The sequence below is a fragment of the Mesorhizobium loti CJ3sym genome, assembly GCF_000472785.1.
In the GTDB taxonomy this organism is placed as follows: domain Bacteria; phylum Pseudomonadota; class Alphaproteobacteria; order Rhizobiales; family Rhizobiaceae; genus Mesorhizobium; species Mesorhizobium loti_E.
In genome coordinates this window covers 1-57,354 of record NZ_AXAL01000021.1, presented here as the reverse complement: position 1 = coordinate 57,354, position 57,354 = coordinate 1, and the positions used below count along the sequence as shown (strand labels likewise).

Sequence of the window (57,354 nt, the reverse complement as noted above, 5' to 3'; positions counted from 1 at the left end):
CTACAGGGGGAGCTGAGGCATGGCCAGGGTTTCTATCCGCAACGAGATCCGCTTCATCCTGAACGGCAGGGATGTCGTGCTGTCATCGGTGGCGCCCGATGAGACCTTGCTCGACTGGCTGCGGCTCGACCGTTCGCTGCGCGGCACCAAGGAAGGCTGCGCCGAGGGCGATTGTGGCGCCTGCACCGTGCTGGTCGGCAAGCTCTCCGCCGGCGGGCTGGTCTACGAAAGCGTCAATGCCTGCATCCGCTTCCTCGGTTCGCTCGACGGCACCCATGTCGTGACGGTCGAGCATTTGCGCGGCGAGCCTGGCCAGTTGCATCCTGTCCAACAAGCGATGGTCGATTTCCACGGCTCGCAATGCGGCTTCTGCACGCCGGGCTTCGTCATGTCGCTCTACGGCCTGTGGATGAAATCGCCGGATCCGTCGAACGGGGCAATCGAAAAGGCCCTGCAAGGCAATCTCTGCCGCTGCACGGGCTACGAGGCGATCATGCGCGCCGCGCACGCCATCTCAAGCTACGGCAAGGCGGCGAAGGATCCGCTGGCGGTGGAGCGCAAGGCGATCACGGCGAGACTGGAGGCCTTGCATGACGGCGCGCGGGTCGAGATCGGTTCAGCCAAGGCGCGGCTCATCGTGCCGGCCAATGTCGACGATTTCGCCGCCATACTGGACAAGGAACCCGGCGCCACCATCGTTGCCGGTTCGACCGATGTCGGCCTGTGGGTGACCAAGCACATGCGCGATATTTCACCGGTGGTCTTCATCGGCAATCTCGACGGGCTGTGCACCATCTCCGAAGACAAGGGCGTGATATCGATCGGCGCCGGCGTCACCTATACCGAAGCCTTCTCGACGCTCGCCAAACGCGTCCCGGCGCTGGGGCCGCTGTTCGACCGTATCGGCGGCGAACAGGTGCGCAACATGGGCACCATCGGCGGCAATATAGCCAACGGCTCGCCGATCGGCGACACGCCGCCACCCTTGATCGCGCTCGGCGCGCGGCTCACGCTGCGCAAAGGCAAGAAGCGGCGCACGATCCCGTTGCAGGATTTCTTCATTGCTTACGGCAAGCAGGACCGGCAACCGGGTGAATTCGTCGAGGCGGTGCACGTGCCGGTGCCGGCGAAGGAAACGAAATTCGGCGTCTACAAGATCACCAAGCGCCGCGACGAGGACATCACGGCGGCACTCGGCGCCTTTTTCCTGACGCTGGCCAAGGACGGCACGGTCGCCGATGTGCGCATCGCCTATGGCGGCATGGCTGCGACGCCGAAGCGGGCGTCTTCTGTCGAACAGGCGCTGTTCGGCAAACCCTGGACCGAAGCGACCGTCGAGACGGCAATGGCCGAATACGCCAGGGATTTCACCCCGCTCACCGACATGCGGGCGTCAGCCGAATACCGGGCTCTGGCGGCCAGAAACCTGTTGCTGCGCTTCTTTGTCGAAACCACCGGCACCAAAGCACCCTTCCTGGTGTCACGCAACGAGGCGGCCTGATGAACGAGCACGCCACATCAAATCTCAAGCCCGAGAAGATCGTCGGCGGCGTCGCCACCGACCAGCGGCATGATTCCGCCCACAAGCATGTCAGCGGCACCGCCGTCTATATCGACGACATGCCGGAGCCGGAAGGCACGCTGCATGTCGGCCTCGGCCTGTCGAAGGTCGCGCATGGCACGCTGAAGAGTGTCGACCTCTCGGCCGTGCGGACAGCCCCCGGCGTCCTCGATGTGCTGACCTATGCCGACGTGCCCGGCGAAAACGACGTCTCGCCCAGCAACATGCATGACGACCCGGTGTTGGCGGAAGGCAAGGTGCAGTTCTTCGGCCAGCCGATCTTCGCGGTCATCGCCGAAACACGGGACGCTGCGCGCCGTGCCGCGCGTCTGGCCAGGATCGAATATGAGGAGCTTCCAGCCATCCTCGGCATCTGGCCGCTGGATCCGCTCCAGGACAGGCTGGTCACCACGCCGCTGACTTTGCGCCGCGGCGACGCGGCCGCCGCGATCGCCGCGGCGCCCCGCCGGGTGAAGGGGCGCATGAAGCTTGGCGGACAGGACCATTTCTACCTCGAGGGCCAGGTATCGTTGGCCGTGCCGGGCGAAGACGACGAGGTCACAGTCTATTGCTCGACCCAGGGGCCGAGCGAGACCCAGCACCTTGTGTCCCATGTGCTCGGCGTACCCAGCCATGCAGTGACGGTCGAGGTCCGGCGCATGGGCGGCGGCTTCGGCGGCAAGGAAACACAGGCCAACCAGTGCGCGGCGATCGCCGCGATCGCGGCCAAGAAGCATAAGCGGGCCGTCAAGGTCAGGCTCGACCGCGACGAGGATATGACCGCCACCGGCAAGCGGCACGACTTCGCCATCGATTATGAAGTCGGCTTCGACAACGAGGGCAATATCCTCGGCGTCGACTTCATGTTCGCCCTCAATGCCGGCTTCTCGGCCGACCTGTCCGGCCCTGTCGGCGACCGTGCGCTGTTCCATTGCGACAACGCCTATTTCTATCCGAACGTCCACGCCAAATCGGCGCCGCTCTACACCAACACCGTTTCCAACACGGCCTTTCGTGGCTTCGGCGGCCCACAAGGCATGATTGGCGCCGAGCGCGTCATCGACGAGGTGGCGTTTGCCGTCGGCAAGGATTCGCTCGAAATCCGCAAGCTGAATTTCTATGACCCGATGGAGGCGATCGGCGCGCGCAACGTCACGCCCTACCACCAGAAGGTCGAGGACAACATCATCCAGCGCATCGTCGCCGAACTCGAGGAAAGCGCCAACTATGCGCGGCGGCGGCGCGAGATCCAGGCCTTCAACGCCAACAGCCGCTTCATCAAGCGCGGCCTGGCGCTGACACCGGTGAAGTTCGGCATCTCCTTCACCAAGACCGAGTCCAACCAGGCCGGCGCGTTGGTGCATGTCTATGCCGACGGTTCGGTGCACATGAACCATGGCGGCACCGAAATGGGGCAGGGCCTGCACCTTAAGGTGGCGCAGGTCGTGGCGGAAGAGTTCCAGATCGATCTCGCCAGGGTAAAGATCACCGCCACCACCACCGCCAAGGTGCCGAACACGGCGCCGACCGCTGCATCCTCGGGCGCCGACCTCAACGGCATGGCGGCGCAGGATGCGGCGCGGCAAATCCGCAAGCGGCTCACCGATTTCGCCGCCGAGAAATATCAGGTGCCGGTCGATCAGGTGGTGTTTCTGCCCAATCGGGTTCGCGTCGGCAACCAGGAAATCAGCTTCAACGACCTGATCAAGCAGGCTTTTATTGCACGCGTGCAGCTCTCGGCCGCCGGCTTTTACAAGACGCCAAAGATCCATTGGGACCGCAGCAAGGGACAGGGCCACGCCTTCTACTACTACGCCTATGGCGCGGCTTGCTCCGAAGTGTCTGTCGATACGCTGACCGGCGAATATGTCGTCGAGCGCGCCGATATCCTGCACGATTGCGGCCGCTCGCTGAACCGGGCGATCGACATTGGCCAGGTCGAGGGCGGCTTCATCCAGGGCATGGGTTGGCTGACGACGGAAGAGCTCTGGTGGGACGACAAGGGCCGGCTGCGCACGCATGCGCCGTCGACCTACAAGATCCCGCTGGCCTCCGACCGGCCGAAGATTTTCAACGTGGCGCTGACCGATTGGTCGCAGGCCTATGAGCCGACCATCCATCGTTCCAAGGCGGTCGGCGAGCCACCGCTGCCGCACGGCATGTCGGTTCTGCACGCACTGTCGGACGCGGTGGCCAGCGTCGCCGACCACAAGATCTGTCCGCGTCTCGATGCGCCGGCGACGCCGGAACGCGTGTTGATGGCAATCGAGCGGTTGAAGAAAGAGGTCAAGGCAGGCGCCTGAAACGAGCGAAACGTGCAATCCAGGCCGAAAAAGCCTATATTTCCCAATAGGGAAGCTAAGATGAACTCGAAAGTGCAAAGCCTGAAAGCCTTTCTTGCCAGCGCCGGCCGGGTCGCGCTGGTCGAAGTGGCCGGCACCAAAGGCTCGACGCCTCGCGAGAAAGGCGCCTTCATGCTCGTCTCGGCATCGGCGATTCTTGGCACGATCGGCGGAGGTCAGCTCGAATACATGGCTCTCGACAAGGCGCGGCAGATGGTAATGCCGTCCGGTCGGCTTGGTTCGGTCGGCCGTCTTCAATCGAGTTCCCGCATCGAGGTCGACGAAATCTGCGCCACCCTCGACGTGCCGCTCGGGCCGGAGATCGGCCAATGCTGCGGCGGGCGTGTCGAAGTCTTGATCCGACTTGTCGATGCCACGCTCGCTGCCGAGCTGGTTGCGACGGCGGAAGCCGAACAGGCACACCTGCCGCATGTCTACGTCTTCGGCGGCGGGCATGTCGGCCAGGCGCTGGCCGCATCGCTCGCGCTCTTGCCCATTCATACCGTCGTCATCGAGACCCGCGCCGAGGCGCTGGAAGGCATGCCGGAAACCGTCGAAACCCGTTTGACGCCGATGCCCGAGGCCGAGGTACGCAAAGCTCCCCCAGGCACCGCCTTCGCCATCCTCACCCACGATCACGCATTGGATTTCCTGATCGTCACCGAAGCGCTGAAGCGTGACGACGCGGCCTATGTCGGCATGATAGGCTCGAAGACCAAGAAAGCGACCTTCAAGAATTGGTTCCTGAAATCGGCTGATGGTAGCGAAGCGGAGTTTGCCCGCCTCGTCTCGCCGATCGGCGGCGATGCCGTCAAGGACAAGCGCCCTCCGGTGATCGCGGCACTCGCAGCCGCCGAGATCATGACGGCGCTGGTCGTTCACAACGCGGCCGTGAGTGCCGACCACCAGGTCCGGCAGGACAAGGTGATGGCTGGTTAGCCATCGCCGCCTCGTCAGTTTTCAATCGCCCGAACCACGCATTTGCGCTATCCACCCGGCATTGCGGCATGAGGCGAAGACACATGGATGTTCTGAAGATCGCGGCCTTTTCGGATGGCAACACCGGCGGCAATCCGGCCGGGGTGCTGATCGGCGATGTCTTGCCCGATGCGGCCGAAATGCAGCGTCTGGCGGCGGAGGTCGGGTTCTCGGAAACCGCGTTTGCCGCACTGGATGGAGACAACTGGCGGGTGCGCTACTTCTCGCCGGAAACCGAAGTTCCCTTCTGCGGTCACGCCACCATCGCTCTGGGAGCGGCTTTGGTTCGACAGTTTGGCGATGGAATTTTCCCGCTGACCCTCAACCAGGCCAACATCACCGTCGAAGGGTTCCGCGATGGCGCGAACGTCGCCGCCGCCTTGCAGTCGCCGCCGACACGCAGCAAGCCGGCGCCGCTCGCGCTGATTGCCGAGGCGCTGGCGCTGTTCGGCTATGATGCGGCCGATCTCGATCCGGCCATTCCGCCGGCGCTGATCCATGGCGGCGCGGACCACCTTGTGCTCGCCCTCAAATCGCGCGAGGCACTGGCCGCCATGCGCTACGAGCTGAAAGCCGGGCAAACCCTGATGCGGCGTAATGGGCTGGTCACGATCCTGCTCGCTTATGCCGAAACGCCACGGCTGTTCCACACGCGCAATCCCTTTGCCTCGGGTGGGGTCTATGAGGATCCGGCTACGGGAGCGTCGACAGCGGCCTTTGCCGGTTATCTCAGAGACATCGCCTGGCCGCATGGCGGCGCGATCGATATCGTGCAAGGCGAGGACATGGGCATGCGCTCGCGTCTGCATGCCAATATTGCGCCCGAGATCGGCAGCTCGATCAGGGTCTCAGGCACGGCCCGGATGATGGACGAAGCATAGAAGCTGCCGGCATCAGTCCGGCCGTTTCAAGCCGAGGTGGTCGCGCAGCGTTCGGCCTTCGTAGTCCCAGCGGAACAGGCCGCGCCGCTGCAGTTCCGGCACGACCAGCGTGGCAAAGGCATCGAGCTCACCGGGGAAATAGGACGGCATGACGTTGAAGCCGTCGGCAGCGCCGCCTTCGAAACGCGCCTGCAACTCGTCGGCGACCTGCGCCGCCGTGCCGACGATGCGCCAATGGCCGCGCGCCCCTGCGAAGTGGCGGGCAAGCTGGCGGATGGAAAGGCCGTCGCGGCGTGATTGCTCGACCACCAGCGCCTGCCGGCTTTTCATGCCTTCGCTCTCCGGCAGTTCGGGCAGCGGCCCGTCGATCGGATAGCGCCCGAGATCGGAGATGCTGAGATAGCTGGACAGCAGCGCCACACCGACATCGTCGGGGATCAGCGCTTGCAACTCCTCATGTTTCTCGCGGGCTTCTGCCGCGGTTTCGGCCACCACGGGTGAGACGCCGGGCATGATCTTGATGTCGTCGGGCTCACGTCCATAGGCGGCCATGCGCCCCTTGAGGTCATCATAAAAGGCCTTCGCTTCCTCGAAAGTCTGCGCCGCCGTGAAGACCACGTCTGCGGTGCGGGCGGCAAGGTCGCGGCCGACATCCGAGGCGCCGGCCTGGACCATGACCGGCGCGCCTTGCGGCGAGCGCGGCAGGTCGAGCGGGTCGCGCACCGAAAAGCTCTGGCCGTCATGGCCGGAAGCCTTGCCGCGCCAAAGCCCGGTCACCACCTCGGCGAATTCGCGCGCCCGCTCGTAGCGGTCGGCATGGGGCTTGAGCCCGGTCGCGCCGAAATTGGCGGCTTCGATGGGGCTGGCTGACGTCACCAGGTTCCAGCCGGCCCGGCCGCCACTCAGATGGTCGAGCGACAAAAAGGTGCGCGCGAGGCCATAGGGCTCGTTGTAGCTTGTCGAGGCGGTGGAAACGAGGCCGATGCGGCTGGTTTGCGCGGCCAGCGCAGACAGCAGGCTGATCGGCTCGAAGCCGATCGAACGCGACGTCTGGCTGGCGATGTCGATATTGGCCTCACGCAGACCGGCGGCATCCTCGCAGAAGATCATGTCGAACTTCGCCGCTTCCGCCGTGCGTGCCAGCTGGATGTAATGGTCGATGTCGATGCCGGCCGTTACATGCGCCTTGGGATGGCGCCAGGCGGCGATATGGTGGCCCGTCGCCCACAGAAAGGCGCCGAGCTTCATCTGCGCGGTCATTGCTCACCTCCACCGGAAAGGCCAAGATGCGAGCGCAACGTCGTCCCGCGATAATTCTCTCGAAACAAGCCACGCCGCCGCAGATCCGGCACGACAAGATCGGCGAACTCGTCGAGTGCCGAACGCTGTGCCGGCAGCTGGATGTTGAACCCGTCGCAGCTTTTCGACTGGAACTGTTCTGCCAGCCGGTCGGCAGCGACGGTCGGCCCACCGTCAGTTGGTGAGACATTCACCAGCAATTTCACAGCAACGGGATCGCGCCCGCAGGCGGCAACGCGGCGCCTCAGATCGTCATAGCGTGCTTTCGCGCCTTCGACCGATCCGCTCTCCAATAAAATGACATCGGCGGTACGGGCGGAAATGTCCAAGTCGGCTTCCGACAGGCCCGACAGCACCAGAACCGGCGTATCCTGCGGCGAGCGCGCGACGTTCAGCGGTCCGCGCACGGAGAAAAATTCGCCTTTGTGGTCGAGCAAATGCATCTTCTCGGGAATATGGAAGCGACCGGCGCTCTTGTCGAACAGGAGCGCATCCGCATCCCAGCCCCGCCACAAGCCTTGAACGATGCCGATATATTCCTCAGTGCGACGACGAAAATCCGTGTCCGAAAACCCTTCCGGTCTGCTGAAATTGGTGGCCTCGCGTGGAGCCTGCGCCATCGTCGCGTTCCAGCCGCTGCGGCCATGGCTGATGATGTCGAGCGAGGCGAAACGGCGCGCCAGATTGTAGGGTTGGTGGGCAATGGTCGAGGCCGCGGCGACGAGGCCGATCTTGCTCGTCACTGTCGCCAGCGCGGCCAGCAAGGTCGTCGCTTCGAAGGGCATCTGCTTGTCTGCTTCACCACCCGACGCCGGCGCGGAATCGGCAAGCACCACCATGTCCAGTCCGGCGGCTTCGGCCTTTTGCACAAGACCAGCAAGACGGCTGAATTCCGGCTCGGGCGATGGATCGGCGGTTTCCGCAAACAGCGAAACGGCAAGATGCATTGTGGCGCCGTTGTCCATCGATAATCCCTGCAGGGCGAAACAGAACCGAGACTATGTTCGCCGCTTCCAGGGATGGCAACCGCTGGCGCTGGGCCAACCGCTGGTCACGTGCCGGCCAGCCGTCACTTTCAGGTCAGCCTCTACTTTCCGGCCAGAAGGTCATTGATCAGCCGCTGGCAGCGCTCGGCCATGAAATCGAGCAGCAGCCGCACCTTCGGGTCCTGCAACTTCTTGTGCGGATAGACGGCGGCGAATTGCACCGGCGTCGGCGGCGTGCTGGCCAGGATCACCTTCAGCCGCTGGTCGCGAATGAAGGGTTCGACCTCGAAGCGCGGCTTGTTAATGATGCCGCGCCCGGACAGTGCCCATCCGGTCAGCACATCGCCATCGTCGGTGTCGTAGGGCCCGTGCACCTCGAACTTCTGCGGTCCGGCGGGAGTCTGCAGCGTCCAGACATATTCGCGCGCGCCGGAATAGCGCAGCATCAGACAATCATGCTTCTTGCCGATCAGTTCCTGCGGCTCTATCGGCTCGCCGCGTGCCTCCAGATATTTCGGCGCCGCCACCAGCACACGCTCGCACTCCATGATGCCGCGCATCCTAAGGCTGGAATCCTCAATGATGCCGAGCCGGAAGGCGACATCGATGCCTTCCTTCATGATGTCGACATTGTGGTCCGAGAGCCTCAGCCGCACCTCGATATCAGGGTATTTGTCGTGGAAATCGGGAATGCCCGAGGCCACCAGCCGACGGCCGAGGCCAAGCGGTGCGGTCACTTTGATAGTACCGCGCGGCTGGCCGGACAACGCCGAGACGGCGGCCTCCGCCTCGGTGATCGCTTCCAGCACTTGCTTGGCGCCCGCGTAAAAAACAGTGCCATGTTCGGTCGGCATCAACTGCCGTGTGGTGCGGTTGAACAGCCGCACGCCAAGGTGCTTCTCCAGTTCCTTGATGCGGTTGGAGGCGACCGCCGGCGAAATCCGCATGTCGCGCCCGGCCGCCGACAGATTGCCGAGTTCGACGACGCGAACGAAGACGGCTATGTTGTCGAGATAGGCCATGCGGTTCCGTGGCTTTCCCAGGGCCGCCTTCGGGCGGCTCCCATCCTGCTGCGTGGGGTGAGCTTAGTATTTTCCATTTTTTTTTGAAAGTCATCGTACACCTCGCCTCTTTCCGTTTGCGCACGAGCCCGTAAAGTCAGCCAATCGGCAGGGACGACTTCAATGATGGATTTCGCGATTTTCTGGGAATGGCTGAGCTTCGCCGTGCGCTGGCTGCATGTCATCACCGGCATCGCCTGGATAGGTTCGTCGTTCTATTTCGTCGCGCTCGATCTTGGCCTGCGCCAGCGTCCGGGCATGCCGGTCGGCGCCTTCGGCGAGGAGTGGCAGGTGCATGGCGGCGGCTTCTACCACATCCAGAAATATCTGGTGGCCCCGGCCGAAATGCCCGAGCATTTGACCTGGTTCAAATGGGAATCCTACGCCACCTGGCTGTCCGGCTTCGCCATGCTGTGCGTGGTCTACTATGCCGGGGCGGATCTGTTTCTGATCGATCCCAATGTGCTGCCAATGTCGGTACCGGTCGGCATCCTTTTGTCGATGGCGACAATCGGCGTCGGCTGGGTGGTTTATGATCTCCTGTGCCGCTCGCCGCTCGGCAAAAGCGACACCGGCCTGATGCTGGTGCTCTATGGCGTGCTGGTGTTCATCGCCTGGGGACTGACGCATCTCTTCACCGGCCGCGCCGCCTTCCTGCATCTGGGCGCCATCACCGCCACGATCATGTCGGCCAATGTCTTCATGGTTATCATCCCCAACCAGAAGATCGTGGTCGCCGATCTCATCGCCGGCAGCAAGCCCGATCCGAAATACGGCAAGATCGCCAAGCAGCGCTCGCTCCACAACAATTATCTGACGCTGCCGGTTCTGTTCCTGATGCTGTCGAACCACTATCCCTTGGCGTTCGCCACGCAGTTCAACTGGGTCATCGCCTCGCTGGTGTTCATCATCGGCGTGCTGATCCGGCATTATTTCAACACCGTGCACAGGCGTGCCGGAAATCCGCACTGGACCTGGCTCGGTGCCCTTGTCCTGTTCATCATCATCATCTGGTTGTCGACCGTGCCCAAGGTGCTGACCGGCGAACCGAAGGCCGCCGCCTCGGCCGATATCTACATCGCCTCGGCGCATTTTCCGGCCGTGCGCGACACTGTGCTCGGTCGCTGTTCGATGTGCCATGCGGCCGAACCGGTCTATGAAGGCATCTATCACGCACCCAAGGGCGTGATGCTGGACACCGACGCTGACATCGCCAACCATGCCCGCGAGATCTACCTGCAGGCCGGCCGCAGCCACGCCATGCCGCCGGCCAACGTCAGCCAGATCACTGACAAGGAACGGGCGCTGCTGGTGGCCTGGTTCGAAGGCGCAGGGAAATAGCATGATTTCGACACTTCTGCGCGGCCGCACGCTGTCCTTCGTGCGCTGGCCGCAAACCATCGACGATCTTTCGGCCTGGCGCTACGAGGAAGACGGCGGCCTGTTGATCCGCGACGGCAGGATCGTCGCCGCAGGTGCCTATGCGGATGTCGAGGAACAGGCCGGCGAGGGGACAAAAAAGATCGATCACCGGCCGCATCTGCTGCTGCCGGGCTTTATCGATGCCCACGTACATTTCCCGCAGATGCAGATCATTGCCTCCTATGGCGCCGAACTGCTCGACTGGCTGAACACCTACACCTTCCCGGAAGAAACGAAATTCGCCAACGCCCAGCACGGACGCCGCATTGCGCGGCTCTTCCTCGACGAGATGGTGCGCCACGGCACAACAACGGTCGCCGCCTATTGCTCCGTGCACAAGGCCTCCGCCGAAGCCTTTTTTGCCGAGTCGCACGACCGCAACATGCTCAACATCGCCGGCAAGGTGATGATGGACCGCAACGCGCCCGAGGGCGTACTCGACACGCCGCAATCCAGCTATGACGATACGAAGGCGCTGATCGCGGAATGGCATGGCAAGGGCCGCCAGCTTTACGCCATCACCCCGCGCTTCGCCATCACCTCGTCGCCGGAACAGATGGAGCTGGCCGGCGCGCTCTGCCGCGAACATCCCGATCTGCACATGCAGACGCATCTTTCGGAGAACCACGCCGAGATCGCCTTCACGCAAGAGCTTTATCCGTGGTCGCGCGACTACACCGACGTCTACGAGCATTACGGTCTGCTGGGGGAGAAGAGCCTGTTCGGCCATTGCATCCATCTGTCGGAGCGCGAGGCGGATGCGCTTTCGGACAGCGGCTCGGTGGCGGTGTTCTGCCCGACCTCAAACCTGTTCCTCGGCTCCGGCCTGTTCGACTATCAGCGCTTTCGCCGCCGCGACAAGCCGCTCCGGATCGCCGCTGCCACCGATGTCGGCGGCGGCACCAATTACTCCATGCTGCGCACCATGGACGAAGGCTACAAGGTGATCGCGCTGAACGGCGAGAAGCTGAACCCGTTCCAGTCCTTCTGGCAGATCACGCGCGGCAATGCCGAAGCGCTGTCGGTGGCCGGCAAGATCGGCACGCTGGATGAAGGCACCGACGCCGACATCGTCGTGCTCGATGCCAGGGCGACACCAGCGATGCGGCTAAGGATGGAAACGGCGCAGACGCTGGCGCAGGAATTGTTCCTGCTGCAGACGCTGGGCGACGACCGCGCCGTGCGCGAGGTCTATGTCGCAGGGCGGGCGGCGAAGAGCGATATGATCGCAGGGTAGGTCCCCCTCACCCGGATTGCCAAAACCGAATTGCGAAGGGCAATTCGGGGCAATCCGACCTCTCCCCGAGGGGAGAGGAGCAAGCCGAGACCTGTGCTCGTCTCTTCTCCCCTCGGGGAGAAGGTGGCCGCGAAGCGGGCGGATGAGGGGGCCGCCACGACCGGAGCTTGACCCAGCAGAGCTTGTCGTACAAACGAAGTGAGACTGACTTCGGAGAAAGAAAATGGCCGTTGCTGACGACATCGCTCTGATCCGCAAACAGGAAGAAACCCTGGTCTTTGCCGCCTTCGATGAGGCCGTCGCCTTCAAGATCGGCTCCGCCATCCGCGATCGCGCACTGGCCGAGAACCTGCCTGTCATCGTCGAGATCAGGCTGTGGGACCGGCCGCTGTTTTACGCCGCAATGCCGGGCTCGAACGCTTCCAATCCCGACTGGGCACGGCGCAAGATCAACGTCGTCAGGCGGTTCCTCAGAAGCACCTACCGTCTTGTGCTGGAGCAGCAGCGCCCCGACCGCACCTTCAAGGTCGGTGAAGGCTTGGACATAGCGGATTATGTGCTCGCTGGCGGCGGCTTTCCGGTCACCGTCAAGGGCGCCGGCGTCATCGGCGTGATCGCGGTGTCCGGCCTGCCGGAACGCGAGGATCACGGCGTCGTGGTTGATGCGCTGTGCGATCATCTGAGTATCGACAAGCGTGGGCTGGCGCTGGCTGCGGAAACCGAATGACCGTGCTCGACCCCAAGACCTTCCTCACCTCGATCTTCAATGCAGCCGTCGCCGCGGCCGATCCGGAGCGGACCATCAGGGATCATCTGCCGGCGAAACCAAAGGGCCGCACCATCGTCATCGGTGCAGGCAAGGGCTCAGCACAGATGGCAGCCGCCTTCGAGAAGGTCTGGGATGGTCCGATCGAAGGGCTGGTCGTTACACGCTACGGCTATGGCGCCAAATGCGAGCGCATCGAGATCATCGAGGCCGCGCATCCGGTACCGGACGCCGCTGGCCTCGAAGCCTCGCGGCGCCTGCTGGCCAAGGTTCAGGGACTGACGGCGGATGATCTGGTCGTGGCGCTGATTTCCGGTGGGGGTTCCGCGCTGCTGCCGTCACCCGCCACCGGCCTGACGCTGGCCGACGAGATCGCCGTCAACGAGGCGCTGCTCGCTTCCGGCGCGCCGATCGCGGCGATGAACACGATCCGCAAGCATCTTTCCACCATCAAGGGTGGCCGTCTCGCCGCAGCCGCCTGGCCGGCCAAGGTGGTGTCGCTGGTTGTGTCGGACATTCCCGGCGACAATCCGGCACTTGTCGCCTCCGGCCCGACGGTTCCGGATACCGGCAGCCGTGAGGCTGCGCTGGCGTCGATATCGGCCTATGGCATGAAGCTGCCAGCCTCGGTGATCGCGCACATCAATTCGCCGGCGGCCGATGCACCCAACCCCGACGATCAGCGCTTTTCGCGCAACGAGGTGCATCTGATCGCCTCGGCCGGCGTGTCGCTGGAAGCGGCAGCGGCCGAAGCCAGGCGGCAAAGCATAGAGGCCGTTATCCTCTCCGATGCCATCGAGGGCGAAGCGCGCGAGGTTGGCGGCGTTCACGCGGCCATCGCGCGCGAAGTGGCGACGCGCAACAGGCCCTTCCAAAAGCCGGTGCTGATCCTGTCCGGCGGCGAAACCACGGTAACCCTGCGGGCGAAGGGCAAGGGCGGTCGCAATTCGGAATTCCTGCTTGCCTTCGCCATTGGCATCAACAGCGTTGAAGGCATCCACGCCCTGGCCGCCGACACCGATGGCATCGATGGCTCGGAGAACAATGCCGGCGCCTTCGCCGATGGTTCGACCGTATCGCGCATGCGTGCGGCCGGCGTCGATGCCAAGGCCATGCTGGCCGGCAACAATGCCTGGACGGCCTTCAATGCGGTCGGCGATCTTTTCGTGCCGGGGCCTACAGGCACGAATGTGAATGATCTCAGGGCGATTCTGATCCGTTAGGCAAACGATCAAGCAGCCATCAACCGCTTCACCTCTCTCATATCCCGCAAAAACCGCTCGCATTCCGCCTCCCTCTCGGCCGGCTCATGGATGCGCAGGATAAAGGACGGATGGATGGTGATGAACACGCGCAATCCATCCTCACGCTCGATCACCTGCCCGCGCATTTTCGTCACCGGGATTGCCTTGCCGAGCAACGACAGCGCGGCCGTTGCGCCAAGCGCCACCGCAAGCTCAGGCTTGATCAGCGCGAATTCCTGGTCGATCCACCAGCGGCAGGCCTGCACCTCACCGGCATTCGGCTTGGAGTGGATACGCCGCTTGCCGCGCGGCTCGAATTTGAAATGCTTGACCGCATTGGTGACGTACACTTTTTGCCGGTCCACGCCTGCGTCATCGAGGATGGCGTCGAACACCTTGCCCGCCGGACCGACGAAAGGTTTGCCGGCGATGTCTTCCTGGTCGCCAGGCTGTTCGCCGACGAAAATCACCTTGGCATTGTCAGGCCCCTCGCCAAATACGGTCTGCGTCGCGTCACGCCACAGCGGGCAGCGGCGGCAACCTTTCGCCGCCTCGCGCAACTCGGAAATGGTGCCGGCGTCGTCATCCTGCGGCGTTTCGGCTGGCTGCTTCGGCCAATGTTTGGCCTGAACCCTCGCATGGTGCGGCGCTGGAGTCGTCGGCATCTTCGCAATCATGGCTATAGCGGCATTGTCCGCTCCCGCGATCAGCTCTGGAATGAGCGAGGCCTCGGGAAGGTTCCGCCAATATTTCTTCGGCATTTCCTTCTGCATGGCTTTCACCTTCAGCCGCGCCGGGTTGAAGATGTTCTCGAAATAGGTGCGCCACAGCGCCTCGGTGTCGTCCTGATCGGGCGCATCGCCCTTGGCGGCACCCGGCCCGATCGCCAGCCTTTCGCCGTCCCAGTCGGCGGAAGCATCGGGCGTCAATATCGTCCAGCGCATGCCGGTGAAACGCCTGACGAAGAAATCCGCGTTGCGCTCGACGATGAAATGATCGGGCTCGAACCACGCGACATAGCGTTCCTCAGAGCCATCGCCGATCTTCCGGAAACGCACGAAGGCATGCATCTTGTGGCTGTCGCGCCGCACCGCTTTTTCCATCGCCTCGAGCCGCCTGGTGTCGGGATCCGATGCGATCGCCAACAGCTTCGGTTCGGTCCGCAAGCGCCACAGCATCCGATAGAGAAAGGCAACCCGGGTGGGGTCGGAATGGCAAAAGGCGGTTTCGGCATGCCCGATAAAATCACGCGGCACGACAAGCTGCGCGCCCACAGGCGCGGCAGGCAAATCGCACGGCGGCTGATCGGAACCGGTCGCGACATGCCAGCTGATGTCTTCGGGCTTGATCTCGTTCAATGCCAGCCGCCGTGCCGCGTCGCGCCAGCCGGTAAAATCGGTCTCGCTGTCGAGCCGAACACTGTATCGGGCAAGGTTGAGCTCGGCCGGCCGCATGGTCAAAACAGCGACAGCTGTTCGCAGGAGCGCACGATCTTGTCGCGCAAGCCCTGCTTGTCGGTGAGCGTTCCCGGCGACCAACCTTCGGCGATGATGAATGGCCTGAGCTTGGCGATCGACTGGCAAATTCGCCCGACATCTTCCAGCCGCAGCCGCCTGTGGCGGCGGGTCGCTAGAATTTTGGCCACCACCTTGGTGCCGAGACCGGGCACGCGCAGCAGCGATTCACGGTCGGCGCGGTTGATGTCGACCGGAAACTGTCCCCTGTTGCGCAGCGCCCAGGCGAGCTTGGGGTCGATGGCAAGGTCTAGCATGCCGTCGCTGCTGCCAGCCAGAATTTCCACCTGCGAAAAGCCATAAAACCGCATCAGCCAGTCGGCCTGGTAAAGCCGGTGCTCGCGCATCAGCGGCGGCTTCTGCAGGGGCAGGGACGATGACGAATCCGGGATCGGGCTGAAGGCCGAGTAGTAAACGCGCCGCAGATGATAGCTGCCATAGAGCCGGGCGCTGGTGTGCAATATGCCATCGTCCGATGTCTTGTCGGCTCCGACGATCATCTGCGTCGACTGGCCGCCGGGCGCGAAGCGTTCGCGCTTTTTGGTCCGGAGCGTCGGCTCGGCCTTTTCTTCCATCTTCTGGCGCAACTTCGCCATGGAAAGCCGGATCGTTTCCGGCTTCTTTTCCGGCGCCAATTTCTTGACGCCCTCATCGGTCGGCAGCTCGACATTGATCGACAGCCGGTCGGCGTAGAGCCCGGCCTGCTCCACCAGTTCTGCCGAGCTTTCCGGGATAGTCTTCAGATGGATATAGCCGGAGAATTTCTCGTCCAGCCGCAGCCGTCGCGCCACCTCGACCATCTCACCCATGGTCTCATCTGGCGAGCGGATGACGCCCGAGGACAGGAACAGGCCCTCGATGTAATTGCGCCGGTAGAAATCCATGGTCAGCTTCACCACCTCGTCGATGCTGAAGCGGGCACGCTTCACATTCGAGGACGAGCGGTTGATGCAGTAGCTGCAATCGTAGATGCAGAAATTGGTGAGCAGGATTTTCAGCAGCGAAATGCAGCGCCCGTCCGGCGCGTACGAATGGCAGATGCCCATGCCTTCGGTGGAGCCAATGCCGCCGGATTTCAGCGAATCCTTTTTTGCAGAACCCGACGAGGCGCAGGAGGCGTCATATTTGGCGGCATCGGAAAGGATCGCCAGTTTTTCACGAACAGTGAGTGCGCTCATATGTTCATGGTATGTTCTATGATGCCGATACGCTACCTCATTTGATGGTGGCGGCGAAAAAGTGATGGCCGCCCGCTATCAGGTCGTCACACCTCGTGCAGGTAGAGGTGATAATCCAGTTCGCTGACCGTGCGGGCTACGCGCAGATATTCGGACTGCTTGATCGCCACGAAGGTGCGGTGCAGGTCCTCGCCAAGCGCGCCTTTCAGAAAGCTGGATGCCCTTGCAGCTTCGATGGCGCCGCGCCAATCCGCTGGCATCGTCGTGCGCGTGACAGCCGCCTCATAGCCATTGCCGGTCGTTTCCGGGCCGGGGTCGAGACCTTCGTCGAGACCCTTGATGATGCCGGCGAGCACGGTTGCCGCGATCAGATAGGGGTTGGCGTCGACGCCCGATGGCCGGTGCTCGATGCGCCGGTTCTTGGCGTCGCCCGCCGGCACGCGCAGCGCCACCGAGCGGTTGTTGACGCCCCAGGTCGGCGCTACCGGCGCGTAGGATTGCGAGACGAAGCGCCGCCAGGAATTGGCGTGCGGCGCAAACACCAGCATGGATTCCGCCATCGTCTGGATCAGCCCGCCGAGCCCTTGCAATAGGGGCAGTGACCAGCTCTCGCCACCGGCTTCGGCAAACACGTTTCTGCCTGATTTGTCCTGCAGCGAGACGTGGAAATGCATGCCCGAGCCGGCATATTTCTCGATCGGTTTGGCCATGAAACAGGCGGTCACGCCATGCCGGCGCGCCTGTGCCCGCACCAGCCGCTTCAGCATGACGAGGTCGTCGGCCGCCCGCATCACATCCTTGCGGTAGTTCAGCGTCAGTTCGTACTGGCCAGGCGCATATTCGGAAATTACGGTTTCGGCCGGAATGCCCTGTGCCTTGGCGGCGGCGTAGATGTCGGAGAACAGCGGCTCCATGCCGTGCAGATGGTCGACGGAATAGACCTCGGTCTTGCCCGAGACACGGCCATCGAGCACCGCGCGCGCAGGCTGCACCTTGCCATCGGCATCGCGTTCATTGGCAAGGAGAAAGAATTCCAGCTCGAAGGCGCCGGCCGGGTACAGGCCCTTGGCCGCCAATATGTCGACCTGCCGGGCCAGCGCCAGGCGCGGGTCCGACGACATTGGCTGGCTGTCAAGGTGATACATCGCCATCAGCAGCTGGCCGCGCGGCGGGTTCGTGCCGTAAAGCGGCACCAGCGTGCCGGGGATCGGCCATGCCCTGAGATCGCCGTCGCCGGTCGTCCAGATCAGCCCGGTTTCGTGCACATCCTCGCCGGTGATGTCGAGGCCGAGGATCGAGATCGGCATGTGCCGGCCGCCCTCGAAAATGCTTTTCAGCTCGTGCCGGCGCACTATTTTGCCGCGGCCGACGCCATTGGCATCGGTCAGCACGATATCGAAGGCCTCGATCTCGGGATGGGCGTCGAGAAAGGCTTGTGCCTCAGCGGGCGACGACCCCGATGGCGAGGTCAGGGTGGCATTGGGATTGTCCATGGCCGCTTGTCTCATGCCGCAAGCTTTGCCGCAACCGCGGCGAAGGCGCTGATCAGCCGGTTGACCTGGGCACCTGACGTCGCCGGCGAGATGAGCATCATATTGTGGAAGGGCGCGATCAGCACGCCGCGATTGACCAGCGCGACATGGATGGCGGCCTCCAGTTCCGGCGCATGCGCCGTCTCGGCTTCCGCGCCGTTGCGCAGCGGGCCGGGCGCGCAGATGAATTCGACGCGCGCACCGACGCGGGCGACATGCCAGGGCAGGCGATAGCGGTCGATCACGCCGGTCAGCCCGGCATCGAGCCGCCGCGCCAGATGGTCCATGCGGTCATAATTTTCCTCAGTCATCACTTCTTCGAGTGTGGCGCGCATGGTGGCGAACTGCAGTGGGTTGGCCGACAGCGTAGTGCCCATGCCGGAATAGCCGGGCTCCTTGGTCCTGTTGTAGTCGGCGTAGCGCGAGGCGACTTCATCGCTCATGCCCCACACGCTTGCCGGTACGCCGCCGGCGATCGGCTTGCCCAGCACGAAGAAGTCCGGGTCGAGCCCGTATTTCCTGGTGTAACCGCCGGGGCCGGTCGAGATCGTGTGCGTCTCGTCGATCACGAGCAGCGTGCCGGCAGCGCGGGTCAATCGGCGCAACGCGTCATGGAAACCGGGGTCGGCCAGCACCATGCAGGAGTTGGTCAGCACCGGTTCGGCGATGACGCAGGCGACATCCCTGTCCTTCAGGGCTGCTTCAAGTGCCGGAATGTCGTTGAATTCGATGACCTTGGCCGTGCGGGTCAGGTCGCGAAATTCGCCTGCCAGCCCAGGCCGGTTGACGGGCTTGCCATCGATCAGACGCACCATCGTCTCGTCGACCGAGCCATGGTAGCAGCCGTTGAAGACAAGGATCTTTTCCCGCCCGGTGATGGCCCGGGCCACACGAAGCGCAAAACGGTTGGCATCGGTCGCCGTCGTCGCGATCTGCCAGAACGGCAGGCCGAAACGCTGCTGCAGCAGCGGTCCGATGGCGAGAGCGTCTTCCGAAGGCAGCATATAGGTCAGTCCGCGACCGGCCTGGCGGCGGATGGCGCGCGCCACCGGCGGCGGCGAGTGGCCGAACATCGAGCCGGTGTCGCCAAGGCAGAAATCGTCGAGCCTGTTGCCGTCTATGTCGGTGATCGCAGCACCCCTGGCGCTGTCGACCAGGATCGGAAACGGCGTCGGCCAGTCGTTCATCCAGTGCATCGGCACGCCGCCGAAGAAGCCGGGCAGACCATTGCCGACCTTGGCCTGGGATTTCGGCCGCGCCGCGCGGAAGGTCGCCCCTTCGGTCTCGCGCAATTGCGCGATGCGGTCACGGCTGATGCCGCCGATGGTCTCTGAACTGTCGCTGCTGTGCATGGAATCCCCTCTGATAGGTTGCTCTTAGCCAATCAACCCCCGCGACCGCAATTGGCCGCGCGTCTGTCCTGCATTGGCTCAGTTGCCAGCGGCGGCGCTTGACCCTCTCTGCGAAGTCAGCGCCAATGCTGTCGGCAATGGGGACGCGGGGGGGGGGAAATGCGGACGATCATCTGCGTGACGATGCTGTTTCTGTCGGTAGGCGCTGCGTTTGCCACCGGCGGTATCTGGTGCTCCGTCGACGATGCGGCGGTGAAATTCCAGGTCGATGCCGGCGTCACCACTGGCCTTGGCAGCCCGACCTTCAACTTTCGCGGCGACGTCGAAATCAAGGCGAGACCGGTCGACGATCAACTGCGAAAAACGACATTCGAGAATTCCAACCTCACCCAGTATTGGCTCGACGCCAAGGAATTGCGCTTGAATGTCTATCACGAACAGGAGGTGGCCAAGAGGTTCAGCTCGGTCGAGCTGACGATCCTGACCAAGGCCAGCGATGAAGGCGTCTATGACGGAGACTACAAGCTTGCCGTCTATGACAGCACGGCTGACAAGGACGGTGACGGCAAGACCGCCGATCTGACTGGCAAGGTCTCCTGCGGCGCCGAGTGATTGGTGGGCGGACCTAGGCCGTGATGTCGATGACGCCGCAGTCGCCGGCGGCACTGCCGAAGGCGATGCGGCGTTCTTCCTTGTCCCACATCATGGAAGTGATGGCGCCTTTGCCGGGGCGCCGCAACAGCACTTCCTTGGCATCAGCGAAGCGCGCGGCAATCACCATACCGTCGTCATAGCCGACCGCCACGACATCCTGGCTTGGATGGCACGCGACGCAGGTCACCATCGTGTTGCCGCGCGTACCGAGCTCCAGCGGCGCCTTGCCCATCGGGCCATCCTTGCCTGAAAACGGCCAGATGATCGCTGCCGGTGCACCGGAACTGGCCAGCCACTTGCCCTTGACGCTCCACGACAGGCTTTTGACCTTGCCGGGATAGCCGGTCATGCGCATGTGCTTGCCGTCGGCGAGCTTCCAGCCATGCAGCGCATTCTCCTGCATGGTGGTGACGAGGAAGGCGCCGTCCGGCGAAAAGGTGATGCCGGTATGGGCGCCGGCCCATTCGAGTTCGACAGGCTTGCCCTCGGCAGCCGGGAAATGCAGCGTCGCTCCATTGTAGCGGGCAACGCCGAAACGCATGCCCTTGGGCGAGAACGCCAGCCCCTCGACCGAACGCGGATGGGCGAATTCCCTGGTCTTGCCATCGGCGAAGCGCACGAATGCGGTCTTGCCCGTCGCATAAGCGATGGTGCCTTGCGGCCCGGCGGCAACGCTTGTGATCCACTTCTTCCCGGCTGTCGCCAGTTCCTGTGCGTCGCTGCCGGCTTTGACGGCAAATACCTTGCCGTCCTCGCCGCCAGTGATCAGCCGGTCATTGGCTACATCATGGAAGGCCGCGAGCAGCCCGTCATTGGCCTGCACCGTCTTGTGGCCATTGTCGAGCCGATGGACGGCACCGTCAGCCAGCGCGAAATGCGGCACGTCACCGAGGAAGACGGCGGCAACGCAATGACCTTCGAGGTCTAGGGGGGCGACGGTCGGCATGATTATCTTTGTGCAGTTGGACGAGGTTGCAGAAGCGGGGCTTACTCGACGCAAGAGGCTATTGTCAAAGCAGTCCCTTGGCCCGCAGATCGGTTGCGAACGTCGCCAATGGCATCACCAGGGTCAAATCCGCTCCTTGGAGGCGTTCGGCTCCGTAGCTGGCATACCATTTAGCCGCCCGCTCGCTCTTCGCATCGATGATGAGCAAGATGCCACCACCTTCTCCAGCAAGCCGCAGGCAACGCAATGCTGCGGCGGCAAGCAACTGACCTCCGAGCCCTTGCCCGGCAAAGGTGCGGTCGGTCGCAAGCCGGGCAAGCTTGAAGCCGGAAACCTCGTGTCGCGCCAAGCCTCTCGTCATTACTTCGGGAACGATTTCATGTGCAACGGCGGAGGGTGCTATTGTATAGAAGCCAAGTATCCGTTCTGGAGCCCCATCATCAATCGCACAGAACGTCTTGGCTGCGTTCTGATCATGGCTTTGTCGCGCGAAACGTCGCAGAAAGTCATTCATCTGCGCGTCACCACAATCGAAGGACGCGCGGTCGTGCCGTTTGGCAATAGGCTCCTCGTGCCAGGACGGAAGCGTCACAGAGTATCCGGCAAGGCGGCGATCGCAGCCTTGAGCCTAGCGTTGGGTTTGGGCGGGTGCTCCAAAAGGTCGAGGATGCGCTTGAAGTCGCGGTCGGCCACTTTCGTTACTTCGGCTGCGTCGATCACGGCCTGTGCTTCAGGCACGATCTTGTCGAGGATGAAGTCCGCCATATCCTTGTGCGACAGCGCAGCGGCGCGAGCGATCATCGCCTTTTGCACCGGGGGAATGCGGATCTGATAACGCTCGGTCTTGTTGTCGGCTGATCTGGGCATGGGTCATTCCTCGGCGATGCAGTGTACACATGATATGTGTACACTGCAGAAAATTCAACCCGCGCTACGGACTAGACCTGGCAGGCGTCAAAGCTCTTCTTCAGCCGCTCGGCATCCAGTTCGCGGCCGATGAACACCAGCCGGCTCTCATGCTTCTCGCCGTCCTTCCAGGCGCGCTGGTGGTCGCCCTCGATGATCATGTGCACGCCCTGGATGACATAGCGCTCGTCATCGCCCTTGAGCGCGATGATGCCCTTCAGCCGCAGGATGTTCGGACCTTCCATCTGGGTGATCTTCTCGATCCATGGGAAGAACTTTTTCGAGTCCATCTCGCCGCCGCGCAGCGACACCGACTGCACCGTCACGTCATGAATGTCGGAGGGATGCGCATGATGGTGATGATCATGCCCGTCATGATCATGGTGATCGTGGCCATCATGGTCGTGATGATCATGATCATGATCGTGGTCATGATGATGGTGGTCGTCATGCGCCTCGAGGAAATGCGGATCGTTTTCCAGCGCCCGCGACAGGTCGAAGGCGCCACGGTCGAGCACCTCGGACAGGTCAACACCGGCACGGGTGGTGCGATGGATTTTTGCCGCAGGATTGATGGCGCGAATCGTCGCCTCGACCTTGGCCAGCTCTTCCGGGGTGACGAGATCGGTCTTATTGAGCACGACGACGTCGGCGAAGGCGATCTGGTCTTCGGCTTCCTTGGAATCCTTGAGCCTGAGCGGCAGATGTTTGGCGTCGACCAGCGCGACCACCGCATCGAGCCTGGTCTTGGAGCGCACGTCGTCGTCCATGAAGAAGGTCTGCGCCACCGGCACGGGATCGGCGAGACCGGTGGTCTCGACCACGATGGCGTCAAAGCGGCCGGGCCGGCGCATCAGGCCCTCGACGACGCGGATCAGGTCGCCGCGCACTGTGCAACAGACGCAGCCATTGTTCATCTCGTAGATTTCCTCGTCGGATTCCACGATCAGGTCGTTGTCGATGCCGATTTCGCCGAATTCGTTGACGATGACCGCGTAGCGCTTGCCGTGGCTTTCCGACAGGATGCGGTTGAGCAGCGTCGTCTTGCCGGCGCCGAGATAGCCGGTGAGAACGGTTACGGGAATCTGCGTCTGTGCGTCGCTCATGGCTTGCCTCGAAATGACTGGGCCCTAGAAAATACAGGGCCACGAGAAGGGATTGTTGGCCTGATATAGGATGTGTGCCGGCCTTTTGCACGAGGCAAACCGCCTGTGCGTTTGACCCAGATGTGGAAAGCCAGAACATCGTTCGCGCCGGCAGCGCATGAGGCGACGCCGGCGCTGCAGCTTCGTCGCCGGAAACGCTTCTCGTTAATCTGAGCGGAACCCCGGCTCGCCGAACCGCTGCAATTACCTTGGCGGAAACTCGTTTGTCATCTAACTGAAATAAACATCTGGCATCACCACGGCGGGCACCGCAATGCTTGCCGGCAAAGCTGTTTGGAGCGCCGGAATCTTTTTGATCGTCGATTGCCAACCGGCCGGCTGCGTCTATGCTGCATGCACCGGTACGGCCGAAGAGGGATGACCATGGCCAAGGCGGACAAGACTGCAACAATGAGCCGGCTGCATTCGGCGGCAAGGCTGGCAAGAACCGCGCTGGCGGCCCGGCTTCTGGCGCACGGCTTCTACGCCGGCCAGGACCAGATCATGCTGGCGCTCGACCGTGAGGACGGCCAGACGCCTGGCAATCTTGCCGGTCGCCTCGGCGTGCGTCCGCCGACCATCACCAAGACCATCAACCGCCTGCAGGCGCAGGGTTTTCTGGAAAAGCGCGCCTCCGAGTCCGACGCACGTCAGGCGCACATCTTCCTCACCGAGACTGGCCGCGACACCATCCGCGCCATCGAGAAGTCGGTGAAGAAGACCGAAAAGCAGGCGCTCAAAGGCCTCGACAAGAAAGACCAGAAGGCGCTGTTCAAGCTGCTGGCCCGCATCGAGGCCAACCTCTCCAATGAGGAACTGGCACTGATCGACGACGACGCCGAGTCGGACGACTGATTGCAACAATCAGGCCGCTGCCGGGACTGACTTCCGGATCAGCGAGGACCAACGTCCCGGCGTCATGCCGAACGCCTTCTTGAATTGCCTGTTGAAATGGCTCTGATCGGTGAAGCCGGCCTCGACCGCGATCTGCGCCAAGGGCTCGCCGGTGGCAATCATTCGCCGCGCGCGCTGTAGCCGGCGCATCACCAGGAAACGATGCGGGCTGGTCGAGAAGGCGGCGCGGAAATGCCGCGACAAGGCATAGCGGTCGAGCCCGGTAATGGCTTCCAATTCGCCCGAGCGCACGGAGCGCGTTGCATTCTCCGTGAGATAGTCGCGCGCCAGCTTCGCCGCCCGCCACGCCGTCCTGGCCATCGGCTTTACCGGCTGGCCGGCATGACGCGTCAGGCTTTGCATCAGTTGCGCCAGGAAATCATCGACGAACAGTTCGTCGAGTTGCCGCTGCAACGGCCCCAGCGCCGACAGCAGGGTTGTGCAGAAGGCATCGTCCCTCACCACGGCATCCCTGACGAAGGGTAGCGATGCGCCGCCAAGGCAGTCCAGCATCAGCGATGGTTCGAGGTAAAGCATCCGGTAGCGCAACCCGTCCTCGGTGCCGGCGCCGCCATCGTGCAGCTCGTCGGGATGCAGCACGATGATCTGGCCGGGCAGGCTTAGCCGCGTCGCACCGCGATAGCGAAAGGTCTGCACGCCTTGCAGCGTCACTCCGATCGCGTAGCTGTCGTGGCGATGCATATCGAAGGCGCTGCCGTGGAACCGTGCTTCGATCCGCTCCATGCCCGCAGGGTCGGGAGCCGAGATGATGCAGTTTTCAGCCGCACTCGCGCACAAACGTCCAAGACCCTCGAAGGCCTGGCGGTCTAGTTCGAACGACATCGTCTCCTTCAGCCTCGAAATCGGGGCACAAGCTTGAATGGTCCATTTTCTCATGTTCGACACGAAATTTGCAATCGTCCTGCGGGAAGATCTGCCGGTCTGGCAGAAACTCAACGTCACCGCCTTTCTGACCAGCGGCATCGTCGCGCAGTTTCCCGACATCATCGGCGAGCCCTATCGTGACCGCACGGGCAATCTCTACAATCCGCTGTCGATCCAGCCGGTCATTGTGCTGTCGGCCGACCAGGCGACGCTCGCCGCGATCCGCCGGCGCGCGCTGGAGCGCGGCGTGACGACCTCGCTCTATGTCGAGGAGATGTTTTCCACCGGCTTCGACGCCGCCAACCGCGCCGTCTTCGCCGAGTTCGCGCCTGAAGACGCCAAGGTGGTCGGCATCGCGCTGCGCGCCGAGAAGAAGCTCGTCGACAAGATCACCAAGGGCGCCCGCATGCATGCCTAGACGGAAGGCTGCCGCCGATCGAGAACGGCGGCATACAGTGCCGCCAGAAATGCGAGTGCCGCTGATATCAGCATCGTGACGAACAGCGCTGGGATCGACCCTGCCAGGAACAGGCCGGCGATGGAGGCTATGAGTGCCCCGCCACCGATCCGCATTGCGGCGGCCAGTCCCGCGGCGGTGCCAACCAGATCCTGTCGCACCGACAAGGCGCCGCTGTTGGCGGCAGGCATGGTCAATCCATTGCCGACGCCGATGAACAGGCAAGGTCCGAAGAAGGCCAGGACGTGCGTGATGCCAAAGCTTGATAGGACCAGACCGGCCGACAGGCCGGCGCAGGTCAGAAGGCGCGCGAAAACAAGTGTGGCGCCGAGCGACGCCTTTGAGGCGTAACGCCCAGCCAGATAGCTGCCGAGAATGAAGCCGGTCGGGACCAATCCCATGTAAAGGCCGAGCTTGGCGCTCGACCCACCGAGCGCGTCACCGACGACCAATGGCGCTCCGCCCAGGAACACATAAAGCACCCCCATCGAGGCGGCCATGCACAGTGTGTAGGCCCAAAACCGCGCCGAACTCATGAGCAGCCGATAGGAGGCGATGTAATTCCCAGGCGATCTCGACAATGGCGCCCTTCTGATCTCCCGCATGGACAAGGCGAAGGCGGCTACGCCGAGGATTGCGAAGACAACGAAGCTCGATCGCCATCCGAACAGTTCGTCCAGTGACCCGCCAAACAAAGGACCGACCATGGGTGCAAGCGCCCACCCCATGGCGAGATAACCGAATTTGCTGGCGGCTTCGCGCTCATCCGATGTCTCCTTGATGATGACCAGGGCGACGGAATAGCAGGGGCCGATACACGCCTGCATCGCGCGAAACAGCAGGAAAGTGCCGATATTGGGAGCCAGCGCACAGCCGATGGACGCCGCGACAAAGATCGAGAGGGATGTCAGGACAACCGGCCTGCGCCCAAATCGGTCCGAGATTGCGCCTCCGATGGCCTCTATGACGGCAGTGATGACGGCAAAGCCGGCAACCGACAGATTGACCAATGCGAAATCGGCCTGGAAGGTTGCGGCAATGTTCGGCAGCGACGGCAAAATCATGTTCACCGGCAACACGGCCAGAGCCGAAAGCAGGATAAGGGTGATTAGTCGGGGTGGAGCAGCGGGTTCGGAGACCATCGTTCTCCCTGATATGTCTGAGCCCGGATTCCGAATGGGGTTATCGCTCGCCATGATCTCGTTCGCCTTGTCGGTGGGATTAAGGAAGGGTCTGACGAGGCGGCCCAAATTCCGGGCATAAAAAAAGGCCCCGTCAGGAGCCTGCTTACCGCGCATGGGTGCTTTCGCCGGATGGTTACACCATCCTGCCCATGCGCTCCCTTACCACGATCAAAGCGATTGCGATGTTCATGGCATCAGAGCTAGGCGGAAAGCCTGATGTCGTCAAGGCAGCATGCCTGCGACGTCGATCAGCAACAGAAATTGTGGATGTGCTGCCCTGAGGCCTGATCCGAGCCGGGCAGTCGTTTGTGACTATGCGAGACGAGGGCTGTCTAAGCCTGTCGACGCGTCTTGTTGTGCCAGGCGCTTTTGGCTTGCCGGCAAGCGACAATTCCCGCAAAGGTGGGGCTTCAGCCCAGCTTTTCCCCGGCCTGCACGTGAATGCTTCCCAAAGATATGTCGAAAGCGCGACGCCGCCGGTGGCGATCCTGTGCATGCTTAGCACCTACGTCTTCTTCACCTTCCTCGACACCTCGAGCAAATATCTCGTCCTGGCCGGCATTTCGGCGCTGATCGTCGCCTGGGTGCGCTTTGCCGTGCATGTCGTGCTGGTCGGTACGCTGCTGCGCGGCTGGCGCCAACCCATGCGGTTTCGCCCGGTCAACCTGCCGGCGCATGTGCTGCGTGGTGTGTTCCTGTTCGGCTCGACCATGTGCAACATCCTGGCGCTGCGCTCCCTGCAACTGGCCGAGACGACGTCGATCTATTTCTTCGGACCGATGGTGATCACAGCACTTGCCGGCCCGCTGCTCGGCGAATGGGCCGGCTGGCGGCGCTGGCTGGCCATCCTGGCCGCCTTCGCCGGGGTTCTGATCATCACAAGGCCAGGTGTCGGCGTTTTCGGCATCGGGCATCTCTTCGCGCTCGGCTCGATGCTGTCGAACAGCTTCTATGTCATCATGACGCGCCGCATGTCGGCGACCGAGACGTCGGAAAGCCTGATCCTGTTCTCGGCGCTGGCGCCTGCGGTGCTGCTTTTGCCGATGCTGCCGTTTTCCTTCTCGCTGCCGCATGATGGCTGGCACTGGTTCATCCTGCTCATGCTCGGCGTGTTCGGCGGTGTTGGGCATTGGCTGCTGGTGCAGGCCTATCGGCTGGCGACGACCACGGCGCTCGCCCCCTATCCCTATTCGCAGATGGTGTGGATGATCATTTCCGGCTGGATCGTCTTCAAGCAGTTTCCAGACCGTTGGACGCTGGTTGGCGCGGCCATCATCGTCGCCAGCGGCCTCTATATCGTCCACCGCGAGCACCGGCTTCGGCTGCAGAGCCGCGCTGCCTCGGATGTCGAGGCGGAAGCGCTGGCAAAAAAACTTTGATTTGCCCCCGATCGGTGGCATAACGCCGCCTTTAAACTGTTTAGGTCGGAACTCAGGTCGTTCGGGGAGCGCAAGGCGCTGGCACAAAAAATCAAGCTTTCGACGATCGCGGATGCGCTCGGCGTGTCCACGGCCACCGTCTCACTGGCGCTGCGCGACAGCCCGCTGGTTGCCGGCTCGACGCGCGACCGCATCAAGGAACATGCGCGCGCCATTGGCTATATCTACAACCGCCGCGCCGCCAGCCTGCGCACCTCGCGTTCGGGCATTGTCGGCGTCGTCGTACATGACATCATGAACCCGTTCTTTGCCGAGATACTGCGCTCGATCGAAAGCGAACTCGACCGCAGCCGGCAGACCTTCATCCTGTCCAACCATTACGACCAGCTTGAGAAGCAGCGTACGTTTATCGACACACTGCTGCAGCTCGGCGCCGATGGCGTCATCATGTCGCCGGCCATCGGCACGCCGGCTTCCGACATCCTGATGGCCGAGGAGAACGGCCTGCCGGCAGTGCTGATCGCGCGCACTGTCGAGGGCGCCGACGTGCCGGTGTTTCGCGGCGACGATTCTTATGGAACAGGCCTCGCCACCAACCATTTGATCTCGCTTGGCCACAAGCGCATCGCCATGATCGGCGGCACCGACCAGACCTCGACTGGCCGCGATCGCTATCAGGGTTATGTCAACGCCATGGACGCGGCCGGGCTGGAAGTCAGGCCGTCCTGGCGTATCGCCGGCCCGCGCACCAAGCAGGCGGGATTCGAGGCCGCCGGACAGTTCCTGGCGCTGAAGGACAGACCGACCGCCGCCTGCTGCTGGAACGACCTCGTCGCCATCGGCCTGATGAACGGCATTGCGCGTGCCGGCCTGGTACCCGGCATCGACATCTCCGTCACCGGCTATGACGATCTCGAGGAGGCCGCGATCGCCACTCCGGCGCTGACCACCGTCTGGAACGGTCAGCGCGAGGTTGGCCGCCGCGCCGCCAGCGCCCTGCTCGACAAGCTCAACGGGCAGACGGTGCGGCCCTCGCAGGAATTGATCAAGCCGGAACTGCATGTGCGCCAGTCGACCGGCAAGCCGGTGGAGCGTGCATGACCAAGGCCGAACAACTGCAAGCCGTTGCCATTCTGGTGCCGGTCGACTTCAGCGATCATGCCGTCAGGCGCATCGACCGTACCTTCAAACAAATGAGGATCGAACGCGCCGATCCGGCGCTGGTCACCGACGAGATGCGCCGCACGGTGCGTGGCATTGCCTGCTTTGCCGGCATCAGCGCGGCGATGATGGATGCATTGCCCAATCTCGAACTCATCGCCTCCTTCGGCGTCGGCTATGATTCGGTCGATGTCGGCCATGCCCGGGCGAAAAACATCATGGTCACCAACACGCCCGACGTTCTGACCGAGGAGGTCGCCGACACCGCGATCGGGCTGCTGATCAACACCGTGCGCGATCTGCCGCGCGCCGAAACCTGGCTGCGTGATGGCAGTTGGGCGAAGAAGGGCAATTATCCGCTGAGCCGGCTGACCTTGCGCGCGCGCCGCGTCGGCATTTTCGGCATGGGCCGCATCGGGCAGGCCATTGCCCGGCGGCTGGAAGCATTCGGCCTGCCCGTCGCCTACCACAACAGGCGCCGTATCGACGGTCTTTCCTACCAGTACCACCCGACGCTGAAGGGCTTGGCTGAAGCAGTCGATACGCTGATTTCGGTGGCGCCTGGCGGCGCTTCGACGCAGAAGGCGGTCAACGCCGAAATCCTGTCGGCGCTTGGCGCCAACGGCGTCTTCGTCAATATCGGCCGCGGCAGCACGGTCGACGAGACGGCGCTGGCGGCAGCGCTCGCCGATGGCACGATCGCCGCCGCCGGGCTCGATGTCTTCGCCGACGAACCGAACGTGCCCAAGGCATTGCTCGACGCGCCGAACGCTTGCCTGGTGCCGCATGTCGGCTCGGCTTCGGAACACACACGCCGCGCCATGGCCGATCTGTGCGTCGACAATCTGGTGTCCTGGTTCACCGAGCGCCGGCCGCTGACACCGGTGCCGGAGACGGCGAATGTGAAAGCGCGCGGCTGAGTGGCAAGTCGCCACATTCATTAACGCCAGCTTAACCCTTTGGAATCATTCTGCATCCTGTTCGTGTGCGTGGATGAAGAGTGATGAAAACGCTTTCCGCATTGATTGCTGCCGGCGCGCTGTTTGGCGGCGTTCAAATTTTCCATGAAGGCAATGCGGAAAGCGTCGCCACCGATGCAACTTCGTCCAACAGCTACAGGCTGGTCGCCAACGGTGATGAGGGGGCCTGCGCCGTCGTACGTGGAGCCTCGATTTCGGATGGCTTGTCCTCGTTGACGGTGTCTCCGACCTGCCGCCGGCTGTTGCCGGGCATCGAGCAGGCAAAATTCTGGCGCGAGCAGAACGATGGCACGGTCGCCTTCAGCGCCAACGGCATCGATCCGATCGTCACCTTCTCGGTTGCTGATGGCGATGGCTATGAATCCTATGCTCCAGCCATGCCATTGCTGTCGCTGGCGGTCGCCGGTGATCTGAAAACTGACGACTGATCATTCCGCGGCGGCTCGCGAGCCAGCCTTCGCCGCCGCGTGCAGGCGCACCGCATCGCCGAAGGCACGGAAGATCTTGGCCGAATTGCTGTCCGATTTGACCCAATATTCGGGGTGCCACTGGACACCGACGGCGAAGGCGCGAGCCCCCTTGACCGAAACCGCTTCAACCGTGCCGTCTGTGGCAACGGCCTCGATCTCGAGCTTCGATCCCAGCCGGTCGATCGCCTGGCGATGCAAGGAATTGACCTTGATGTCGCCGGCACCGAACACGCCGGCCAGGCAACTGCCTGCCTTGATCGAAATGGTCTGGTGGATGGCGAAGCGCTCATCCTGCTTGTCGCTCACCGGCGCGCGGTGGTCGAGCGACCCCTCGCGCTCCTGGATCTCGGTGCCCAGCGTGCCGCCGAGCGCGACGTTCAGCTCCTGGATGCCGCGGCAGATGGCGAGCAGCGGCACGCCGCGCTCGATCGCCCGGCGGATCAACGGCAGCGTGGTCGCGTCGCGCGCCGGGTCATAGGGACCGTTGGCTTCGCTGGCATCGCCGCCATAGAGCGAGGGGTGCACATTGGACTTTGACCCGGTGACCATGACGCCATCGACCGAGGACAGAAGTTCGTCGAAATCGAGCCTGTCGCCGAACGAAGGCACCAGCAGCGGGAACACGCCGGCGCCCGCAACCGCGGCTTCCAGATATTGCTGTGGGGCGGCATGCCAGGTGTAATTGTCGAACTGACGGACGTCGGTCGATATGGCGACGAGCGGCTGGTGCATTTTGGGTCTGTTTTCCATCTGGCAAGGAATGTCCTGCCTCCAAAATAGGCGATCTCAGGGCATTTTTCCATGCCAAGTTTCTACGTGTCGCATGGGCCACGAACGCCGCCGTTAGACTATAGTTGCAGGGTCGCATGGCTTGATCACCAAATCTGGCGGCCGTGCTGGACTAGACTTCTTGCCCGTGTATTGTTTCGGCCAACCGATACGGGAACCGAGGATTTCCCGAAAATCGGTCTGTTGATCCAAAAGGGAGGAACTTCATGGATCGTCGTTCATTCATTCGCAAGGCCGGCGTAACCGGCGTCGGCGCTGCCGCCGCCGCGGCCACGCTGGCAGCACCGGCAATTGCCCAGTCCAATCCCAAGGTGACGTGGCGGCTGGCGTCGTCATTCCCGAAGTCGCTCGACACGATCTATGGCGGCGCCGAAGTGTTCTCCAAGATGCTGTCGGAAGCCACCGACGGCAATTTCCAGATCCAGGTCTTCGCCGCCGGGGAACTCGTGCCCGGCCTGCAGGCTGCCGACGCCACCACGGCCGGCACGGTCGAAGCCTGCCACACGGTGGCATATTATTACTGGGGCAAGGACCCGACATGGGCGCTGGGTGCCGCGGTTCCCTTTTCGCTCAACGCACGCGGCATGAATGCCTGGCACTACCATGGCGGTGGCATAGACCTGTTCAATGAATTTCTTGCCACGCAAGGGTTGTTCGGCCTGCCGGGCGGTAACACCGGCGTGCAGATGGGCGGCTGGTTCCGCAAGGAGATCAATACCGTTGCCGACCTCTCGGGCCTCAAGATGCGCATCGGCGGCTTTGCCGGCAAGGTGGTGCAGAAGCTCGGCGTCGTGCCGCAGCAGATCGCTGGCGGCGACATCTATCCGGCTCTGGAAAAGGGCACCATCGACGCCGCCGAATGGGTCGGTCCCTATGACGACGAAAAGCTCGGCTTCTACAAGGTGGCGCCCTATTACTACTATCCCGGCTGGTGGGAAGGCGGCCCGACCGTCCATCTGATGTTCAACAAGGCGAAATACGAAGAACTCTCGCCGGCTTACAAGTCGCTGCTGCGCACCGCGGCGCAAGCAGCCGATGCCGACATGCTGCAGAAATACGATTATGTGAATCCGGCGGCGGTGAAGCGGCTGGTGGCCGGCGGCGCCAAACTGCGCCCGTTCAGCCAGGACGTCATGGCCGCCTGCTTTGAAAAGGCAAACGAGGTCTATGCCGAAATGGAAGCCTCGAACGCACCGTTCAAGAAGATCTGGGAATCGATCAAGGGCTTCCGCAAGGAGCACTATCTCTGGGCGCAGGTGGCGGAGTACAATTACGACACCTTCATGATGGTGCAGCAGCGCCAGGGCAAGCTGTAACGCTTCACTTTGGCGCCGGCTAATGACCGGAGTCTGCGCTGCCCCTCATCCGCCTGCCGGCACCTTCTCCCCGTATAGTGACGGGGAGAAGGAAGCTGCCGCCCCTTGGCGCACCTTCCTGCAACGTTGGTAATTGGCGAAGCCGGTGACGAAGGCTTATTTCTCCCCGTCACTATACGGGGAGAAGTGCCCGGCAGGGCGATGAGGGGCAGCGCAAATGCCCGATAGCCAGTACCTCAGCTTCGGCCCGGCACCACCAGCACCTTGACCTCGCCGGGCGCTGGCGGATTGGCGATCACCATTGCCGCCTCTTCGAGCGGCACTTGCCTGGAGATAAGCCGGTCGATCTCGATCGCACCGGATGCGATCAGCTCGGCGGCGCGGCGATGCGTGTAGGGATTGAGGAAGGAGCCCAGCACCTTCAATTCCCGAAACAATAGGTCGAAAGGCTCGAATTCTGCCTTCATGCCTTGCGGCGTGACGCCGACGATGACGACGGTGCCGCCGGCCCTGGCCAGCCGCATCGACTGCTCGACGGTCTCGCGCACACCAGCGCATTCGAACACCACGTCGGCGCCTCCCGGCAACAGGCCCGCCGGCCCGGCGATGGCCTCGATGACATCGGCGGCGGTGGGATCGACCGTCACTGTCGCGCCGAGCTCCTCGGCAAGCGCGCGCCGCGAAGCCTGTCTGGTCGACAGGACAATCGTCGTGGCTCCGGCCAGCCGCGCCAATTGCACGGTGAGCAGGCCGATAACGCCGCCGCCAAGCACGATCACCGAACTGCCCGGCTTGATCTCGGCCAGATCCACGCCATGCAGGCAGCAGCCAAGCGGCTCGCAGAACGCGCCATGCGTTGGCTTGAGGTCAGCCGGCAGGATGAAGGCCTGCTTCTGCGGCAGAACGACGTAGTCTGCAAAACCACCGTCGCGATGGATGCCGATGGCGTTGAGGTTGCGACAGAGATTGACGCGCTCGGCATGGCAATGGGCACATCGTCCGCAGGCGATGTTGGGGTCGCCGGTGACCCGGTCGCCGATCGAAAAGCCCGAGATACCAGCGCCGATCGCCTCGATGATGCCCGAGAATTCATGTCCGGGCGTCACCGGCGGCCTGCAGGGAAATTCGCCATGGAAAAGATGCCGGTCGGTGCCGCACACACCGCAGGCTTCGATCCGGACCAGAAGATCATCGGCGCCGGGGATGGGCTTGTCGACTTCGCGCAGTGCAATGCTGCCCACGGCTTCCAGTCGCACCGCTTTCATGGTCCTGGCATCCATCAGTTGAAGCTCGGCGGCTGGGACAGGTCCGGCTGAGGCGTAGCCGGTTGCGCGGGTGGCGTGTCGCCGAAGCTCGGCGGCTGCGAAAGGTCGGGGGTGGCAGGCGGAGCTGTGCCGCCATTGGCTGGTGCGGTGCCGTTGGCCGGCGGCGCACCGGGCGGTGACATGCCGGGTATTGCCGGCACCGTGTAGTCGATCGTGCCTGGATCGACCGTAGTCCCCTTGTAGCGCATCACCATTTGCGGGAAGGCGATCGTCAGTCCGATCATGATCACCTGGATGCAGACGAATGGCACCGCGCCCCAATAGATCTGGCCAGTCGTGACCGGCGCGATCTGCTTGCCGGTGAGGCGGTCGAGATAGGGCACGCGGGCGGCGACCGAGCGCAGGTAGAACAGCGCGAAGCCGAAAGGCGGATGCATGAAGGAGGTCTGCATGTTGACGCCGAGCAGCACGCCGAACCAGATCAGGTCGATGCCGAGCTTGTCGGCCGCCGGCGCCAGCAACGGCACGATGATGAAGGCCAGTTCGAAGAAGTCGAGGAAGAAGGCCAGGAAGAAGACGAGGAAGTTGACGCCGATCAGGAAGCCGACTTCGCCGCCCGGCAGCGAGGTCAACAGGTGTTCGACCCAGATCTGGCCGTTGACGCCGTAGAAGGTGAGCGAGAACACCCGCGCGCCGATCAGGATGAACAGCACGAAGGATGACAGCCGCGTCGTAGAGGTTAGTGCCTGCTTGATCACGTCCAGCGACAGCCGACCTTTTGCCGCCGCCATGATCAATGCCCCGACGGAGCCCATGGCGCCTCCCTCGGTCGGGGTGGCGATGCCGAGGAAGATGGTTCCAAGCACCAGGAAGATCAGCGCCAGCGGCGGGATCAGCACGATGACCACCTGCTGCGCCAGCCGCGACATCATGTTGATGTTCAGCCGCCTGTCGGCAATGGCAACGATATAGATCAGGAGCACGCCAGCCGTGGCGCCCAGAATATCGGCATTGTCGCCATGCGCCGGTGCGAGATAGCGGTACGCCGCATAGGATATGGCCACCGTTACCGCCAGCGCCACCAGCAGCGACATCACGCCATGGCCAAGCGTGCGCGCTTCGAGCGGCAGTGCCGGCACCATTTTCGGCCGGAAGATCGACACGATGAGAATGTAAAGCGCGTAGAGCCCGGTCAGGACGAGGCCAGGAACCAGCGCGCCCGCATACATGTCGCCGACCGAGCGGCCGAGCTGGTCTGCGAGCACGATCAGCACAAGTGAAGGCGGGATGATCTGCGCGAGCGTACCGGAGGCGGCAATGACGCCCGACGCCAGCCTGCGGTCATAGCCATAGCGCAGCATGATCGGCAGCGAGATCAATCCCATGGCGATGACGGATGCCGCCACTACGCCGGTGGTCGCGGCCAGCAACGCGCCGACGAAGATCACCGCATAGGCAAGGCCGCCACGGATCGGTCCGAACAGCTGGCCGATCGTGTCGAGAAGGTCCTCGGCCATGCCCGATCGCTCGAGCACGATGCCCATGAAGGTGAAGAACGGGATGGCCAGCAGCGTGTCGTTCGACATCACCCGGCTGCCGTAGAAATTGTCCGGCAGTGCATAGAGAAGCGGCCAGTCGAGATTGATCGCACCACCTGAATAGGGCGTCAGAAACACGCCGATAAAGAAGAACATCAGCCCGTTCGCGGCGAGCGAGAAGGCGACGGGATAGCCGATCAGCATGAACAGGATCAGCGAAGCGAACATGATCGGCGCCATGTTCTGGGCAATGAACTCCATCACGAGCGCACCTCGTCGGCGAGCGCCTTGGCTTCGAGCTCGGCCTGCTCGTGCACGGAAATGAAGGGGTTGGGATCGTCCATGACGCCGCGCATGATGGCGATCTTCTTGATGATTTCTGAAATGCCCTGCAGCGCGAGCAGGAAAAACCCGACCAGGAGGATAGCCTTGGCCGGCCAGACGATCAGGCCGCCGGCATTGGTCGACATTTCACCGCTGTGGAACGACAGCCTGACATAGGGGACGAAGTAAAACACCATCAGTGTCACGAACGGCATCAGGAAGAAGACGTGGCCGAGGAGGTCGATCCAGTGTTGCACACGGCGCGAAAACAGGCCGTAGACGATGTCGATGCGGATATGCTCGTTCTGTTTCAGCGTATAGGCCGCCGCCAGCATGAAGGCGGCGCCGAACAAATACCACTGCAGCTCCAGCCACGCGTTTGACGAGATGTCGAAGACCTTGCGGATGACGGCATTAGCCGCGCTCACCAGGATCGCCAGCAGGATCAGCCAGGATACCGATTTGCCGATGAATTCGTTGAGGCGGTCGATGCCTCGCGACAGAGCGAGCGGCCCTTGCATGCAGTCCTCCCTTATGGCGGAGGCGTGCCGGCTCCCCTTTTCCCGCCGTCACGCCGCGTGGCCCAACGGTATGCCGCGCGTGGCCACACGGGTCAACACGGATGGCGGCAGCAAAACGATGTTGGGTGAAGCGCGGGACGGGACAAGGGCGGTCTGCCCCGGCGTCATGCAACCAAAGTCTGATGGCTCAGACGACCTTGCCGGTGTCGCGGCCGGCGCCTATCAGGATCAGCATGGCCACCAGGAACAGGTACATCCACGCATCGCGCCATTCGATCGGGAAATAGCCGGCCCACAGTGATTCGGCCATGCCGAAGGCGGCGGCACCGAGCGCTGCCCGTGGCGGTGAGAGATAGCCGCCGACCGCGGTCACGAACAGGATCTTCAGGCCGTAGACAAGGCCGGAGCCGAAGCTGACATTGCCGTAGTAGAGGCTGGCCATGATACCAGCCAGGGCGGCGCAGAAACCGCCGAACAGCACGGCATGTCGAAAGACGCGGCGCACATCGACGCCGCACAGGGCGGCGGCTCGTGGGTCGTCGGAGACAGCCCGCCAGGCCCGGCCGAAGCTGGAGTGGGCAAACGCCCATGTGGCGAGTGCGACCGCGGCCAGCACCGACGCGCAGTCGAGCACCTGGATCAGCGTCAGCGTTGCCTTGAAGCCGGCGCCTTCCGCGAAGACGATAGGCTGGGCCAGCATCGGTGGCAGCCACAGATCATGCGTGTCGGCCGCGATGCGGCTCGCCTCCGACAAGACGATCAGGATGCCGAGCGTCGTTACCACGATCGCATTGGGCGAGCGGTCGGCCAACGGCTCGAAGACGCTGCGCGACAGGACATGGCTGACCAGCGCTGCGTAGAGCAATGCCGCGACGACGCCGAACAGCACCGACGCCAGCAGCGTCAGCCACAGCACCTGGTAGCCGAAGGCGACGCTCAGGATCATGACCTGGCCGCAAAAGGCAAACAGCGCCCCATAGGCGAGGTTGGTGCGGTGCAAAATGCCGTTGGTCAGCACGTAGCCGAAGGCGAGCAGCGCATAGAGCGCGCCCGAATGCAGCCCGTTCAGCACCTGCTGGAAGAAGTAGAGCATGCGGAGAGGTTTGCATTGCTGAATCTAACTTGTCAAATGCGATTTATCGGTTAGATTTTGTAGCATGACAGTTGCCTGGACCCCGCATCGCTTTACCGGCGGCCTGCTCGCGCTCGACACGGCCAACACCGTCGTGCTGCGCGGCGATCCGGAGCGCACATTCGACCGCTTCGCCGATCCGGTCGAAATCGCCCGCTTTGCCGACGCGGCCAGCGGCTTTCGTGCCGCCGAGCTCGGCGACAGGCGGCTTGCGGTATCCTCGCCGGCGGTGATCGCTCCGATTGTGCTGTCGATCCGCGAGACGACCGACCAGCTGTTTCGTGGTGCGGTGTCGAAGGGAGCGGTCGCCACCACCGACCTGCCCGAATTCCTGCGCGCCTGTGCCGAAGGCCTGGCCGGCAGCCGGACCGAGATCAGCGCGCCGGGAAGGCCGTTCGGCGACCCCGTGACGCCGATCGCCTTCGAGGCGGCGCTGGCGGTTTCAGCCCTTTCGCTGCTGCGCGACGACACCGTCGCGAGGCTCAGGATCTGTCCCAACTGCACCTGGCTGTTCGTCGACAGAAGCCGCAATTCCAGCCGCCTTTGGTGCGACATGGCGGTGTGCGGCAACCGGCAGAAGGCAAGTCGTCACTATCGCCGCCGACGCATGGCGGCCCATGAGGTCAAGGATGCCTAGAGGATTTTCACGGTCTGTCGTTGCCGGCGCCATGCTGATTGCCGCCGCCGCACTCGGCGCCTGCCGCGACACCGGCGGGGAGGGCAAGCTGTTCGAGGTCTCCGGCAAGATATTCGTCTTCAACTACCGGCTCGCCAGGGCAACTTATGTCGTCACACTGCGGCCCTTGCAGCCGATGGGCGAGGGCCAGGTGGCGGTTGCCAGCTTCCAGAATCCTGCCGGCGGTGCGCCGATCGTGGTCGAGCAGAAGGTCTGGCCGAAGCTCGACAAGGTGAGCCTGGAGAGCCCGGCACTGACCTGCATCGTCAAGAACAAGCCCTATGCCATCGCCATCAGCATCAAGGGCGCCGACGGTGCCGTCCTGCAGAAGATCGACACCACGCTGATGTCGACGGAAGACCAGTCGATCCTGCCCGACCGGCCGCTGGTCGTCGACCAGCTCTACACGGCCAACCCCGACCTCGTCGGCCATCCCGACGGCAAGCTGCCGGGTGAGCCGAAGCCGGACTGCTCGAAAGCCGGCTGACATCGTCTGACGACATCCAATTCGCCGGAATTTTCGTGCGCCTTCTCCCTGTCGGCGCGCGGTTTCATGCGCGGTCCAGCCCCTGCCTGACTGTTTGTTGCGCGTTGCCTGGCCCCTGCGATTTTGTTTGACCTCACTTGCAAGGGGAGAAAGGATGCGTCATCCGATCCCGACGTTGGCCGCTTCCCCCCGCGCGGCCTTCGCAGAGGAAATGCCTGATGACGCTGCATGATGTCGCGCTCGACGACAAGTTCGACCTCGGAAAGGAGCGCATCTTCCTGTCCGGCGCGCAGGCGGTCATCCGCATGCTCCTGATGCAGCGCGAGCGCGACCGCCGCGCCGGCCTTAACACGGCCGGTTTCGTCTCCGGCTACCGCGGCTCGCCGCTCGGCGGCCTCGACATGCAGCTGTGGAAGGCGAAGAACCAGCTCGCGCAAGCCGACATCGTCTTCCAGCCCGGCCTCAACGAGGAGCTTGCCGCCACCGCCTGCTGGGGGTCGCAACAGACGGAACTACTGGGCGAGGGCACCCATGACGGTGTCTTTTCGGTCTGGTACGGCAAAGGTCCAGGCGTTGATCGTTCGGGCGACGTGTTCCGCCACGCCAACCTGGCCGGCTCATCTAGGCATGGCGGCGTGCTTGCGCTCATGGGCGATGACCATATGGCCGAATCCTCGACCAATGCGCATGCCACCGAATTCCTCTTCGTCGACACCATGGTGCCGATCCTCAATCCGGCCGGCGTCCAGGAGATCATCGACTACGGCCTGTACGGCTTTGCCATGTCGCGTTTCGCCGGCACCTGGGCGGCGATCAAATGCGTCAAGGACAACATCGAATCGACGGCCTCGGTCGACGCCTCGCTCGAACGGCTGAACATCGTCGTGCCGGAGTTCGACATGCCGCCGGGCGGCCTCAACATCCGTCACGAGATCGACATGCTCGGCCAGGAGGAGCGGCTGCACGAGTACAAGCGCGCCGCAGCCTCCGCCTTCATCCATGCCAACGGGTTGAACCACATCGTCTATTCGGGCGGCCGCAACCCGAAACTCGGCATCATCACGCTGGGCAAGAGCTATCTCGATGTCCGCCAGGCGCTGGAGGATATCGGCATTGATGAGGCGGCCGCCAACCGCATCGGCGTGCGGTTGTTCAAGGTCGGCTGCCCCTGGCCGCTCGACCTGCAGCACATCGCCGACTTTGCCCGCGGCCTCGATACCATCGTTGTCGTCGAGGAGAAGCGTTCGCTGATCGAGGTGCAACTGCGCGAAAGCCTTTATGGCACAGCCTCGCAGCCGGTCATCGTCGGCAAGAAGGATGAGCGCGGCGACTGGCTGTTCCCGGCCAAGGGCGCGCTCGACCCCAACGAGATCGCCATTGCCCTTGGCGAGAGGATCGTCAAAACCATCGGTCCGTCGGAAGAGATTTCGGCGCGGGTGGCGAAGCTGCGCCAGTTCCAGGCGATGCTGGCCGACGCCACCGATATCGGCTCGCNCNCGCCCTTCTTCTGTTCCGGCTGCCCGCACAACTCCTCGACCAAGGTGCCAGACGGCTCGATCGCCGCTGCCGGCATCGGCTGCCATTTCATGGCGTTGTGGATGGACCGCAATACGCTCGGCTTCACCGCCATGGGCGGCGAGGGCGCGCAATGGGTCGGCCAGGCGCCGTTCTCGAAGCGCGACCATATCTTCCAGAATCTCGGCGACGGCACCTACAACCATTCCGGCGTGCTGGCGATCCGCTTCGCTTTGTCGAGCGACGCCAACATCACCTACAAGATCCTCTACAACGATGCGGTGGCGATGACCGGCGGCCAGCCGCATGAGGGCGGCCTGACGGTGGACATGATCGCCAGGCAGGTGCGGGCCGAGGGCGTCGACCGTATCGCCATCGTCACCGACGAACCGGACAAATATGCCGGCAAGGCCGCATTCCCGGCCGGCGCCACCATCCATCATCGCGACGACCTCGATCTCGTCCAGCGCGAGCTGCGCGACGTCAAGGGCGTCTCGATCCTGCTCTATGACCAGACTTGTGCCGCCGAAAAACGCCGGCGCCGCAAGCGCGGCGCCTTTCCCGATCCCGACAAGCGCGTCTTCATCAACGAACTGGTCTGCGAAGGCTGCGGCGATTGCGGCGTGCAATCGAACTGCGTCTCGATTCAGCCGGTCGAGACCGAATTCGGCCGCAAGCGCAAGATCGACCAGTCGAGCTGCAACAAGGATTTCTCCTGCGTCAACGGCTTCTGCCCGTCCTTCGTCACCGTGCATGGCGCCAAGATCCGCAAGGCCGAAGGCCTTGCCGGCAAGACCGATCCGCTTGACGGGGTACCGACACCAGCCGAATTCCCGCTGGGCGCCGAGGGTTGGGCGGCGATCATCGATGGCGTCGGTGGCACCGGCGTCGTCACCGTCGGCGCCGTGCTCGGCATGGCGGCCCATCTCGAGGACAAGGGCTGCGGCATGATCGACATGGCCGGCCTTGCCCAGAAGGGTGGCTCGGTGTTCACCCATGTCCGCATTGCCCGCACGCCGGACGACATCCACGCCATCCGCGTTTCGGCGGGCAAGGCCGATCTCGTGCTCGGCTGCGACCTCGTCGTGTCAGGCGCCAAGAAGGTGCTGACGGCGGTGCGCGAGGGCCATACCATTTTCCTCGCCAACACTGCCGAGATCATGCCTGGCGAGTTTGCCCGCTCGGCCGATTTCTCGTTACCGATCGAGCGCCTGAAGAAGGCGATCCGGGCCGCCGCCGGCGACGACAAGGCGCATTTCTTCGACGCCACCCGCACCGCCACATCGCTGTTTGGCAATTCGCTTGGCGCCAACATGTTCATGCTCGGCTTTGCCTTCCAGCATGGCGGCCTGCCGCTGTCGGCCGAGGCTGTCGAAAGGGCGATCGAACTCAACGGCGAAGCGGTGGCGATGAACATTGCCGCCTTCCGCTGGGGCCGCCGCGCAGCGCACCAGCCGGATTTCGTGCGCGGCGTCGTCGCCCAGCCGGGCAAGGCGGGAGAGATCGCTCCGGCCGCGCAGACGCTGGACGAGATCATTGCCCGCCGTGTCGCCTTCCTGACCGCTTACCAGAACGCCGGCTACGGCAAGCGCTACGCCGACAGGCTGGCGCTGCTGCGTGCCGCGGAAGCCAAGGCCATGCCCGGCTCGACGACCGTGACAGAAGCGGCGGCCAGGAACCTGTTCAAGCTGATGGCGATCAAGGACGAATACGAGGTGGCGCGGCTCTACACCGACGGCTCCTTCGCCGCCGAGCTTGGCAAGCAGTTCCAGAGCTACGAGAAACTCGAATTCCACCTCGCCCCGCCGATCATGGGACGTCGCGGCAATGACGGAAGCCCTCGGAAATCGAGCTTCGGCCCCTGGATGATGAAGGGTTTTCGCCTGCTGGCGGCGCTGAAGGGCTTGCGCGGCACCGCTTTCGACCTGTTTGGCTATAGCGCTGAACGGCGCGTGGAACGGCAGCTTTTGGCGCAATATGAGGCCGATCTTGAGCTCGTCGCCAGGTCGTTGGCGCCGGGCCAGACCGATGCGGCGGTCGCTCTCGTCTCGGTCCCCGCCCTCATCCGTGGTTACGGCCACGTACGGCAGGCAAGCGCGCAAAAGGCCGCGGGCGAGCGTAAAAGGCTGCTCGAACGCCTGTCGGCCGCGTCAGTGCGGCCGGAACTGCAGGCCGCCGAATGACGGATACGGCTTGTTTACCTGAAGCTTGATTTTCCTGGCCTGTCCTGCATTCGCAGGTCCTCGGCAGCTAAGTCGAAATCACTGTTCTAAGCCTTTCTTAAGGCGGTTGTGACATGACAAGGCTTAGCGTTGGGCCGACGATATGGGCAGAACAAAAACCGAGAACATCCCCGCGGATGTCTATATCCAGTTTGTGCGGTCGTTGTTCGACAACGCCCACATGCTGGTGATCGGTGGCGTATGCTACTGGATTCTCGGATTCATGATCTACCTGCGTACGCAGAACCCTTTGTTCCTGGGTTTTTCTTTCACCCTGCTGTCCATCAGCCTCTTCCGCTACTCCGGCATTCGCAGCTTCCGCAAGGCGGGCGGCGTCATAGCCAATGTCGAAGAGGCACGGCGGTGGGAGCGCACCTATATCCTCAAGGGCAGCCTGCAGGGCCTCGGCTTGGGCGCGCTGTGTTTCATATCGATCTATGTCTATCCCGATCCGTTTGCCGAACTGGCCGCGACGTCGCTGGCCATCGCAACCTTGGTGACGGTTGTTGGCCGCAACTACGGATCTCCGCTCATGGTGCGGATTTTTTCCGTGACCTTCATTGGTCCGGCAGCCCTTGCACTCCTGCTGCGCATGGATCTCCCCTCGGTCGTTCTCGGCTTGATGATCATCCCGTTGACTTTCATCACGATCAACAGCGCCGACCACGTCCGCGACGTGCTTTTCTCGGCGGTCATCGGCCACAAGGAAGCGCGGAAGCTCGCGCACAGGTTCGATCGCGCCCTCAACACCATGTCGCACGGCCTTGTCATGCTCGGCCCCAACGGCCGGGTGGCGGTGGCTAATGCCGAGGCTGCCCATCTGATGTCGCTCAAGTCCGGGGATGCGCTGCTCGGGCGGTCGATCCATGGCCTTTTGATGCGCGGCGTCGCCGGCGGCATGCTGGCGCCGAAGGATTGCCGCTACATCGAGGCGCAGCTGACCCGCGCCCTGCGCGAGGGCCGCGACCGCAAGGTGCTCGTTTCCCTCGCCAACGGCCAGCACTACGAATTTTCCGCACGCGAAGGCAGCCAGGAATTGGGTGTCATCACCTTCGAGGATGTGACGGCTCGCGTCGAGGCGGAAGACAAGATCCGCTTCATGGCGCGCTACGACAATCTCACCGGTCTGCCCAACCGCGCTTACTTCCACGAACTCGTCGGCGAGGCGATGGCATCGGGCGACCGCGACCGCCTCTGCGGCCTGGCCGTGCTTGACCTCGACGATTTCAAGAGCGTCAATGACACGCTCGGGCATCCGATCGGCGACGGGTTGATCTATGCGGTCGCCGAACGTCTCGCCGGCGTTGCAGGGCAAGGCATCACCGTCAGCCGTTTTGGCGGCGACGAATTCATGGTTTTCTTCGACCGGATCGAGGATGAAAGCCACCTGACCATCCAGATCGACGAGATCTTTGCAGCGTTGCAAGGCGAAGTGGACGTTGCCGGCCACGGGCTGCGCATCCAGGCCAGCGGCGGCGCCGTGTTGGCGCGGGTCACGGACAGCGATGTCGACGCCATGATCGTCAAGGCCGATCTGGCGCTTTACAAGGCCAAGGAGCTCGGCAAGAACGGCTGGCGGCTGTTCGAGGCAGCGATGGACGCCGCGTTCCGCAACCGTCAGCTGATGAAAGCGGACCTGCGCAGCGCGGTGGAAAGCAAGAGCCTGCGGGTCGTCTATCAGCCGATCGTGGCGATGAACACCATGCGCATCGCCAGCTGCGAGGCGCTGTGCCGCTGGGATCATCCCGATCTCGGGCCGATTTCGCCCGCCATCTTCATTCCGCTCGCCGAGGAAATGGGCATTATTTCAGAGATCAGCACCTTTGTGCTCCAGGCAGCCTGCACCGAATGCGCCAAATGGCCGGACCAGACCAGCGTATCGGTCAATCTCTCCGCCAAGGATTTCCGCAATCGCGACGTCATCCAGAAGGTTCGCGATGCGTTGATCAGCTCCGGCCTCGCCGCCGGCCGGCTGGAGATCGAGGTCACCGAGACGGCGCTGCTCGACGACAAGTCGCTGACGCGCCAATATCTCGACGAATTGAAGCAGCTTGGTGTGCGCATCGCGCTCGACGATTTCGGCACCGGCTATTCGAGCCTGAGCTATCTTCACAAGCTGCCGCTCGACAAGATCAAGATCGATCGCTCGTTCCTGATAGACGTCACCCAGAATTCCCGTTCGCTGGAGCTGCTCAAGGGCATCGTCAATCTGTCACGGCCGCTTGGGCTTTCGGTGACCGTCGAGGGCGTCGAGACCTTCGAGCAGCTCAAGATCCTGGCTTTGCAGGTCAAACCGGACCTTGTGCAGGGCTTCCTCTTCGGTGCCGCACTGAGTGCATCGGGTATCGAGACGATGTCGAATGTCACCTGGCCATTTGCCGCGGACCTGCGCCTCACCGGCAAACGGGCGGCCAGTTCCGGCAAACGGACAGCCAGTTAGGCAATTCCAGGAAAAGTGCGAAGCGGCTCGCTTGGGGTGGTTCCACCGCTTTGTCAGGCGTCTCATGTCCGGCGGTACACAATGTTGCGTGATCACCGGGAACGGGTCGGGCGAAATCCAGCCTGACAGGCGGCGTCATTGACAGCCAGCCGGTTAAAGTTCGCCAGGCAAAACGAGGGAATACGACACACGCGAAGATTGCTGAACGCAAGGGTCGCATCTCAAGTGGACGCACGGCTGTTAAGGTTAACAGAAGGTAAACCAGCACCATCCAAGTTTCAGCTTGTGTCTCATTTCAGCTCGAATACCCTTATCCGTAGGCGGAATTTCGAGGACAGATAATGGATGCTGCAAGGACCGTGAGCAATGCCTCTGGCGGGGTAGGCTCAGCCGGGGATTCCGTGCTGAACCGATCGATGATGCAATTGCTGGAGCATGTCGATTATCGCCTCATTACCGGAGGCGAGGATCTGGAGGCGATTTACCGACTTCGCTATAAATCCTATCTGCGCACGGGCATGTGCGGCCCAATCGCCAGCGGGATGTTCCAGGATCGCTGGGACAATCTGCCCAACTCCTACCGGTTCGGTGTCTATTTCTACGGAGAATTGGTCAGCACGATCCGCTTCCATTACATTTCCAGCGAGCACCCGAATTCGCCCTCCGTCGATGCCTATCCCGAAATACTGCTCGAGCGACTTGCCCGCGGCGAAACCTTTATCGACGGAACCCGGTTTGCGACCGATCCCGACAGCGCGCCGGCGCCGGGAGTGCTGCCGTTCCTGACACTCAGGCTCGCCATGGTGGCCTCGCTCTATTTTGGCCAGAACTCGGTGCTTACGCCGGTCAAGGTCGAGCATTCCAATTTCTATTCGCGTTATTTCAATGCCGTGCAGAGGACCGAGGCTAAAGAATTTCCAGGCGTTCTTACCCGGATCGCCCTGTTCGAAATCCCTGCCGGCGAAAATATGCGCCTGACACTCGAACGGTTCCCATTCTTCAGGTCGACGCCCACGGAACAGCGGCTGATGTTTGGCAATCCGGCCATCAACCGACTGACACCCTTGTCCATTGTGCCGACAGCGAAATATTATCGCGCCGCCGCGTAGGCGTCCCTATTTTTGCAAAGCACCCGGAGCCTTACGGCCAGATCCGCGTTCTAATGACGGCGGCGTGCTGCCGCTCTGTCTTTGTCATCCCAACGGATCTGTCAGAAGGACTCCCGACATGCACATCTCTCAGCTCGCGCTCACGCCGCTTATCTCGCTGATCGCCGGCGTGCTGATCCTCGTCATGCCACGGCTGCTGAACTATATCGTCGCGCTTTATCTGATCGTCGTCGGACTGCTGGGGCTCTTCCCGCACCTTGCCGGCTGAAACCTTCGAGCGAGCCTGGCGCAAAGGCTGTCTCTCGCTGGGGGGTCGGCCGGCAGTTTCAATATTCCCTTGAGGCAGTTGTCGGCCCAATGCGGCAATAGCGCCATTGCTCTTGGCCCGGCTTTTCGGTATGTGCCTGAAAGATGTCTTCGAAGGGGTACTCCTATGGCTGATCACTCGCCGACCGGTCCTGTCGAACTGGGCGCGAAGATGGACTATTCCGAGCATGACCGCACCTATGCGGGCTTTCTCGCGCTGGCCAAATACGGATCGCTTTTCTGCGGCGCGCTCCTTGTGGCGATGGCTTTCGGCTTCTTTGCGGCAGGTTTCTTCTCGGCGCTGATCCTGTTCGTCCTGCTTCTGGCCGTCGGCGCCTTCATTCTGCGATAGACCTTCCAAAACCCCGTTGCGGTTGACGTCGCCGGACATTCCGGCCGACACTTTGCGCAAACAGGTTCCAGCCGAAAGGATCATGCGGTGGGACAGACGGTTTTCATCCCTCGTGAACTCGATGCGAACGAGCCGCGCGTCGCGGCTTCGCCGGATACCGTGAAACGGCTGATCGCGCTTGGCTTCGATGTCGTCATCGAAACCGGTGCTGGCACAAGGTCGCGCCTCCCCGATGAAGAGTTCGCCAAGGCCGGTGCTGCCATCGGCAAGGCTTCCGATGTCGCCAAGGCCGATGTCGTGCTGAAGGTTCGCCGGCCAACGGACACCGAGCTGAAGAGCTACAAATCCGGCGCTGCCGTGATCGCCATCATGGATCCCTACGGCAACGACGCGGCAGTCGCGGCTCTGGCTAAGGCCGGCGTGACGGCTTTCTCGATGGAGTTCATGCCGCGCATCACCCGCGCGCAATCGATGGACGTGTTGTCCTCGCAGGCCAACCTTGCCGGCTATCAGGCGGTGATCGACGGCGCTTCGGAATATGACCGGGCGCTGCCGATGATGATGACGGCTGCAGGCACGGTGCCGGCGGCAAAGGTCTTCATCATGGGCGTCGGCGTTGCCGGCCTGCAGGCCATCGCCACGGCGCGCCGCCTCGGTGCGGTCGTCACCGCCACCGACGTTCGTCCTGCCGCCAAGGAGCAAGTCGCTTCGCTCGGCGCGAAATTCCTGGCCGTCGAGGATGAGGAATTCAAGGCGGCCGAGACAGCCGGCGGCTACGCCAAGGAAATGTCGAAGGAATACCAGGCCAAGCAGGCGGCACTCACCGCTGAGCACATTGCCAAGCAGGATATCGTCATCACCACGGCGCTGATCCCCGGCCGTCCGGCGCCGAAGCTGGTCTCGGCGGCGATGGTCGCCTCGATGAAGCCGGGCTCGGTGCTCGTCGATCTGGCGGTAGAGCGTGGCGGCAATGTCGAAGGCGCCGTGCCAGGCAAGGTTGTCACCACGGCCAACAACGTCAAGATCGTCGGCCATCTCAACGTGCCCGGCCGCGTCGCCGCATCCGCCTCACTGCTTTATGCCAGGAACCTGTTCGCTTTCCTTGAGACGCTGGTCGACAAGACCACGAAAACGCTTGCCATCAACCGTGATGACGATCTGGTCAAGGCGACGATGCTGACCGACGGCGGCAAAGTCGTTCATCCAGCCTTCGCCAAGGCTGACCAGCAGCCTCATGTCGAGCCGGCCGCGATACCGGCCACGACGATGGTTGCCGACGCCTGGGTTGCACCAGAGAAAGCCGCGCCCAAGAAAACTGCCTCATCCAAGTCCTCGCCCAAGCCGAAAGGGACCGCGTGATGGATCAGACCCTGCAGAAAGCCCTCGATCAGCTCGACCAGGCCTCCGCCGCCGTCAAGCTTGCGGTGCAGAACCTGGCCAACGCCCCAGGCGGCACTGACGCGGCGGGTGACGCCGCGCACGCGCTGTCCGGCGGCGCGATCGATCCCTTCGTCTTCCGGTTCGCCATCTTCGTGCTGGCAATCTTCGTCGGCTATTATGTCGTCTGGTCGGTGACCCCGGCGCTGCACACGCCGCTGATGGCCGTCACCAATGCCATCTCCTCGGTCATCGTCGTCGGTGCGTTGCTCGCCGTCGGCATCGCGGCTTCCGGGGTTGCCGCAGGCTTCGGCTTCGTCGCGCTGATGCTGGTCTCCGTCAACATCTTCGGCGGCTTCCTCGTCACCCAGCGCATGCTGGCCATGTACAAGAAGAAGGACAAGTAGCGCGCCATGAACGCCAACTTCGCGTCCTTCCTCTATCTGGTTTCCGGCGTCCTGTTCATCATGGCGCTGCGCGGCCTGTCGCATCCGACCACCAGCCGCCAGGGCAATTTCTACGGCATGATCGGCATGGGCATCGCCATCGCCACCACGCTGGCGCTGGCAACCCCTTCGGCCGGTCGCTTCGGCCTGATCGTGCTTGGCCTTGCCATCGGTGGCGGTGTCGGCGCCGTCACCGCGCGCCGCATCGCCATGACCTCGATGCCGCAGCTGGTCGCGGCTTTCCACAGCCTCGTCGGCCTTGCCGCCGTCATGGTGGCGGCAGCCGCCATCTATGCGCCGGAGAGTTTTGGCATCGGCACGAATGGCGACATCCACGCCCAAGCCCTGATCGAGATGAGCCTTGGCGTCGCCATTGGCGCCATCACTTTCACCGGCTCGGTCATCGCCTTCTTGAAACTCGACGGCCGCATGTCGGGCAAGCCGATCATGATCGGTGGCCGCCACTTCATCAATGCTGCCCTTGGCGTAGCCCTGATCGTGCTGATTGTGCTGCTCGTCACCACCGAAGCCAAACTGGTGTTCTGGCTGATCGTCGCCGCCTCGCTGGTGCTCGGCATCCTCTTGATCATCCCGATCGGCGGCGCCGACATGCCGGTTGTCGTCTCGATGCTGAACTCCTATTCCGGTTGGGCAGCGGCGGCACTCGGTTTCACGCTCGGCAATCTGGCGCTGATCATCACCGGGGCGCTGGTCGGTTCGTCCGGCGCGATCCTGTCCTACATCATGTGCAAGGGCATGAACCGAAGCTTCATCTCGGTCATCCTCGGCGGCTTCGGCGGCGAGACGGCAGCAGCGGCCGATGACGGCATCGAGCGCACGGTCAAGCAGGGCTCGGCCGATGACGCGGCCTATCTGATGATGAACGCCCAGAAGGTCATCATCGTGCCGGGCTACGGCATGGCGGTCGCCCAGGCGCAACACGCGCTGCGCGAAATGGCCGACAAGCTGAAGGCCAATGGTGTCGACGTCAAATACGCCATCCATCCCGTGGCCGGCCGCATGCCTGGCCATATGAACGTACTGCTGGCAGAGGCCAATGTGCCTTACGACGAAGTGTTCGAACTCGAGGACATCAACTCCGAATTCGCGCAGGCCGATGTCGCCTATGTCATCGGCGCCAATGACGTCACCAACCCGTCCGCGCGGGATGACAAGAGCTCACCCATTTATGGCATGCCGATCCTCGACGTCGACAAGGCGCGCACCTGCCTGTTCGTCAAGCGCTCGCTCGGCTCCGGCTATGCCGGCATCGACAACACGCTGTTCTACAAGGACGGCACCATGATGCTGCTCGGCGACGCCAAGAAGATGACCGAAGAGATCGTCAAGGCCATGGATCACTGACCTGGCCTCGTCTTCGAAACCTCAAAATGAGAGAAAGCCCGGCATCGCGCTGGGCTTTCGTTTTTTGCGGCCCGGCACTGTTTAAACGCAGCCTGTTTGGCCGGGCTTCCTGTTGAACGGCGATGGCCGATGTCAGCGGGTGGTCAGGAAAACCGCTTCCTCTTCGTCGCGCTGCCTGCCGCCGAGAACGGCCGCGGCACTGGCGATAAAGGCACCAATGACCAGCGACAAGGCGCCAAGCAGGGCAAAAGTCGCGCTGCCTTTCCTGGCGGTGTCGGCAGCCTGCTTGGCCTTGACCTTGGCGTCGTCGACCTTGGCCACCAAGGCGTCGACCCGCGTCTTGGCGTCGGCCTCGGAAAGACCGGTGCGGGCGGCAACGAGTTGCGACAGATAGGTCTTGTCGTCGGCCGAAATCTCGCCGGCCGCCGCACTGGCGATCAGGATGCGCGACGCCTGGCCAACCGCGGCGGCATTGCCGTCCGGACCAGCCGTCACGAGCTTGCTCGCATCTGCCGGACGGAACAGCGAATCCACCATATAGGAGGTCGCGTTGTCGGTCGATGCGCTGCCGGCGTTGGCAGAAGCACCAGCCGATGCACCCATGGCGGCACCCGAAGCCGCGGTGGACACCGCCTGTACGCCTGTGCCGAGTACCGCGGAAAGCGCCGAGCCAAGCACGCCGACGACAAGCAGCGTCGCCAACGCCCAGGCAAGGAAGCCATGAGCGGTGTCACGAAAATACACCTCGTCAGTGTGGACGCCGACCCATTTGGTGCGCAGGCGTCCGGCAAGGTAACCACCGACGCCGGCTGACAGCCATTGCACGATGATCAGCCAGATGGCGGTCGACACCGCGAAGGTGGTTATCGATGCACCGGACCCCGACCATGGTGAAACCATGCTGAGCCCAAGCCCTGAGCCGAGCAGCATGAGGATGAAGGTCAGCGTCGAGGCCGCGAAGGCGCCGGCGATGATCGGTCCCCAGCTGACAGCTGTGGCCGATGATTCTTCTGAAGCGGATAGGTCGATAGCCGATACGGTGGGCTGCATCAATGCCCCCTACCGTACGAACAGCATGATGAGAATGATGATCGGAATCGGAATACCGAGCAACCAGAGCAATATGCCACGTCCCATGAAAGGCCTCCTGTGAGCAATTGTGATCGATGCTGTCACAATGTCGTGGGAGGGCTTCCGTTCCGGCGGGGTATAAAATGATTTTATTGGTACAGACGGAACAATTGACGCGCCGCGGCTCCGCAATGTCTGAGCCGATGATGCCGTTGTGATTTGACCCGCAAATCGAGTTGGGCGAAAGCGGACGCCTCGCATCGGGGCTTTTGACTCGTGAAGCGCGGATCAAGCTGAACCTGTCAGCCCTGCCAATTCTTCTGACGCCACATTTCCTTTCTGAGCAGAAAGCCCAATGGTCCTGACGAGGTTGCGGATGCAGCAAAAAACGAAAGCCCGGTGGATTTTGGATGCCGCCTGCAGGCCGCGCCTGGCAATTTTCGCCGGCTTGGCCTTTCTCTGTGGTGTGTTCGTTTGGGGTGGAACCCTGGCAGCCACAGCCATTGCGCCGGCTGGTGCGACGCCGACCGGGTCAGTCAGCCAAGATATCGGGCATCTTTCTCCGGTAGGCTTTGAAGTGGTTCGCATTCCCAACAGCAGCGAACCGCCGCTGACGGCCGGTATCTGGTACCCGACCTCAGCCGAGCCGCGGGATGTTCCATTGGATACCTTCAATCAGCGCGTCGCGCCTTCCGGCCCGATAGAAGGCCGTTCGCTACCGCTCATCGTGATCTCGCATGGAGGTGGCGGATCCTATGCCAGCCACTATGATACAGCGCTTGCGATGGCGAGTGCTGGGTTCATCGTAGCCGCGGTGAGCCACGCCGGCGATACCTATGACGACCAGAGCAAGGTGCTGATGCCATGGCGCCGGGTCTAAGCCGGCTGATCGATTTCATGCTGGGCGACTGGCGGGGACATACCGACATCGACCCGCAGCGCGTCGGCGCCTTCGGATTCTCGAATGGCGGCTTCACTGTACTCGTCGAAGCGGGGGGAATACCCGACCTCGACAGGATCGACCCATACTGCGCCGCAAATCCCCAGCACGATCTTTGCACCGCGCTGGCAAAAGCGGGGGTCCATTCAGTTGCAAAAGCGGTCCAACCTCCGCCCGAAGCGTGGAGGCCTGATCCGCGAATCCGAGCCATCGCGGCCGCCGCGCCCGCATTCGGCTTTGCGTTCGACCGCGCCGGCCTCGCTTCGGTTCAAATCCCGGTACTGATGTGGCGCGCGGCCGACGACCAGCATCAACCCAACCCATGGTATGAAGAAAAAATCCGGTCGGCGTTGCCTCGGCCGCCGGAGTATCATGTCGAACCCCTGGCGGGCCACTATGCGTTCCTGCCCCCATGCGGCACAAAATTGCGCGCCGCGGCTCCAAGGATTTGCCTGGACGCTCCGGGATTTGACCGGGCTGCGTTTCGTCAGCGCCTGAACGCTGCCCTGGTGGACTTTTTCAGGGCATCGCTGCGGTCTTAAATATCCAGATTAGCGACCGACAATGCGTTGTCCTGGATGAACTCGCGTCTCGGCTCCACCTCGTCGCCCATCAGGCGCGAGAACAGGCTGTCGGCATCGGTCGCGTCATTGACCTTGACCTGCAGCAACGAGCGCACATTCGGGTCGAGCGTGGTTTCCCACAGCTGCTCGGCGTTCATTTCGCCGAGACCCTTGTAGCGCTGCATGGTCAGCCCCTTGCGGCCGGTCGCAAAGACCGCATTGAGCAGCGCCAGCGGCCCCGAAACGATTTCGGAGACATCCTTGCGGCGCAGCACCGGCGGCGACCCGTAGATTTCGGTCAGACGCTGTGCGTAGCGGTCTAGCTGGCGCGCATCGGCCGAATTGATCAGCGCCAGGTCGAGATGGGCATATTCCTTGACGCTGCGCACGGTGCGCTCAAAGACATAACCGCCAGTGCCCTCATTCGAGGTCGACATGCGGCCGGTCCAGCCGCGCTCGGTGTCCTCGGCGATGATGTCGAGGCGTTTTGCAATGCGCTCCGCCATTGCATTGGCGCGGCCAAGATCGTCGAATACATCCGGGTTGAGCCCGCCTGCGATCGCCGCCTGCTCGACCACGCCCCTGTTGTAGCGTGTGTGAAGCCCGTTGATCAGCTGGCGCACGGCCAGCGCATCGTCGATGGCGCCGCGCAGATCCTGTCCGGTGCGAACCTCGCCCGAGCCGAGCGAAAGTGACGCCTCCTCCAGCCCCGATCCGATCAGGAATTCCTCGAAGGCACTCTCATCCTTGATGTATTGCGAGCTCTTGCCGCGCGTCACTTTGTAGAGCGGCGGCTGGGCGATGTAGAGGTGGCCGCGCTCGATCAGTTCAGGCATCTGCCGGAAGAAGAAGGTGAGCAGCAAGGTACGGATGTGGGCGCCGTCGACGTCGGCGTCGGTCATCAGGATGATCTTGTGGTAGCGCAGCTTGTCGGCGTTGAACTCGTCCTTGCCGATCGAGGTGCCGAGCGCGGTGATCAGCGTGCCGATCATCTCGGAGCCGAGCATGCGGTCGAAGCGTGCCCGCTCGACATTGAGGATCTTGCCGCGCAGCGGCAGAATGGCCTGGTTCTGCCGCGAACGGCCGCCCTTGGCGGAGCCGCCGGCGGAATCACCCTCGACGATGAAGATTTCGGATTTCGCCGGGTCGCGTTCCTGACAATCGGCCAGCTTGCCGGGCAAGGACGTGACGCCAAGCGAGCTCTTGCGGGTGATGTCGCGCGCCTTGCGCGCCGCTTCACGCGCCGCCGCGGCCTGGATCACCTTGTCGATGACCACCTTGCCCTCGGACGGGTGCTCTTCCAGCCAGGTGCCGAGCGCCTCGTTGACCAGCCCCTCGACCACCGGACGGACTTCCGAGGAGACCAGCTTGTCCTTGGTCTGCGAGGAGAATTTCGGGTCGGGAACCTTGACCGACAGCACCGCCGTCAGCCCTTCGCGGCAATCATCACCGATCAGCGAGACCTTTTCCTTTTTGGTCAGGCCCGAGGACTCGCCATAGCCGGTGATCTGGCGCGTCAGCGCGCCACGGAAACCGGCCAGATGGGTGCCGCCGTCGCGCTGCGGGATATTGTTGGTAAAGGCCAGCACGTTTTCGTGGTAGCTGTCGTTCCACCACATCGCCACTTCGACGGTGATGCCGTCGCGCTCAGCCTTGATGGCGATCGGCGTCTCGATCAGCGGCTTCTTGACCCGGTCGAGATATTTGACGAACTCTTCCAGCCCGCCATCATAGTGGAGCTCATGGCGCACAATGTCGGCGTGGCGGGCATCGGTCAGAATGATGCGTACGCCGGAATTGAGGAAGGCGAGTTCGCGCAGCCGGTGCTCCAGCGTGCCGAAGTCGAACTCGACCATGGTGAAGGTTTCGGATGACGGGAAGAAGGTGATCTGGCTGCCGCTGCGTCCCTCATAGGTGCCCGGCTGCTTGTTCTGCTCATAGCTGCCCGTCGCCTTCAGCGGCGCATCGGCATTGCCATGCGTGAAGCTCATCTCGAAGATCTGGCCGTTGCGGCGAATCTTGAGCTTCAGCCATGCCGAAAGGGCGTTGACCACCGAGACGCCGACGCCATGCAGGCCGCCCGACACCTTGTAGGAGTTCTGGTCGAATTTGCCGCCGGCATGCAGCTGCGTCATGATCACTTCGGCCGCGGAAATGCCTTCGCCAGTGTGGATATCGGTCGGAATGCCGCGGCCATTGTCGATCACCGTCACCGAACCATCGGGGTTGAGCGTCACGGTGACGAGGTCGGCGTGACCGGCCAGGGCCTCGTCGATGGCGTTGTCGACCACCTCATAGACCATGTGATGCAGGCCCGAACCGTCGTCGGTATCGCCGATATACATGCCGGGGCGTTTGCGAACAGCGTCCAACCCCTTCAAAACCTTGATGGAATCGGCGCCGTATTCGGCCTCGGCGCCGTTGGTGTTCTCGGTCTGGTCGCTCATGAAAACCTGTTGTCTAGATGCCGCTTGTACAGCGCGAAAAATCGGCCCCGAATCGCGCGTCTGATATCGACTAGATATAGGCGCTAAAGGCGGTTTTTCCAAGGTTTGCGGGCATTTCCGGGCTGAATCCGGGGCTGGCAGCCGGCTATTTTTTTCGCGCGCCGAATTTGGCGAGAAGATCGCGCAGATATTTGATCGTGGATTTGTCCCGGGGCGCCAGCCGGCCCGTGCGGTCGAGCTCCAGCGTCAGGGTCAGCGCCTTGGTCAGCACCGCCTTCGGATCCTTCGCCACATAGGCATAGTTGATGTAGGCCTGCACCAGATCGAATTGCCAGATCGCATTGTTCGGATCGGACTGGGCCAGTCGCTGGCGGATCGCGAGACTGGCCTCGAAGGCCTTCTTGGAGCCCTCGAAGTGGCGCTGTTTGGTCTCCAGCATACCGATTTCCGAGAGCGTGATCGAAAGGTCACGCTGCCAGTCGGAATTGGCTGGATCGAGTTTCGCCAGCCGGTCGGCAATGACAAGACTGTCCTGGTAGTTTTGCAGTGCGCCGCTGACATCGCCCTGGGCACCGAGCACACCGGCAACCTTTTCCATGCAGACCGACAGGTCGCGCTGCCATTCGGTGTTGCCGGGGTCATCAGCGGCAAGGTCGCGCATCACAGTCAGTGCCTGCTGATAGGAAGCCAGCGCTGCCGGCCAGTTCTGCTGGTCGTTGAGCGCGTTGCCGACCTTGTCGTAACTGATCGACAGGTCGCGCTTCAGGTCGGTGTCGTTGGGGTCGCGGCGCATCAGCTCTTCGGCGATCGCCTGGCTCTTGGTGTAGGCCGCGAGCGCACCGGCGGCGTCGCCGCGCTCGCGCATCACATCACCAATCCTCTCCTGGCTGACGGCGACAGCGCGCTGGCGCTCAGGGTCATCGGGTTTGTTCTCGGCCAACGCCAGCCGAATCCTTAGGCTCTCTTCAAAGGCCGTCTGGGCGCCGTCCAGTTGGCCGGCGGTCCGGGCAAGGTCGCCGATTTCGTCATAGGTAATCGTCAGGTCGCGCAGCAGATCGCCGCTGTTCGGCGAGGCATTGGCCAATTGCTGCTTGATCGACAGGCTCTGCTGATAGGCCTGGGCCGCCGCGCCCACATCGCCTTGCGTCGCCAGCACATTGCCGATCTTGTCATTGGCCATGGCAAGATCATCAAGCCAGTTTTTCTTGTCCGGCACGCTTGCGATCAGGTCCTGCAGCATGTCCCTGGCCGCCTCATAATTTTCCAGGGAGGTTGGCAGGTCGCCTTGCGCCATCTCTATGTTGGCGAGCTTGATATGGCTGATGGCGAGATCGCGCTTGACGCTGGGGTCGGTTTCCTGACGCGACCGCTGCCCGAGGTTGGCCACCAGCGCGGTAAAGGCGCGGCCGGCCGCCTCGACATTGCCCACCGTCGTATAGAGAATACCGAGTTCCTCCAGCGTGCGGCTCTGGCGGTCGGCCTGTTCCAGGTTGAGCGACGTTTGCCCGGCCTCACCATACAGCGACAGCACCGTTTCATAGTCCTTGATGGCCGTGGCGTAGTCGAGATCGGCGCGCGCCGCGCCGCCGGACAGATAGACCGTGGCGGCTTCGGACAGGGTGCGGCTGACGAAATTGACCTTCAGTGCCTGGCGCGAGACATTGTCGATGTCGGCGGCCTTGGCAAGGATCGCACGAGCGCCATCGAAGGCGCCGAGCGACAGCTGTTCCTCGGCCTGCCGGCGCAGCTCCGTCACTTGCGGATCGTCGGAGGCGAGCGTCTTCATTTCGCTGCGCACCTTGACGAAGGAGTCGGCAGCCTCGCGCAGCCGGGCATTCAGGCTGTCAGCCGACAGATGGCTGGTGTCGGTGCCGATCAGCGCGCCATAGAGCGGCGCCAGCGGCATGTCGGCATCACTGGCGATCTGTTCGACCTCGCCGCGCATGTCCGGCGTCACATCGGCCATGGCCAGCAGCAGCCGTTCGCGCTCCGGCAGCTGTTGCTTGGCGGCGGCGGCAAAGAACAGTTTTGGCAGGCCGCTCTCGACATAAGGCAGCTGTTTGCCGCGCGATAGGTCATAGACCTCCTGCTGCACCAGCGTCAGCACCGAGCGGATTTCGAGCCCGTCCGTACCGAGATATTTGGTCAGCGCCGTGGTGAAAGGCGAGTTCTGGCCGGTGCCGTCAGCGGCTGTCTCGCCGGGCGCGGCTGAAAAGGCGAACAGGATGTTTTCCGCCTTCCCGATGCGGCCGAGACCTGGCTTGACCTTGTCAGCGACATCCTTCGCCAGCGAGGTCGCACCGCGCCCCTCGCCGTTGCCGCCCGCGAACGGATCGCTGCGGCAGGCATCGAGCACGATCAGCCCGACCTTGGCGGTGGCGGCGACCGCAGCGCGCACCTCTTCCAGCGGTAGGCTGGTCTTGTCCAGCGCGTCGAGCGAGGAGGCATCGGCATCGACCGGCAGCAGCCGGTTGTCGCCCGAGATTTCCACGCCATGGCCGGAGAAATAGACCAAAGCGACATCGGCCCCTTTGGCATCCTCGCGAAAATCGTCGAGCGCGCGCCGCATGCGCCGGAGGTCGCGGTTGGTTTCGAGAACGACCTCGAAGCCGAGCGCCTTCAACGCCGCTTGCATCGCCTCGCCATCATGGAGGGGATTGGCCAAGGGCCTGACCAGCCGGTAGTCGTCTTCGGCCATGATCAGCGCCACGCGCCGCTCCGCCACCGCGGTGGCGGTGG

General features: G+C 62.9%; 50 protein-coding genes (1 of these 50 only partly in view). 29 read left to right on the top strand and 21 right to left on the bottom strand.

Annotated features, from left to right (window positions below):
* The 5 genes from uraH to A3A9_RS0125955 form a co-directional block, all read left to right on the top strand.
* Positions 1-16: the 3' portion of a hydroxyisourate hydrolase gene (uraH, locus tag A3A9_RS0125975; protein ID WP_027061256.1), read on the top strand. It extends 359 nt beyond the left edge of the window; 16 of the gene's 375 nt are visible here — the last part of the coding sequence; its start codon lies off the left edge, out of view; its stop codon occupies positions 14-16.
* Positions 17-19: 3 nt separating this feature from the next.
* On the top strand, positions 20-1,501 hold the full coding sequence (gene xdhA, locus A3A9_RS0125970; protein ID WP_027061255.1) for a xanthine dehydrogenase small subunit: 1,482 nt from the start codon (positions 20-22) through the stop codon (positions 1,499-1,501).
* Positions 1,501-3,864, top strand: a complete 2,364-nt coding sequence (gene xdhB / locus A3A9_RS0125965) for a xanthine dehydrogenase molybdopterin binding subunit (protein WP_027061254.1) — start codon at positions 1,501-1,503, stop codon at positions 3,862-3,864. The genes xdhA and xdhB overlap by 1 nt, the downstream gene beginning before the upstream one ends.
* A gap of 60 nt (positions 3,865-3,924) precedes the next feature.
* A complete protein-coding gene (gene xdhC / locus A3A9_RS0125960) occupies positions 3,925-4,842 on the top strand; it encodes a xanthine dehydrogenase accessory protein XdhC (protein ID WP_027061253.1) in 918 nt (305 codons plus the stop codon).
* An 83-nt stretch (positions 4,843-4,925) separates the two neighbouring features.
* Positions 4,926-5,762: a PhzF family phenazine biosynthesis protein gene (locus tag A3A9_RS0125955; protein WP_027061252.1), complete on the top strand. Its 837-nt coding sequence runs from the start codon at positions 4,926-4,928 to the stop codon at positions 5,760-5,762.
* Between the two features lie 12 nt (positions 5,763-5,774).
* On the opposite strand, the gene A3A9_RS0125950 is transcribed toward A3A9_RS0125955, so the two are convergent.
* The 3 genes from A3A9_RS0125950 to A3A9_RS0125940 all read right to left on the bottom strand — a co-directional run bounded on the left by A3A9_RS0125950 (position 5,775) and on the right by A3A9_RS0125940 (position 9,069).
* Positions 5,775-7,022 carry an LLM class flavin-dependent oxidoreductase gene (locus tag A3A9_RS0125950; RefSeq protein WP_027061251.1) on the bottom strand — a complete coding sequence of 416 codons (1,248 nt, stop codon included), beginning with the start codon at positions 7,020-7,022 and terminating at the stop codon, positions 5,775-5,777.
* The gene (locus A3A9_RS0125945) at positions 7,019-8,026 is read right to left on the bottom strand and encodes an LLM class flavin-dependent oxidoreductase (RefSeq protein ID WP_027061250.1); all 1,008 of its coding nucleotides are present in this window, start codon (positions 8,024-8,026) and stop codon (positions 7,019-7,021) included. Before A3A9_RS0125945 ends, A3A9_RS0125950 begins: the two co-directional genes overlap by 4 nt.
* Positions 8,027-8,148: 122 nt before the next feature.
* Positions 8,149-9,069: a LysR family transcriptional regulator gene (locus A3A9_RS0125940; RefSeq protein ID WP_027061249.1), complete on the bottom strand. Its 921-nt coding sequence runs from the start codon at positions 9,067-9,069 to the stop codon at positions 8,149-8,151.
* 162 nt (positions 9,070-9,231) lie between these two features.
* On the opposite strand from A3A9_RS0125940, the gene A3A9_RS0125935 reads away from it, so the two are divergent.
* The 4 genes from A3A9_RS0125935 (at position 9,232) to A3A9_RS0125920 (ending at position 13,756) form a co-directional block, all read left to right on the top strand.
* A complete protein-coding gene (locus tag A3A9_RS0125935) occupies positions 9,232-10,449 on the top strand; it encodes a urate hydroxylase PuuD (RefSeq protein ID WP_027061248.1) in 1,218 nt (405 codons plus the stop codon).
* Position 10,450: 1 nt separating this feature from the next.
* Positions 10,451-11,767, top strand: coding sequence for a guanine deaminase (guaD, locus tag A3A9_RS0125930; RefSeq protein WP_027061247.1), 1,317 nt, complete (start codon positions 10,451-10,453; stop codon positions 11,765-11,767).
* Between the two features lie 223 nt (positions 11,768-11,990).
* On the top strand, positions 11,991-12,494 hold the full coding sequence (locus A3A9_RS0125925) for a heme-degrading domain-containing protein (protein WP_027061246.1): 504 nt from the start codon (positions 11,991-11,993) through the stop codon (positions 12,492-12,494).
* Positions 12,491-13,756 carry a glycerate kinase type-2 family protein gene (locus tag A3A9_RS0125920; protein WP_027061245.1) on the top strand — a complete coding sequence of 422 codons (1,266 nt, stop codon included), beginning with the start codon at positions 12,491-12,493 and terminating at the stop codon, positions 13,754-13,756. Before A3A9_RS0125925 ends, A3A9_RS0125920 begins: the two co-directional genes overlap by 4 nt.
* A gap of 8 nt (positions 13,757-13,764) precedes the next feature.
* On the opposite strand, the gene A3A9_RS0125915 is transcribed toward A3A9_RS0125920, so the two are convergent.
* The 4 genes from A3A9_RS0125915 to A3A9_RS0125900 form a co-directional block, all read right to left on the bottom strand.
* Positions 13,765-15,231, bottom strand: a complete 1,467-nt coding sequence (locus tag A3A9_RS0125915) for a UdgX family uracil-DNA binding protein (protein WP_027061244.1) — start codon at positions 15,229-15,231, stop codon at positions 13,765-13,767.
* Positions 15,232-15,233: 2 nt separating this feature from the next.
* Positions 15,234-16,469, bottom strand: coding sequence for a putative DNA modification/repair radical SAM protein (locus A3A9_RS0125910; protein ID WP_027061243.1), 1,236 nt, complete (start codon positions 16,467-16,469; stop codon positions 15,234-15,236).
* 86 nt (positions 16,470-16,555) lie between these two features.
* Positions 16,556-17,977, bottom strand: a complete 1,422-nt coding sequence (locus A3A9_RS0125905; protein WP_051371165.1) for a glutamine synthetase — start codon at positions 17,975-17,977, stop codon at positions 16,556-16,558.
* Positions 17,974-19,353 carry an aspartate aminotransferase family protein gene (locus tag A3A9_RS0125900; RefSeq protein ID WP_027061241.1) on the bottom strand — a complete coding sequence of 460 codons (1,380 nt, stop codon included), beginning with the start codon at positions 19,351-19,353 and terminating at the stop codon, positions 17,974-17,976. Before A3A9_RS0125900 ends, A3A9_RS0125905 begins: the two co-directional genes overlap by 4 nt.
* 159 nt (positions 19,354-19,512) lie before the next feature.
* On the opposite strand from A3A9_RS0125900, the gene A3A9_RS0125895 reads away from it, so the two are divergent.
* Complete coding sequence (locus A3A9_RS0125895) at positions 19,513-19,965, top strand: hypothetical protein (protein WP_027061240.1); 453 nt, start codon at positions 19,513-19,515, stop codon at positions 19,963-19,965.
* Between the two features lie 13 nt (positions 19,966-19,978).
* Here A3A9_RS0125895 and A3A9_RS0125890 read toward each other — a convergent pair whose 3' ends face one another.
* The 4 genes from A3A9_RS0125890 to A3A9_RS0125875 form a co-directional block, all read right to left on the bottom strand.
* Positions 19,979-20,953 carry a WD40 repeat domain-containing protein gene (locus A3A9_RS0125890; protein ID WP_027061239.1) on the bottom strand — a complete coding sequence of 325 codons (975 nt, stop codon included), beginning with the start codon at positions 20,951-20,953 and terminating at the stop codon, positions 19,979-19,981.
* A gap of 64 nt (positions 20,954-21,017) precedes the next feature.
* Positions 21,018-21,545: an acetyltransferase gene (locus tag A3A9_RS0125885; protein WP_027061238.1), complete on the bottom strand. Its 528-nt coding sequence runs from the start codon at positions 21,543-21,545 to the stop codon at positions 21,018-21,020.
* Positions 21,542-21,820: a DUF1778 domain-containing protein gene (locus A3A9_RS0125880; RefSeq protein WP_027061237.1), complete on the bottom strand. Its 279-nt coding sequence runs from the start codon at positions 21,818-21,820 to the stop codon at positions 21,542-21,544. Before A3A9_RS0125880 ends, A3A9_RS0125885 begins: the two co-directional genes overlap by 4 nt.
* A gap of 71 nt (positions 21,821-21,891) precedes the next feature.
* Positions 21,892-22,965, bottom strand: a complete 1,074-nt coding sequence (locus tag A3A9_RS0125875) for a CobW family GTP-binding protein (protein ID WP_027061236.1) — start codon at positions 22,963-22,965, stop codon at positions 21,892-21,894.
* A 423-nt stretch (positions 22,966-23,388) separates the two neighbouring features.
* On the opposite strand from A3A9_RS0125875, the gene A3A9_RS39495 reads away from it, so the two are divergent.
* Positions 23,389-23,859 (top strand): MarR family winged helix-turn-helix transcriptional regulator, encoded by a 471-nt coding sequence (locus A3A9_RS39495; RefSeq protein ID WP_032925820.1) that lies wholly within the window; start codon positions 23,389-23,391, stop codon positions 23,857-23,859.
* A 9-nt stretch (positions 23,860-23,868) separates the two neighbouring features.
* Here A3A9_RS39495 and A3A9_RS0125865 read toward each other — a convergent pair whose 3' ends face one another.
* The gene (locus tag A3A9_RS0125865) at positions 23,869-24,741 is read right to left on the bottom strand and encodes an AraC family transcriptional regulator (RefSeq protein WP_027061235.1); all 873 of its coding nucleotides are present in this window, start codon (positions 24,739-24,741) and stop codon (positions 23,869-23,871) included.
* A 52-nt stretch (positions 24,742-24,793) separates the two neighbouring features.
* Between A3A9_RS0125865 and A3A9_RS0125860 the strand changes: the two genes are divergently transcribed.
* Positions 24,794-25,201: a DUF2000 family protein gene (locus tag A3A9_RS0125860; RefSeq protein WP_027061234.1), complete on the top strand. Its 408-nt coding sequence runs from the start codon at positions 24,794-24,796 to the stop codon at positions 25,199-25,201.
* Here A3A9_RS0125860 and A3A9_RS0125855 read toward each other — a convergent pair.
* Entirely contained in the window at positions 25,198-26,382 is a 1,185-nt protein-coding gene (locus tag A3A9_RS0125855) for an MFS transporter (protein ID WP_245279120.1), read from the bottom strand. The two genes, A3A9_RS0125860 and A3A9_RS0125855, sit on opposite strands and share 4 nt — an antisense overlap.
* A gap of 536 nt (positions 26,383-26,918) precedes the next feature.
* Between A3A9_RS0125855 and A3A9_RS0125850 the strand changes: the two genes are divergently transcribed.
* The 4 genes from A3A9_RS0125850 (at position 26,919) to A3A9_RS0125835 (ending at position 30,372) form a co-directional block, all read left to right on the top strand.
* Positions 26,919-27,803, top strand: a complete 885-nt coding sequence (locus A3A9_RS0125850; RefSeq protein ID WP_033838803.1) for a DMT family transporter — start codon at positions 26,919-26,921, stop codon at positions 27,801-27,803.
* A gap of 78 nt (positions 27,804-27,881) precedes the next feature.
* Entirely contained in the window at positions 27,882-28,904 is a 1,023-nt protein-coding gene (locus tag A3A9_RS0125845) for a LacI family DNA-binding transcriptional regulator (RefSeq protein WP_082222223.1), read from the top strand.
* Positions 28,901-29,884, top strand: coding sequence for a 2-hydroxyacid dehydrogenase (locus tag A3A9_RS0125840; RefSeq protein WP_027061230.1), 984 nt, complete (start codon positions 28,901-28,903; stop codon positions 29,882-29,884). Before A3A9_RS0125845 ends, A3A9_RS0125840 begins: the two co-directional genes overlap by 4 nt.
* 83 nt (positions 29,885-29,967) lie before the next feature.
* A complete protein-coding gene (locus A3A9_RS0125835; RefSeq protein ID WP_033838797.1) occupies positions 29,968-30,372 on the top strand; it encodes a hypothetical protein in 405 nt (134 codons plus the stop codon).
* Here A3A9_RS0125835 and A3A9_RS0125830 read toward each other — a convergent pair whose 3' ends face one another.
* Complete coding sequence (locus tag A3A9_RS0125830; RefSeq protein ID WP_027061228.1) at positions 30,373-31,146, bottom strand: gamma-glutamyl-gamma-aminobutyrate hydrolase family protein; 774 nt, start codon at positions 31,144-31,146, stop codon at positions 30,373-30,375.
* A gap of 263 nt (positions 31,147-31,409) precedes the next feature.
* Here A3A9_RS0125830 and A3A9_RS0125825 point away from each other — a divergent pair, with 263 nt between their 5' ends.
* The gene (locus tag A3A9_RS0125825) at positions 31,410-32,519 is read left to right on the top strand and encodes a TRAP transporter substrate-binding protein (protein WP_027061227.1); all 1,110 of its coding nucleotides are present in this window, start codon (positions 31,410-31,412) and stop codon (positions 32,517-32,519) included.
* 236 nt (positions 32,520-32,755) lie between these two features.
* On the opposite strand, the gene A3A9_RS0125820 is transcribed toward A3A9_RS0125825, so the two are convergent.
* The 4 genes from A3A9_RS0125820 to A3A9_RS0125805 form a co-directional block, all read right to left on the bottom strand.
* Positions 32,756-33,784: a zinc-dependent alcohol dehydrogenase family protein gene (locus A3A9_RS0125820; RefSeq protein ID WP_027061226.1), complete on the bottom strand. Its 1,029-nt coding sequence runs from the start codon at positions 33,782-33,784 to the stop codon at positions 32,756-32,758.
* A 14-nt stretch (positions 33,785-33,798) separates the two neighbouring features.
* Complete coding sequence (locus A3A9_RS0125815; protein WP_202596411.1) at positions 33,799-35,586, bottom strand: TRAP transporter large permease; 1,788 nt, start codon at positions 35,584-35,586, stop codon at positions 33,799-33,801.
* Positions 35,583-36,167 (bottom strand): TRAP transporter small permease subunit, encoded by a 585-nt coding sequence (locus A3A9_RS0125810; protein ID WP_027061224.1) that lies wholly within the window; start codon positions 36,165-36,167, stop codon positions 35,583-35,585. The genes A3A9_RS0125815 and A3A9_RS0125810 overlap by 4 nt, the downstream gene beginning before the upstream one ends.
* 187 nt (positions 36,168-36,354) lie before the next feature.
* Positions 36,355-37,260: a branched-chain amino acid ABC transporter permease gene (locus tag A3A9_RS0125805; RefSeq protein WP_027061223.1), complete on the bottom strand. Its 906-nt coding sequence runs from the start codon at positions 37,258-37,260 to the stop codon at positions 36,355-36,357.
* A 64-nt stretch (positions 37,261-37,324) separates the two neighbouring features.
* Here A3A9_RS0125805 and A3A9_RS0125800 point away from each other — a divergent pair, with 64 nt between their 5' ends.
* The 10 genes from A3A9_RS0125800 (at position 37,325) to A3A9_RS0125755 (ending at position 49,594) form a co-directional block, all read left to right on the top strand.
* On the top strand, positions 37,325-37,936 hold the full coding sequence (locus A3A9_RS0125800) for a CGNR zinc finger domain-containing protein (RefSeq protein ID WP_027061222.1): 612 nt from the start codon (positions 37,325-37,327) through the stop codon (positions 37,934-37,936).
* Positions 37,929-38,462, top strand: coding sequence for a hypothetical protein (locus A3A9_RS0125795; protein ID WP_082222221.1), 534 nt, complete (start codon positions 37,929-37,931; stop codon positions 38,460-38,462). The genes A3A9_RS0125800 and A3A9_RS0125795 overlap by 8 nt, the downstream gene beginning before the upstream one ends.
* Positions 38,463-38,680: 218 nt before the next feature.
* Entirely contained in the window at positions 38,681-42,160 is a 3,480-nt protein-coding gene (locus A3A9_RS0125790) for an indolepyruvate ferredoxin oxidoreductase family protein (RefSeq protein WP_027061220.1), read from the top strand.
* Positions 42,161-42,302: 142 nt separating this feature from the next.
* The gene (locus tag A3A9_RS0125785) at positions 42,303-44,639 is read left to right on the top strand and encodes a putative bifunctional diguanylate cyclase/phosphodiesterase (RefSeq protein WP_027061219.1); all 2,337 of its coding nucleotides are present in this window, start codon (positions 42,303-42,305) and stop codon (positions 44,637-44,639) included.
* 341 nt (positions 44,640-44,980) lie between these two features.
* Complete coding sequence (locus tag A3A9_RS0125780; RefSeq protein WP_027061218.1) at positions 44,981-45,748, top strand: N-acyl amino acid synthase FeeM domain-containing protein; 768 nt, start codon at positions 44,981-44,983, stop codon at positions 45,746-45,748.
* Positions 45,749-45,866: 118 nt separating this feature from the next.
* Positions 45,867-46,016, top strand: a complete 150-nt coding sequence (locus A3A9_RS42990) for a DUF3096 domain-containing protein (RefSeq protein ID WP_080680904.1) — start codon at positions 45,867-45,869, stop codon at positions 46,014-46,016.
* Positions 46,017-46,181: 165 nt separating this feature from the next.
* Positions 46,182-46,406, top strand: a complete 225-nt coding sequence (locus A3A9_RS0125770; protein WP_027061217.1) for an aa3-type cytochrome c oxidase subunit IV — start codon at positions 46,182-46,184, stop codon at positions 46,404-46,406.
* Positions 46,407-46,493: 87 nt separating this feature from the next.
* Positions 46,494-47,765, top strand: coding sequence for a Re/Si-specific NAD(P)(+) transhydrogenase subunit alpha (locus A3A9_RS0125765; protein ID WP_027061216.1), 1,272 nt, complete (start codon positions 46,494-46,496; stop codon positions 47,763-47,765).
* On the top strand, positions 47,765-48,190 hold the full coding sequence (locus A3A9_RS0125760) for an NAD(P) transhydrogenase subunit alpha (RefSeq protein ID WP_033838796.1): 426 nt from the start codon (positions 47,765-47,767) through the stop codon (positions 48,188-48,190). The genes A3A9_RS0125765 and A3A9_RS0125760 overlap by 1 nt, the downstream gene beginning before the upstream one ends.
* 6 nt (positions 48,191-48,196) lie before the next feature.
* Positions 48,197-49,594, top strand: coding sequence for an NAD(P)(+) transhydrogenase (Re/Si-specific) subunit beta (locus A3A9_RS0125755; protein WP_027061214.1), 1,398 nt, complete (start codon positions 48,197-48,199; stop codon positions 49,592-49,594).
* A 132-nt stretch (positions 49,595-49,726) separates the two neighbouring features.
* Here the strand turns inward: A3A9_RS0125755 and A3A9_RS0125750 are convergent, their stop codons facing one another.
* Positions 49,727-50,644 carry a hypothetical protein gene (locus tag A3A9_RS0125750; RefSeq protein WP_027061213.1) on the bottom strand — a complete coding sequence of 306 codons (918 nt, stop codon included), beginning with the start codon at positions 50,642-50,644 and terminating at the stop codon, positions 49,727-49,729.
* Between the two features lie 397 nt (positions 50,645-51,041).
* On the opposite strand from A3A9_RS0125750, the gene A3A9_RS45875 reads away from it, so the two are divergent.
* Together A3A9_RS45875 and A3A9_RS45870 are read left to right on the top strand one after the other, a co-directional pair.
* Positions 51,042-51,545: a hypothetical protein gene (locus A3A9_RS45875; protein ID WP_245279119.1), complete on the top strand. Its 504-nt coding sequence runs from the start codon at positions 51,042-51,044 to the stop codon at positions 51,543-51,545.
* Entirely contained in the window at positions 51,530-52,147 is a 618-nt protein-coding gene (locus A3A9_RS45870) for an alpha/beta hydrolase family protein (RefSeq protein ID WP_245279118.1), read from the top strand. Before A3A9_RS45875 ends, A3A9_RS45870 begins: the two co-directional genes overlap by 16 nt.
* On the opposite strand, the gene gyrB is transcribed toward A3A9_RS45870, so the two are convergent.
* Both gyrB and A3A9_RS0125735 read right to left on the bottom strand, forming a co-directional pair.
* Positions 52,144-54,615: a DNA topoisomerase (ATP-hydrolyzing) subunit B gene (gene gyrB, locus A3A9_RS0125740; RefSeq protein WP_027061212.1), complete on the bottom strand. Its 2,472-nt coding sequence runs from the start codon at positions 54,613-54,615 to the stop codon at positions 52,144-52,146. The genes A3A9_RS45870 and gyrB overlap by 4 nt on opposite strands.
* Positions 54,616-54,760: 145 nt before the next feature.
* Positions 54,761-57,354: caspase family protein (locus A3A9_RS0125735; RefSeq protein WP_027061211.1), on the bottom strand; the 2,594-nt coding region annotated here is incomplete at its 5' end.

Coding starts and splice junctions, on each gene's coding strand:
- xdhA (WP_027061255.1), top strand. CDS start 20: ATGGCCAGGGTTTCTATCCGCAACGAGATCCGCTTCATCCTGAACGGC.
- xdhB (WP_027061254.1), top strand. CDS start 1,501: ATGAACGAGCACGCCACATCAAATCTCAAGCCCGAGAAGATCGTCGGC.
- xdhC (WP_027061253.1), top strand. CDS start 3,925: ATGAACTCGAAAGTGCAAAGCCTGAAAGCCTTTCTTGCCAGCGCCGGC.
- A3A9_RS0125955 (WP_027061252.1), top strand. CDS start 4,926: ATGGATGTTCTGAAGATCGCGGCCTTTTCGGATGGCAACACCGGCGGC.
- A3A9_RS0125950 (WP_027061251.1), bottom strand. CDS start 7,022: ATGACCGCGCAGATGAAGCTCGGCGCCTTTCTGTGGGCGACGGGCCAC.
- A3A9_RS0125945 (WP_027061250.1), bottom strand. CDS start 8,026: ATGGACAACGGCGCCACAATGCATCTTGCCGTTTCGCTGTTTGCGGAA.
- A3A9_RS0125940 (WP_027061249.1), bottom strand. CDS start 9,069: ATGGCCTATCTCGACAACATAGCCGTCTTCGTTCGCGTCGTCGAACTC.
- A3A9_RS0125935 (WP_027061248.1), top strand. CDS start 9,232: ATGATGGATTTCGCGATTTTCTGGGAATGGCTGAGCTTCGCCGTGCGC.
- guaD (WP_027061247.1), top strand. CDS start 10,451: ATGATTTCGACACTTCTGCGCGGCCGCACGCTGTCCTTCGTGCGCTGG.
- A3A9_RS0125925 (WP_027061246.1), top strand. CDS start 11,991: ATGGCCGTTGCTGACGACATCGCTCTGATCCGCAAACAGGAAGAAACC.
- A3A9_RS0125920 (WP_027061245.1), top strand. CDS start 12,491: ATGACCGTGCTCGACCCCAAGACCTTCCTCACCTCGATCTTCAATGCA.
- A3A9_RS0125915 (WP_027061244.1), bottom strand. CDS start 15,231: ATGCGGCCGGCCGAGCTCAACCTTGCCCGATACAGTGTTCGGCTCGAC.
- A3A9_RS0125910 (WP_027061243.1), bottom strand. CDS start 16,469: ATGAGCGCACTCACTGTTCGTGAAAAACTGGCGATCCTTTCCGATGCC.
- A3A9_RS0125905 (WP_051371165.1), bottom strand. CDS start 17,977: ATGAGACAAGCGGCCATGGACAATCCCAATGCCACCCTGACCTCGCCA.
- A3A9_RS0125900 (WP_027061241.1), bottom strand. CDS start 19,353: ATGCACAGCAGCGACAGTTCAGAGACCATCGGCGGCATCAGCCGTGAC.
- A3A9_RS0125895 (WP_027061240.1), top strand. CDS start 19,513: ATGCGGACGATCATCTGCGTGACGATGCTGTTTCTGTCGGTAGGCGCT.
- A3A9_RS0125890 (WP_027061239.1), bottom strand. CDS start 20,953: ATGCCGACCGTCGCCCCCCTAGACCTCGAAGGTCATTGCGTTGCCGCC.
- A3A9_RS0125880 (WP_027061237.1), bottom strand. CDS start 21,820: ATGCCCAGATCAGCCGACAACAAGACCGAGCGTTATCAGATCCGCATT.
- A3A9_RS0125875 (WP_027061236.1), bottom strand. CDS start 22,965: ATGAGCGACGCACAGACGCAGATTCCCGTAACCGTTCTCACCGGCTAT.
- A3A9_RS39495 (WP_032925820.1), top strand. CDS start 23,389: ATGGCCAAGGCGGACAAGACTGCAACAATGAGCCGGCTGCATTCGGCG.
- A3A9_RS0125865 (WP_027061235.1), bottom strand. CDS start 24,741: ATGTCGTTCGAACTAGACCGCCAGGCCTTCGAGGGTCTTGGACGTTTG.
- A3A9_RS0125860 (WP_027061234.1), top strand. CDS start 24,794: ATGTTCGACACGAAATTTGCAATCGTCCTGCGGGAAGATCTGCCGGTC.
- A3A9_RS0125855 (WP_245279120.1), bottom strand. CDS start 26,382: ATGGTCTCCGAACCCGCTGCTCCACCCCGACTAATCACCCTTATCCTG.
- A3A9_RS0125850 (WP_033838803.1), top strand. CDS start 26,919: ATGCTTAGCACCTACGTCTTCTTCACCTTCCTCGACACCTCGAGCAAA.
- A3A9_RS0125840 (WP_027061230.1), top strand. CDS start 28,901: ATGACCAAGGCCGAACAACTGCAAGCCGTTGCCATTCTGGTGCCGGTC.
- A3A9_RS0125835 (WP_033838797.1), top strand. CDS start 29,968: ATGAAAACGCTTTCCGCATTGATTGCTGCCGGCGCGCTGTTTGGCGGC.
- A3A9_RS0125830 (WP_027061228.1), bottom strand. CDS start 31,146: ATGCACCAGCCGCTCGTCGCCATATCGACCGACGTCCGTCAGTTCGAC.
- A3A9_RS0125825 (WP_027061227.1), top strand. CDS start 31,410: ATGGATCGTCGTTCATTCATTCGCAAGGCCGGCGTAACCGGCGTCGGC.
- A3A9_RS0125820 (WP_027061226.1), bottom strand. CDS start 33,784: ATGAAAGCGGTGCGACTGGAAGCCGTGGGCAGCATTGCACTGCGCGAA.
- A3A9_RS0125810 (WP_027061224.1), bottom strand. CDS start 36,167: ATGCAAGGGCCGCTCGCTCTGTCGCGAGGCATCGACCGCCTCAACGAA.
- A3A9_RS0125805 (WP_027061223.1), bottom strand. CDS start 37,260: ATGCTCTACTTCTTCCAGCAGGTGCTGAACGGGCTGCATTCGGGCGCG.
- A3A9_RS0125800 (WP_027061222.1), top strand. CDS start 37,325: ATGACAGTTGCCTGGACCCCGCATCGCTTTACCGGCGGCCTGCTCGCG.
- A3A9_RS0125795 (WP_082222221.1), top strand. CDS start 37,929: ATGCCTAGAGGATTTTCACGGTCTGTCGTTGCCGGCGCCATGCTGATT.
- A3A9_RS0125785 (WP_027061219.1), top strand. CDS start 42,303: ATGGGCAGAACAAAAACCGAGAACATCCCCGCGGATGTCTATATCCAG.
- A3A9_RS0125780 (WP_027061218.1), top strand. CDS start 44,981: ATGGATGCTGCAAGGACCGTGAGCAATGCCTCTGGCGGGGTAGGCTCA.
- A3A9_RS42990 (WP_080680904.1), top strand. CDS start 45,867: ATGCACATCTCTCAGCTCGCGCTCACGCCGCTTATCTCGCTGATCGCC.
- A3A9_RS0125770 (WP_027061217.1), top strand. CDS start 46,182: ATGGCTGATCACTCGCCGACCGGTCCTGTCGAACTGGGCGCGAAGATG.
- A3A9_RS0125760 (WP_033838796.1), top strand. CDS start 47,765: ATGGATCAGACCCTGCAGAAAGCCCTCGATCAGCTCGACCAGGCCTCC.
- A3A9_RS0125755 (WP_027061214.1), top strand. CDS start 48,197: ATGAACGCCAACTTCGCGTCCTTCCTCTATCTGGTTTCCGGCGTCCTG.
- A3A9_RS0125750 (WP_027061213.1), bottom strand. CDS start 50,644: ATGCAGCCCACCGTATCGGCTATCGACCTATCCGCTTCAGAAGAATCA.
- A3A9_RS45875 (WP_245279119.1), top strand. CDS start 51,042: ATGCAGCAAAAAACGAAAGCCCGGTGGATTTTGGATGCCGCCTGCAGG.
- A3A9_RS45870 (WP_245279118.1), top strand. CDS start 51,530: ATGGCGCCGGGTCTAAGCCGGCTGATCGATTTCATGCTGGGCGACTGG.
- gyrB (WP_027061212.1), bottom strand. CDS start 54,615: ATGAGCGACCAGACCGAGAACACCAACGGCGCCGAGGCCGAATACGGC.